Source organism: Tateyamaria sp. ANG-S1 (assembly GCF_000814025.1).
GTDB lineage: Bacteria > Pseudomonadota > Alphaproteobacteria > Rhodobacterales > Rhodobacteraceae > Tateyamaria.
Genome location: NZ_JWLL01000004.1, coordinates 55,962 through 110,400, shown reverse-complemented (window position 1 = coordinate 110,400; position 54,439 = coordinate 55,962). Strand labels below are relative to the sequence as shown.

61 protein-coding genes (2 of these 61 only partly in view) are annotated in these 54,439 nt (G+C 62.2%); 33 read left to right on the top strand and 28 right to left on the bottom strand.

Features of this window, described 5'->3' with window-relative positions; all coding sequences use genetic code 11:
* Together RA29_RS06700 and RA29_RS06695 are read left to right on the top strand one after the other, a co-directional pair.
* A protein-coding gene (locus RA29_RS06700) for a TRAP transporter permease (RefSeq protein ID WP_039684286.1) crosses the window boundary here: on the top strand, positions 1-2,189 show its 3' portion. The gene continues 439 nt to the left of window position 1, outside the view; only the last 2,189 of its 2,628 coding nucleotides appear in the window; the start codon falls outside the window, past its left edge; it ends in the stop codon at positions 2,187-2,189.
* Between the two features lie 12 nt (positions 2,190-2,201).
* Positions 2,202-2,627: a universal stress protein gene (locus RA29_RS06695; RefSeq protein ID WP_039684284.1), complete on the top strand. Its 426-nt coding sequence runs from the start codon at positions 2,202-2,204 to the stop codon at positions 2,625-2,627.
* Positions 2,628-2,679: 52 nt separating this feature from the next.
* Here RA29_RS06695 and RA29_RS06690 read toward each other — a convergent pair whose 3' ends face one another.
* Entirely contained in the window at positions 2,680-5,220 is a 2,541-nt protein-coding gene (locus tag RA29_RS06690; RefSeq protein WP_039684282.1) for an ATP-binding protein, read from the bottom strand.
* A 45-nt stretch (positions 5,221-5,265) separates the two neighbouring features.
* Positions 5,266-5,754 (bottom strand): molybdopterin-dependent oxidoreductase, encoded by a 489-nt coding sequence (locus RA29_RS06685; protein ID WP_039684280.1) that lies wholly within the window; start codon positions 5,752-5,754, stop codon positions 5,266-5,268.
* Between the two features lie 151 nt (positions 5,755-5,905).
* Between RA29_RS06685 and RA29_RS06680 the strand changes: the two genes are divergently transcribed.
* From RA29_RS06680 to RA29_RS06670, 3 genes are all read left to right on the top strand, one after another.
* Positions 5,906-6,523 (top strand): response regulator transcription factor, encoded by a 618-nt coding sequence (locus RA29_RS06680; protein ID WP_039684278.1) that lies wholly within the window; start codon positions 5,906-5,908, stop codon positions 6,521-6,523.
* A gap of 59 nt (positions 6,524-6,582) precedes the next feature.
* On the top strand, positions 6,583-6,951 hold the full coding sequence (locus RA29_RS06675; protein ID WP_052249511.1) for a hypothetical protein: 369 nt from the start codon (positions 6,583-6,585) through the stop codon (positions 6,949-6,951).
* Between the two features lie 70 nt (positions 6,952-7,021).
* Positions 7,022-8,407, top strand: coding sequence for a PepSY domain-containing protein (locus RA29_RS06670; protein WP_039684277.1), 1,386 nt, complete (start codon positions 7,022-7,024; stop codon positions 8,405-8,407).
* A 212-nt stretch (positions 8,408-8,619) separates the two neighbouring features.
* Here the strand turns inward: RA29_RS06670 and RA29_RS06665 are convergent, their stop codons facing one another.
* Genes RA29_RS06665 through RA29_RS06650 form a run of 4 tightly spaced genes read right to left on the bottom strand, consistent with a single transcriptional unit; the run spans position 8,620 to position 11,244 of the window.
* The gene (locus RA29_RS06665) at positions 8,620-9,570 is read right to left on the bottom strand and encodes a D-glycerate dehydrogenase (RefSeq protein ID WP_039684275.1); all 951 of its coding nucleotides are present in this window, start codon (positions 9,568-9,570) and stop codon (positions 8,620-8,622) included.
* Positions 9,570-9,908, bottom strand: coding sequence for a tRNA-binding protein (locus RA29_RS06660; RefSeq protein ID WP_039684273.1), 339 nt, complete (start codon positions 9,906-9,908; stop codon positions 9,570-9,572). The genes RA29_RS06665 and RA29_RS06660 overlap by 1 nt, the downstream gene beginning before the upstream one ends.
* Positions 9,901-10,713 (bottom strand): pyrroline-5-carboxylate reductase, encoded by an 813-nt coding sequence (gene proC / locus RA29_RS06655; protein WP_039684271.1) that lies wholly within the window; start codon positions 10,711-10,713, stop codon positions 9,901-9,903. Before proC ends, RA29_RS06660 begins: the two co-directional genes overlap by 8 nt.
* Positions 10,714-10,743: 30 nt before the next feature.
* Positions 10,744-11,244 (bottom strand): YbjN domain-containing protein, encoded by a 501-nt coding sequence (locus tag RA29_RS06650; RefSeq protein ID WP_039684269.1) that lies wholly within the window; start codon positions 11,242-11,244, stop codon positions 10,744-10,746.
* 356 nt (positions 11,245-11,600) lie between these two features.
* Here RA29_RS06650 and RA29_RS06645 point away from each other — a divergent pair, with 356 nt between their 5' ends.
* Positions 11,601-12,080, top strand: a complete 480-nt coding sequence (locus RA29_RS06645) for a hypothetical protein (RefSeq protein ID WP_039684267.1) — start codon at positions 11,601-11,603, stop codon at positions 12,078-12,080.
* A gap of 24 nt (positions 12,081-12,104) precedes the next feature.
* On the opposite strand, the gene RA29_RS06640 is transcribed toward RA29_RS06645, so the two are convergent.
* Together RA29_RS06640 and RA29_RS06635 are read right to left on the bottom strand one after the other, a co-directional pair.
* Complete coding sequence (locus RA29_RS06640) at positions 12,105-13,475, bottom strand: GntP family permease (protein WP_039684265.1); 1,371 nt, start codon at positions 13,473-13,475, stop codon at positions 12,105-12,107.
* A gap of 547 nt (positions 13,476-14,022) precedes the next feature.
* The gene (locus RA29_RS06635) at positions 14,023-14,262 is read right to left on the bottom strand and encodes an accessory factor UbiK family protein (protein ID WP_039684264.1); all 240 of its coding nucleotides are present in this window, start codon (positions 14,260-14,262) and stop codon (positions 14,023-14,025) included.
* Positions 14,263-14,358: 96 nt separating this feature from the next.
* Between RA29_RS06635 and lgt the strand changes: the two genes are divergently transcribed.
* The 4 genes from lgt (at position 14,359) to RA29_RS06615 (ending at position 18,403) form a co-directional block, all read left to right on the top strand.
* Positions 14,359-15,255 carry a prolipoprotein diacylglyceryl transferase gene (lgt, locus tag RA29_RS06630; RefSeq protein ID WP_039684262.1) on the top strand — a complete coding sequence of 299 codons (897 nt, stop codon included), beginning with the start codon at positions 14,359-14,361 and terminating at the stop codon, positions 15,253-15,255.
* A complete protein-coding gene (locus tag RA29_RS06625; RefSeq protein WP_039684259.1) occupies positions 15,252-16,313 on the top strand; it encodes an SAM-dependent methyltransferase in 1,062 nt (353 codons plus the stop codon). The genes lgt and RA29_RS06625 overlap by 4 nt, the downstream gene beginning before the upstream one ends.
* Positions 16,310-17,065: a peptidoglycan editing factor PgeF gene (gene pgeF, locus RA29_RS06620; protein ID WP_039684258.1), complete on the top strand. Its 756-nt coding sequence runs from the start codon at positions 16,310-16,312 to the stop codon at positions 17,063-17,065. Before RA29_RS06625 ends, pgeF begins: the two co-directional genes overlap by 4 nt.
* Before the next feature lie 591 nt (positions 17,066-17,656).
* Entirely contained in the window at positions 17,657-18,403 is a 747-nt protein-coding gene (locus RA29_RS06615) for a Hint domain-containing protein (protein ID WP_241462562.1), read from the top strand.
* Here RA29_RS06615 and RA29_RS06610 read toward each other — a convergent pair.
* On the bottom strand, positions 18,400-18,900 hold the full coding sequence (locus tag RA29_RS06610) for an Lrp/AsnC family transcriptional regulator (protein ID WP_039684255.1): 501 nt from the start codon (positions 18,898-18,900) through the stop codon (positions 18,400-18,402). The two genes, RA29_RS06615 and RA29_RS06610, sit on opposite strands and share 4 nt — an antisense overlap.
* A gap of 190 nt (positions 18,901-19,090) precedes the next feature.
* Between RA29_RS06610 and trxB the strand changes: the two genes are divergently transcribed.
* The 3 genes from trxB (at position 19,091) to RA29_RS06595 (ending at position 24,102) form a co-directional block, all read left to right on the top strand.
* Positions 19,091-20,056: a thioredoxin-disulfide reductase gene (trxB, locus tag RA29_RS06605; RefSeq protein WP_039684253.1), complete on the top strand. Its 966-nt coding sequence runs from the start codon at positions 19,091-19,093 to the stop codon at positions 20,054-20,056.
* A gap of 131 nt (positions 20,057-20,187) precedes the next feature.
* Positions 20,188-21,897: an adenylate/guanylate cyclase domain-containing protein gene (locus tag RA29_RS06600; RefSeq protein ID WP_082029460.1), complete on the top strand. Its 1,710-nt coding sequence runs from the start codon at positions 20,188-20,190 to the stop codon at positions 21,895-21,897.
* A gap of 129 nt (positions 21,898-22,026) precedes the next feature.
* Positions 22,027-24,102, top strand: a complete 2,076-nt coding sequence (locus RA29_RS06595; protein WP_039684528.1) for a bifunctional sulfate adenylyltransferase/adenylylsulfate kinase — start codon at positions 22,027-22,029, stop codon at positions 24,100-24,102.
* A gap of 48 nt (positions 24,103-24,150) precedes the next feature.
* Here RA29_RS06595 and RA29_RS06590 read toward each other — a convergent pair whose 3' ends face one another.
* Positions 24,151-25,020 carry a PhzF family phenazine biosynthesis protein gene (locus tag RA29_RS06590; protein WP_039684526.1) on the bottom strand — a complete coding sequence of 290 codons (870 nt, stop codon included), beginning with the start codon at positions 25,018-25,020 and terminating at the stop codon, positions 24,151-24,153.
* A 183-nt stretch (positions 25,021-25,203) separates the two neighbouring features.
* Here RA29_RS06590 and RA29_RS06585 point away from each other — a divergent pair, with 183 nt between their 5' ends.
* Both RA29_RS06585 and RA29_RS23760 read left to right on the top strand, forming a co-directional pair.
* A complete protein-coding gene (locus RA29_RS06585; RefSeq protein WP_241462561.1) occupies positions 25,204-25,533 on the top strand; it encodes a hypothetical protein in 330 nt (109 codons plus the stop codon).
* A gap of 24 nt (positions 25,534-25,557) precedes the next feature.
* Positions 25,558-25,680 carry a hypothetical protein gene (locus tag RA29_RS23760; protein ID WP_275041503.1) on the top strand — a complete coding sequence of 41 codons (123 nt, stop codon included), beginning with the start codon at positions 25,558-25,560 and terminating at the stop codon, positions 25,678-25,680.
* A gap of 84 nt (positions 25,681-25,764) precedes the next feature.
* Here RA29_RS23760 and RA29_RS06580 read toward each other — a convergent pair whose 3' ends face one another.
* Together RA29_RS06580 and RA29_RS06575 are read right to left on the bottom strand one after the other, a co-directional pair.
* Positions 25,765-25,989, bottom strand: a complete 225-nt coding sequence (locus RA29_RS06580) for a DUF1150 family protein (RefSeq protein ID WP_039684249.1) — start codon at positions 25,987-25,989, stop codon at positions 25,765-25,767.
* A gap of 3 nt (positions 25,990-25,992) precedes the next feature.
* Positions 25,993-26,403 carry an Hsp20 family protein gene (locus RA29_RS06575; protein WP_039684247.1) on the bottom strand — a complete coding sequence of 137 codons (411 nt, stop codon included), beginning with the start codon at positions 26,401-26,403 and terminating at the stop codon, positions 25,993-25,995.
* A gap of 157 nt (positions 26,404-26,560) precedes the next feature.
* On the opposite strand from RA29_RS06575, the gene RA29_RS06570 reads away from it, so the two are divergent.
* A complete protein-coding gene (locus RA29_RS06570; protein ID WP_039684245.1) occupies positions 26,561-26,785 on the top strand; it encodes a DUF465 domain-containing protein in 225 nt (74 codons plus the stop codon).
* Here the strand turns inward: RA29_RS06570 and RA29_RS21770 are convergent, their stop codons facing one another.
* Positions 26,786-27,145, bottom strand: coding sequence for a hypothetical protein (locus RA29_RS21770; RefSeq protein ID WP_052249510.1), 360 nt, complete (start codon positions 27,143-27,145; stop codon positions 26,786-26,788).
* Between the two features lie 137 nt (positions 27,146-27,282).
* Between RA29_RS21770 and purE the strand changes: the two genes are divergently transcribed.
* Positions 27,283-27,777 (top strand): 5-(carboxyamino)imidazole ribonucleotide mutase, encoded by a 495-nt coding sequence (gene purE, locus RA29_RS06560; protein WP_082029459.1) that lies wholly within the window; start codon positions 27,283-27,285, stop codon positions 27,775-27,777.
* Entirely contained in the window at positions 27,770-28,837 is a 1,068-nt protein-coding gene (locus RA29_RS06555) for a 5-(carboxyamino)imidazole ribonucleotide synthase (RefSeq protein ID WP_039684241.1), read from the top strand. Before purE ends, RA29_RS06555 begins: the two co-directional genes overlap by 8 nt.
* Here the strand turns inward: RA29_RS06555 and RA29_RS06550 are convergent.
* Positions 28,834-29,985, bottom strand: a complete 1,152-nt coding sequence (locus RA29_RS06550; protein ID WP_039684239.1) for an alpha-D-ribose 1-methylphosphonate 5-triphosphate diphosphatase — start codon at positions 29,983-29,985, stop codon at positions 28,834-28,836. The genes RA29_RS06555 and RA29_RS06550 overlap by 4 nt on opposite strands.
* Entirely contained in the window at positions 29,966-30,736 is a 771-nt protein-coding gene (locus tag RA29_RS06545; RefSeq protein WP_039684237.1) for an alpha/beta fold hydrolase, read from the bottom strand. The genes RA29_RS06550 and RA29_RS06545 overlap by 20 nt, the downstream gene beginning before the upstream one ends.
* Before the next feature lie 70 nt (positions 30,737-30,806).
* Between RA29_RS06545 and RA29_RS06540 the strand changes: the two genes are divergently transcribed.
* A complete protein-coding gene (locus RA29_RS06540) occupies positions 30,807-31,259 on the top strand; it encodes an NUDIX domain-containing protein (RefSeq protein ID WP_039684523.1) in 453 nt (150 codons plus the stop codon).
* On the opposite strand, the gene RA29_RS06535 is transcribed toward RA29_RS06540, so the two are convergent.
* Positions 31,225-32,073 carry a DMT family transporter gene (locus tag RA29_RS06535; protein WP_039684235.1) on the bottom strand — a complete coding sequence of 283 codons (849 nt, stop codon included), beginning with the start codon at positions 32,071-32,073 and terminating at the stop codon, positions 31,225-31,227. The genes RA29_RS06540 and RA29_RS06535 overlap by 35 nt on opposite strands.
* A gap of 99 nt (positions 32,074-32,172) precedes the next feature.
* Between RA29_RS06535 and RA29_RS06530 the strand changes: the two genes are divergently transcribed.
* Both RA29_RS06530 and RA29_RS06525 read left to right on the top strand, forming a co-directional pair.
* Complete coding sequence (locus tag RA29_RS06530; protein ID WP_052249523.1) at positions 32,173-32,466, top strand: putative quinol monooxygenase; 294 nt, start codon at positions 32,173-32,175, stop codon at positions 32,464-32,466.
* On the top strand, positions 32,466-32,900 hold the full coding sequence (locus tag RA29_RS06525) for a MarR family transcriptional regulator (protein ID WP_039684231.1): 435 nt from the start codon (positions 32,466-32,468) through the stop codon (positions 32,898-32,900). The genes RA29_RS06530 and RA29_RS06525 overlap by 1 nt, the downstream gene beginning before the upstream one ends.
* Before the next feature lie 3 nt (positions 32,901-32,903).
* Here RA29_RS06525 and RA29_RS06520 read toward each other — a convergent pair whose 3' ends face one another.
* From RA29_RS06520 to RA29_RS06505, 4 genes are all read right to left on the bottom strand, one after another.
* Positions 32,904-33,449, bottom strand: coding sequence for a hypothetical protein (locus RA29_RS06520; protein WP_039684229.1), 546 nt, complete (start codon positions 33,447-33,449; stop codon positions 32,904-32,906).
* 179 nt (positions 33,450-33,628) lie between these two features.
* On the bottom strand, positions 33,629-35,386 hold the full coding sequence (locus tag RA29_RS06515) for an ABC transporter ATP-binding protein (protein ID WP_039684227.1): 1,758 nt from the start codon (positions 35,384-35,386) through the stop codon (positions 33,629-33,631).
* A gap of 408 nt (positions 35,387-35,794) precedes the next feature.
* Positions 35,795-37,432, bottom strand: coding sequence for a chaperonin GroEL (gene groL / locus RA29_RS06510; RefSeq protein WP_039684226.1), 1,638 nt, complete (start codon positions 37,430-37,432; stop codon positions 35,795-35,797).
* A gap of 51 nt (positions 37,433-37,483) precedes the next feature.
* Complete coding sequence (locus RA29_RS06505; protein WP_039684223.1) at positions 37,484-37,771, bottom strand: co-chaperone GroES; 288 nt, start codon at positions 37,769-37,771, stop codon at positions 37,484-37,486.
* Between the two features lie 215 nt (positions 37,772-37,986).
* Between RA29_RS06505 and RA29_RS06500 the strand changes: the two genes are divergently transcribed.
* Positions 37,987-38,982 (top strand): TraB/GumN family protein, encoded by a 996-nt coding sequence (locus RA29_RS06500; RefSeq protein ID WP_193743481.1) that lies wholly within the window; start codon positions 37,987-37,989, stop codon positions 38,980-38,982.
* 108 nt (positions 38,983-39,090) lie between these two features.
* Here RA29_RS06500 and RA29_RS06495 read toward each other — a convergent pair whose 3' ends face one another.
* Complete coding sequence (locus RA29_RS06495; RefSeq protein ID WP_039684219.1) at positions 39,091-39,765, bottom strand: DUF2161 family putative PD-(D/E)XK-type phosphodiesterase; 675 nt, start codon at positions 39,763-39,765, stop codon at positions 39,091-39,093.
* Between the two features lie 59 nt (positions 39,766-39,824).
* Positions 39,825-39,992, bottom strand: a complete 168-nt coding sequence (locus RA29_RS23165; protein ID WP_193743480.1) for a hypothetical protein — start codon at positions 39,990-39,992, stop codon at positions 39,825-39,827.
* 304 nt (positions 39,993-40,296) lie between these two features.
* Between RA29_RS23165 and RA29_RS06490 the strand changes: the two genes are divergently transcribed.
* From RA29_RS06490 to RA29_RS06470, 5 genes are all read left to right on the top strand, one after another.
* Positions 40,297-41,217: a manganese-dependent inorganic pyrophosphatase gene (locus tag RA29_RS06490; protein WP_039684218.1), complete on the top strand. Its 921-nt coding sequence runs from the start codon at positions 40,297-40,299 to the stop codon at positions 41,215-41,217.
* Positions 41,218-41,328: 111 nt separating this feature from the next.
* On the top strand, positions 41,329-42,201 hold the full coding sequence (locus RA29_RS06485) for a TIGR01459 family HAD-type hydrolase (protein ID WP_039684216.1): 873 nt from the start codon (positions 41,329-41,331) through the stop codon (positions 42,199-42,201).
* 89 nt (positions 42,202-42,290) lie between these two features.
* Positions 42,291-42,734 (top strand): MaoC family dehydratase, encoded by a 444-nt coding sequence (locus tag RA29_RS06480; protein ID WP_039684214.1) that lies wholly within the window; start codon positions 42,291-42,293, stop codon positions 42,732-42,734.
* A 123-nt stretch (positions 42,735-42,857) separates the two neighbouring features.
* Positions 42,858-43,790, top strand: coding sequence for a bifunctional riboflavin kinase/FAD synthetase (locus RA29_RS06475; RefSeq protein WP_039684212.1), 933 nt, complete (start codon positions 42,858-42,860; stop codon positions 43,788-43,790).
* Positions 43,787-44,257 carry a YcgN family cysteine cluster protein gene (locus RA29_RS06470; RefSeq protein WP_039684210.1) on the top strand — a complete coding sequence of 157 codons (471 nt, stop codon included), beginning with the start codon at positions 43,787-43,789 and terminating at the stop codon, positions 44,255-44,257. The genes RA29_RS06475 and RA29_RS06470 overlap by 4 nt, the downstream gene beginning before the upstream one ends.
* A gap of 262 nt (positions 44,258-44,519) precedes the next feature.
* Here RA29_RS06470 and RA29_RS06465 read toward each other — a convergent pair whose 3' ends face one another.
* Entirely contained in the window at positions 44,520-45,293 is a 774-nt protein-coding gene (locus RA29_RS06465; protein WP_039684208.1) for an FkbM family methyltransferase, read from the bottom strand.
* A 139-nt stretch (positions 45,294-45,432) separates the two neighbouring features.
* The gene (locus RA29_RS06460) at positions 45,433-46,032 is read right to left on the bottom strand and encodes a 2-hydroxychromene-2-carboxylate isomerase (protein WP_039684205.1); all 600 of its coding nucleotides are present in this window, start codon (positions 46,030-46,032) and stop codon (positions 45,433-45,435) included.
* Between the two features lie 105 nt (positions 46,033-46,137).
* On the opposite strand from RA29_RS06460, the gene RA29_RS06455 reads away from it, so the two are divergent.
* The 6 genes from RA29_RS06455 to RA29_RS06430 all read left to right on the top strand — a co-directional run bounded on the left by RA29_RS06455 (position 46,138) and on the right by RA29_RS06430 (position 51,513).
* On the top strand, positions 46,138-47,157 hold the full coding sequence (locus RA29_RS06455) for a ribose-phosphate pyrophosphokinase (protein WP_039684203.1): 1,020 nt from the start codon (positions 46,138-46,140) through the stop codon (positions 47,155-47,157).
* 52 nt (positions 47,158-47,209) lie between these two features.
* A complete protein-coding gene (locus RA29_RS06450) occupies positions 47,210-48,115 on the top strand; it encodes a bestrophin family ion channel (RefSeq protein ID WP_039684201.1) in 906 nt (301 codons plus the stop codon).
* Positions 48,116-48,208: 93 nt separating this feature from the next.
* Positions 48,209-49,024, top strand: a complete 816-nt coding sequence (locus RA29_RS06445) for an ABC transporter substrate-binding protein (protein ID WP_039684199.1) — start codon at positions 48,209-48,211, stop codon at positions 49,022-49,024.
* A 10-nt stretch (positions 49,025-49,034) separates the two neighbouring features.
* Entirely contained in the window at positions 49,035-49,844 is an 810-nt protein-coding gene (locus RA29_RS06440) for an amino acid ABC transporter permease (protein ID WP_039684197.1), read from the top strand.
* Positions 49,831-50,559, top strand: coding sequence for an amino acid ABC transporter ATP-binding protein (locus RA29_RS06435; protein WP_039684195.1), 729 nt, complete (start codon positions 49,831-49,833; stop codon positions 50,557-50,559). The genes RA29_RS06440 and RA29_RS06435 overlap by 14 nt, the downstream gene beginning before the upstream one ends.
* 117 nt (positions 50,560-50,676) lie before the next feature.
* Positions 50,677-51,513: a Stf0 family sulfotransferase gene (locus RA29_RS06430; protein WP_039684193.1), complete on the top strand. Its 837-nt coding sequence runs from the start codon at positions 50,677-50,679 to the stop codon at positions 51,511-51,513.
* Positions 51,514-51,570: 57 nt separating this feature from the next.
* Here the strand turns inward: RA29_RS06430 and RA29_RS06425 are convergent, their stop codons facing one another.
* From RA29_RS06425 to RA29_RS06410, 4 genes are all read right to left on the bottom strand, one after another.
* Positions 51,571-51,921 (bottom strand): H-type lectin domain-containing protein, encoded by a 351-nt coding sequence (locus RA29_RS06425; RefSeq protein ID WP_039684192.1) that lies wholly within the window; start codon positions 51,919-51,921, stop codon positions 51,571-51,573.
* 115 nt (positions 51,922-52,036) lie between these two features.
* Complete coding sequence (locus tag RA29_RS06420) at positions 52,037-52,462, bottom strand: F0F1 ATP synthase subunit epsilon (protein WP_039684190.1); 426 nt, start codon at positions 52,460-52,462, stop codon at positions 52,037-52,039.
* Positions 52,463-52,554: 92 nt separating this feature from the next.
* A complete protein-coding gene (gene atpD, locus RA29_RS06415) occupies positions 52,555-53,979 on the bottom strand; it encodes a F0F1 ATP synthase subunit beta (protein ID WP_039684187.1) in 1,425 nt (474 codons plus the stop codon).
* A 20-nt stretch (positions 53,980-53,999) separates the two neighbouring features.
* On the bottom strand, positions 54,000-54,439 hold the 3' portion of the coding sequence (locus RA29_RS06410; RefSeq protein ID WP_039684185.1) for a F0F1 ATP synthase subunit gamma. The gene runs 433 nt beyond the window's last position; 440 of the gene's 873 nt are visible here — the last part of the coding sequence; its start codon lies off the right edge, out of view — the gene reads right to left on this strand; the stop codon is at positions 54,000-54,002.

Sequence of the window (54,439 nt, the reverse complement as noted above, 5' to 3'; positions counted from 1 at the left end):
TGATCGCCGTCTACCGCTCGCTCGGCCTGCCTCTGGTGATCATCGCCTCGGCTTTCGTCGCCTTCGCCTTCTTCGGCGGCTATTCCGAATGGGCACGCGAGATCACGAATTACGGCGGCGCGTCCCTCTCCAAAGCGCTCGGCCACTACTGGATGCAGACCGAAGGGGTGTTCGGCGTCGCGCTCGGCGTCTCCACCTCCATGATTTTCCTCTTCGTCCTCTTCGGCGCGCTCCTCGACCGTGCTGGCGGCGGGTCGTGGTTCATCAAGGTCGCCATTGCTCTCCTCGGCGCCCTGCGCGGCGGCCCGGCCAAAGCGTCGGTGCTGTCCTCCATGCTCACCGGGATGATCTCGGGCTCGTCCATCTCGAACACGGTGACCACCGGCACCTTCACCATACCCCTGATGAAGCGCATCGGCTTCCCGGCAGAGAAAGCCGGCGCGGTCGAGGTGGCGTCGTCCACCAACGGCCAGCTTACCCCGCCGGTCATGGGCGCCGCCGCCTTCCTCATGGTGGAATACGTCAACATCCCCTATATCGACGTGGTCAAACACGCCTTCCTGCCCGCGGTCATCTCCTACATCGCGCTCCTCTACATCGTGCACCTCGAAGCGCTGAAAATGCAGATGCAGGGGCTGAAGAAAGCGGGCCGGCATATCGGCCCGGTCCTCATCCTCATCCTGTTCCTGTCGGGCTTCATCTTCCTCGGGGCCTGCACCTTCCTGATGATCGGGCTGCGCAGCGTGCTCGATAATTTCATGACGGAAAGCGTCTACGGCGCCGTCGCCATCGTCGCCGTCCTCTACCTCGTGCTGGTCTACTTCGCCTCGCGCTACCCGGACGTGGCGATGGACGACCCCGACGGCCCGCTCGAAGCGCCAAGGCTCACGCCCACGTTGCTCGGCGGTGCGTACTTCTCGCTCCCGATCTTCATCCTCGTCTGGAACCTGATGGTGCGCACCGACAGCCTCGACCGGCTGTCGCCGTCGCTCTCAGCCTTCTGGGCCACGGTCTTCATGATCATCGTGGCGCTCACCCACCGCCCGCTCAAGGCGATGTTCCGGGGCGAGGCGTTCAGCACCGCGACCGTCGCAGGCTGGCGCGACTTCATCGAGGGGCTGATCCTCGGCGCGCGCAACATGATCGGCATCGGCGTCGCCACAGGGGCCGCGGGCATCATCGTCGGCACCATCAGCCTGACGGGGGCACACCAGGTCATCGGCCAAGTGGTCGAGGTCATCGCGGGCGGCAACATCTGGATCCTGCTGATCCTCGTCGCGGTCATGTCACTGATCCTCGGCATGGGCCTGCCCACGACAGCCAACTACATCGTGGTGTCCTCGCTCATGGCCCCCGTGATCATCAGCGTCGGCGCTTCCGCGGGCTACATCTTCCCGCTCATCGCCGTGCACCTCTTTGTCTTCTACTTCGGCATCCTCGCCGATGACACGCCGCCCGTGGGCCTTGCCGCATACGCCGCAGCAGCGATCAGTCGCGGCGACCCGATCAAGACCGGGGTGCAGGGCTTTGCCTACGACATCCGAACAGCGCTTTTGCCCTTCCTCTTCATCTTCAACACGGACCTGCTGCTGATTGATGTGGGCTTTGCCAAGGCGATCCTCGTCTTCTTCATATCGCTCATCGCCATGCTGCTCTTCGCGGCCGCGACCCAAGGCTACTTCATCGCCAAAAGCAAAAGCTGGGAAACGGTCGTGCTGTTGGTCATCGCCTTCATGCTGTTCCGGCCCGATTACCTGCTCGATCAGGTGAGCGAGAAGTACCAGACAGCCTCGGGCCCCGCAGCCCTCGAACTCATGGCCAGTGCAGAAACGGATCGCGAGGTGCGCGTGGTCGTGGAGGGGCCGGACTTCGACACCGGCCAACTCAGGCCCACCACCATCACCCTCCCCGCGATCAGCGGCGATGCAGAAGCCGCGCTTGACGCGCAGGGCCTCACCATCCTGCCCGATGGCGATGTGATTGCGATGGACGAACCCTTCCCAGGCACACCCTTCTTCGAAAGCCTCGGCAACGAATATGACTTCTACGGCGACAGCCCCGTGCAGATCATGCAGGTGCAAATCGAAAACGAACGGATGCCGAAAGAGCTGTTCTTCATCCCCGCCCTTCTGCTGCTGGGCGGTCTGGTCCTGATCCAGCGCCGCCGCGCCACCCAACCCGCGTTCTAAGGAAGACCGACCATGTTCAAAACGCTCCTCCTTGCCGTTGACGTCAACGCACCTGCCGGTGCCGCCCGCAGCGCCGAAGCGGCCTTCTCCATGGCTCGGGCCGAAGGGGCCACGCTGCACCTGCTGAACGTCGTGCCGGACACCGGCATGGCCATTGTCGGTGCCTCCATGGCCGCGGACAGCATGAAAAACGCACTGGTGGCGGCGCAGTCCGAGCTAGAGGGATGGGCCAAGACCAATGTGCCAAATGATATAACCTACAAGGTCCACGTGGCCGAAGGCACAGTCTATGACCAGATCATCCGCACAGCCCAGACATTGGACATTGACGCGATCATCGTCGGCGCACATCGGCCGGAGTTGAAGGACTACCTGATTGGCCCCAACGCCGCCCGCGTCGCACGCCACGCGACGCAATCGGTCTTTGTGGTGCGTTAGGCATCCCGCTCAACACACGCATCACGCGGCAAAGGCAGAACGCAAAGTCCGGCTAGGTATCCGCCGCAGTCTCGGCCTGTGCCACGCGCCGATCAAAGGCACGGCGCGCGGCCTCGGCGGTTTCGCGCAACGCGGCAAGGCAAGCGGTATGCGCTGTCATGTCACCAACCTCTGCACGCGCTTCGACCGCGGCCAACCTCGCCTCGACCTGAACCAACCCAAGCAAGGCAGCAGCACCGGTCAGCTTGTGCGCCGCATCCCGCAGTGCGCGCAAATCACTTGCGTCCTCGACCGCATCGGCCCCTTCGACAAATACATGCAGTTCGTCAAAAAAGCGGTGCCCGGTCTGCCGCACCTTCTCAAACCCCAGAACGTCGATCAGTTCGGACAGCACATCGTCACATTGATCATCCTGCGCCGCGCCCTGCACATCGCCTTCGACATCCGAGAAAATGGTGCGCAAGGCATCCAGACGGATCGGCTTGGTGTGAAACCGGTTCATGCCCGCCCGTTCCGCCGTTTCGCGGTACTCTTCGCGCCCATGGGCGGTCAGGCCGACAATCTGCGTGTCGGCATTGGGTCCGTCCCCCTTGCGCAGCGCGCGCGTCGCCTTGATGCCGTCCATCACGGGCATGCTGATGTCCATGATGATCAGATCAAACCGATCCAGGGCTGCCTTCCGCAAACAGTCTTCGCCATTCACTGCCTCGGTCACGCGGTGCCCCATGCGCTCAAGCATATCGCGCAAGACCCGGCGATTGATGTCGTTGTCTTCTGCCACAAGGACCGAACACGTGTGGGCCTTAGTCGCGCTCGTGGTTTGGGCCTCCCGGTCTGTCACCGATTTTCTGTCACACCGATCCAGCGGCAGGACGAGTGTAAAGACGGACCCACGCCCCTGTTCGCTTTCCAGCCGGATGTCGCCGCCCATCTCGCGCGCAATCCGGCGCGCGATCGACAGGCCCAGACCGTCGCCCCGCCGCTGACGTCCTACCCCCTGCGCCAAGGCGACAAAGTCCTCGAACACATGCTCCTGATCATCGGGCGCGATGCCCGCACCGGTGTCGCTGACCGCAAACCGGACCGAGGTTTTCTCGGGTCCATGAATGCCGGTGACCGACACCTTGACCTCGCCCGTGTCGGTGAACTTGATGGCGTTCCCGATCAGGTTGGTCAGGATTTGACGGATGCGGTTGTTGTCGCCATGAAAGCGCATCCGCATCGCCTCGGCCACATCCAGCGACAGGGACAGGTTCTTTTCCCGCGCCAACGGGTCCAGCACGTCGATTAGGCTCGTCATGAGCTGGGGCAGATCGAAGTCCTGGGGGGAGAATTGCAGCGCGCCGCCCTCGATCCGCGTGATGTCTAGCGCCTCGTTCACATATTCCAGAAGGATCTCGCTCGACGCTGTGGCGATCTTGGCATAGCGCTCCTGCTGCGGTGTCAGCGCGGTTGTCTTCAGTAGGTCAAGCACACCGATGATCCCGTTCAGGGGTGTGCGGATCTCGTGGCTCATGATGGTCAGAAAGCGGGTCTTGGCCTTGTCCATGCTCTGGGCCCGGTCGCGCGCGTCGATCAGGATCTGTTCGCTGATCTTGCGCTCGCTGATGTCGCGCACATAGGCGATAAAGCTTTTCTGCCCGGCCACATCCGTTGTGGTGATGTTCAACTCGACTGGAAACTCCTCACCGCTTTTGCGCAGGGCCGACATCTCGAACCGGCCCGAATCGACGACATGGGGTTCGCTGGTCGCAAGATAGCGCTCCATGCCGTCACGATGCGCCTTGCGCATGCGGTGCGGGATGATGGTGTCCTCCATCCTCTGGCCCATGATCTCGCGGCGGCGCCAGCCAAAGACATCCTCGGCGGCCGCGTTGAAGCCGATGATGCGCCCCTCATCATCCGAGGTGACAATGGCATCAAGCGATGCCGCCACGGTCGAGGCCAGCTTGCGCGATGAGGTCAGAAGTTCGCGATCGCGCTGTGCGGCGCGGTCCAGCAGGCGAACAAGCAGCTGCAGCAGAATACCCATGAGAAACAGCAGCATGATGGCCACGCCACCGGTCCACAGCAGCTGCCGGGCAAATCCGGCCCGGCGGGCCTCACTCTGCTCCGCCCCCAAACGCACGCCCAGCACGGCGATACCGCGCACCTCCAGCCGCACATCCCGCAGCATCTGCTGAATGCGGCGCATATCGGCGTCCACCAACGGCCCGGGCTTGTCGAGCAAGGCAATCGTCGCGTTCGCAAAGGCATTGATCGGTGCGATCAACTGCGTGGCCTCCGCACTGTCGCCAAAAATCGCGGCGGCACGGCCCGAATTGACAATGTCGAGACGGCTCAACACGATATCGATGCGCAACTGCACCTCGTTCTCGGTCAGACCACCTTCGGCCAACTGCCGGGTCAGGATCGCGTTGAGATTGGCAAACTCGGTATCAAGCTGCGCGATGCTCCACTGCGTATTGTCACCGGCGGCGAGGGACAGGTTGCGCATCTGGGCCGCCAGGTTGGCAACCATCACGGCAAGCAGCAGCAAAAGCAGGCCAAAGCCCGCCGAAATCACAAGCCGATAGCGATTCAATCCGGTCATCACGCGCGCCCTCCCCCGTCAGGTCACACGACGCGCGGTGCAATTTCAATCCACAACCTTCAACCGGTTCAACTGCCAGATGCTCAGCGCATACTTGGTTTCGGTCCGGTACCGCCAGTTCCGGTCGTACGGATAAACAAGCCAGAACGGCCCCTTGTCGCGCACCGACATGTGTTCCCCGTTCATGCGCGTCGCGACAAGAGGCACGTCCTCTTCGAGCTCATCAAAGGGCATGGTCACCGCGTAATCGTTCAGCGCGATCATCTTGACGGTATTGCCCTGTGCCTCGACCGAATCAAGCAGCGCCTTCAACGGCACGCCCGAGAACCGCACCTTCCCATCGGTCCAGATTGTCGAGGTCGTGAACTCGGACTGAGGCAACGCATCAAGCTGGTCGAAACCGAACGTGATGGTATCCCCGTTGCCATCAGTCACCTGTAGCCCGAGCGCATCCTGTGCCATCACAGGAAGCACCCAGACCAGGAAAAAACAGAATAGAACGGCCAGCCTCCGTGAGTGGTGGGTCCGTGCCATGGTCGATCCTCTTTCATTCCCACGAAGCGACATAATCGTCTGGCCACGAATTGTTTGAGTGCAAAGGAGTAGCGACCTATACATAAGTATAAGAAGGCCGGTTTTCCGTTACGTTTCTTTATCACTCACAAAGACGACCAAAGAGCTAGAAATGCCACGCATTCTGATTGCCGATGATCACGACCTCGTGCGCGACACGATTGCCGCCTATCTCGAAACGGTCGACGGCTTCACCGTGCGCACCGCGTCGGATTTTGACGGTGCCCTGGCCGACATGCGCGGCCTTGATGTCGTTGATCTGGTGATCCTCGATTACAACATGCCGGGCATGAACGGGCTCGACGGTCTGGACCGTGCACGCAAGGCACATCCTACCAGCAAAGTGGTCCTCATGTCGGGCGTCGCGAACAAGGATGTGGCCAATGCCGCCATGGCCCAAGGGGCCGACGGGTTCATCCCCAAACGCCTCGCCGCCAAGTCCATGGTCAACGCCATCAAGTTCGTGCTGGCAGGCGAACGCTACTTCCCCGCCGACTTCGCCGAAGCAGAACAACCTGCCATGCCCTCCGGCAAATTCCGCGACCTGTCGGACCGCGAATTGCAAACGCTGGAACAGTTGTGCAGCGGCTTGTCGAACAAGGAAATCGCCCGTCACCTCGGCGTGCAGGAAGTCACCGTGAAACTGCATGTCAAAAACGTGCTGGCCAAGCTGAACGTCTCGAACCGAACGCAAGCCGCACTCTTGGCCAAGGAACACCACCTGTTCTAAGCCGTGGTGCGGCAATCGTCCGCTGTTGTGGCGGCCCAAATCTTGGTACGGCACACCCCATGCTGTGGCGTGCGCTCCATATCTGCAAATTCGGCCTGATCTGCGCCGTGATGGTTGCCCTCGCAACCATTGGCTTTGCCCATCGCACAGCGCCGCCCGCGACAGCATCCCCCGAACTGGCCGCCTATATCGCAGCAGGCGGGTCGCTCGCTGATCTCTGTGGCCCCTTCGATGGCAACAGCCCCGCACCCGTCCAGAAATGCGAGGCTTGCCGGATCACCGACACAGCAGGTTGGCCCAGCGGCCCCTGCACCGACCGGCCCGTCATGCTGGCCAAAATCTTTGCATTCAGCTTCATCGCCAAACGGCTGATCGAACGCCACGGCCTTGACGCCGCAAGGCTTGTCCGCGCCCCACCCCACGCCTGAACCCTGCAAAACCTATCCCTTCTTTGCCCGTGGTCCATCGACCACGGTCCTTCAGGCTTGGAGCCATTCAATGACCATGACACACACCGACGCGCAGCCCGAGGGCGGCGCAAACAAGATCTATTTCGCCGCCTGGCGCTGGCACTTCTATGCGGGCCTCGCCGTGATCCCCTTCCTGGCCATCCTCGCCTTCACCGGCATGATGATGCTTTGGATCGCCTGGATCGACGGCCGCGACGGCGAACGCACCGCCGTCATCCCCCAGGGCACAGCTCAGGCCGTATCCGCACAGGCAGAGGCCGCCGTCGCCGCCGTGCCAGGCGGCACCCTCAAGCAGTATGTTGCCCCCCGCCGCGATGATCTGGCCGCCCTCTTCCGCGTCGATGCGGGTGGCGACGCCACGATGGTGGCCGTCGACCCCTACACCGCCCAAGTGATCGAAACCTTTCCCCGCCGCAGCGGTTGGTACGACTTTTTCGACAACATCCACAGCAACCTGATGCTGGGCGTCACCGGCGACCGCATCCTCGAAACGGCGGCCTCGCTCACGCTGATGCTGGTGGCGACGGGGCTCTACATGTGGTGGCCCCGCGACGCCGGCTGGCGGCGTGCGCTGATCCCCACACTTGGGGCAGGCCGCAGCCTCTGGAAGTCCCTGCACGGCGTCGTCGGTATCTGGATGTCGATCTTTCTGGTCTTCTTCCTGATCTCGGGCCTGTCCTGGGCCGGCATATGGGGCGGCAAGATCGTTCAGGCCTGGAGCCAGTTCCCAGCCGAGAAATGGGACAACGTCCCCCTCTCCGACGACACCCACGCCAGCATGAACCACGACCGGCGCGAAGTGCCATGGGCACTGGAACAGACGCCCATGCCCGCCTCTGGTAGTGACACGGGGATCACCGGCGTGACCGGCCCCGTCACCCTCGACAGCGTGGACACCCTCGCCCGCGCCATCGGCTTCGACGCGCGCTATCAGCTCAACTTGCCCAGCGGGGAAAGCGGCGTCTGGACCCTCAGCCGCGATTCTATGAGCAATGACAGCACCGCCCCCACGACCGACCGCACCGTCCATGTGGACCAGTACACCGGCAAGATCCTCGCCGATGTCCGGCACGAGGATTACTCACTCGCGGGCAAGGCCATGGCCGTGGGGATTGCGCTCCACATGGGAACGCTAGGGCTCTGGAGCGTGCTGGCCAACACCCTCGTGTGCCTGTCGGTTCTGTTTCTCTGCTTCAGTTCCGTGGTGCTGTGGTGGAAACGTCGGCCCAGCAAGGCCGGGCGCCTCGCCGCCCCGCCCATGCCACGCGAACTGCCGCTCTGGCAGGGCGCAGTTCTCGTGGGCCTCGCCGTCTGCATGGCCTTCCCGATGGCGGGTGTTGCCCTGCTGACAGTGCTGGCGCTCGACACCCTGATCCTGTCACGCCTGCCCCGCCTGCGGCAAAGCCTGACCTGACTGAAACGGGCGCAGCGATGATCATCGCTGCGCCCGCGTTTTCGACCCTTGGGGCGACCAGCCGGTGCTGAGATGCAGCATGCGTTTTCGCTGGTTAAAATCCGGCAAATCCACCGCACGCCGCACAAGCCGTTGATCCGGCCAGCGGACTCGAAACCGCTAAACAATTCGCAAATTCACCGAACAGCTTGTCCCCGCGGGGACAAATCCCCTCAAACCGCATTCGGCAAAGGTTTTCCGTCCAGAAACGCGGCCACATTCTCCACCGCCATCAACCCCATCGCCTCCCGCACCTCCAGCGCAGCGGTGCCCAGATGCGGCAGCAAAGTGACGTTATCCAAAGCCCGCAAAGCCTCCGGCACAGCAGGCTCATGCTCGTACACATCCAGCCCCGCACCCCCAATGCTCCGCGCTTCCAGCGCGGCAATCAAAGCCGCCTCATCAACCACATCCCCGCGCGCGATGTTCACAAGATGCGCGTGGCCCTGCATCGCGTTGAGCACGTCAGCATCAATCAAATGCCACGTGTCTGTCCCCGCGGGGACAGCAACCACCAGCACGTCGACCGCACCCGCCAGCTCGGTCAGCGACGCGATCCGTGTGGCGGGAAACTCCAGCGCCTTCTCGGACCGGCTGAAATAGGCAACCTCCATCCCGAACCCGAAATGACAGCGCCGCGCGATGGCCTGCCCGATGCGGCCCATCCCGACGATACCAACCCGCTTGCCCGTGACATGCAGCCCCAACATCTGCGTTGGATGCCAGCCCGGCCAATCCCCCGCCCGCACCAACCGCTCGCCTTCCACCGCGCGGCGGGCCGACATCAGGATCAGCATCATTCCGATGTCGGCTGTCGCATCTGTGACCGCACCCGGCGTGTTGCTGACAGCGACGCCTCTCGCTTTGGCTGCCGCTACGTCGATGTGATTGTAACCCACACCGAAATTCGCGAGCAGCTTACAGCGCGGGGTCGAAACATCAGCAAAGACCTCTGCTGAAAACAGATCGCCCAGCGTCGGAAGAACTGCGTCAAACTCCTTGAGAGAGCTGCGCAACTCATCACCGGTAAGGGGCAGCGTCTCCTGCCGAACCTCGACGTCGCACAGTCCGCGCGCCGCGTCGATTACCCTGTCCGGCAGGGGCCGTGTAATCCACAGCTTCATCAGTGCATCCGCCCGCCAACGGGCACGTCCTTGTCAGGTGTGGCCAGCACAATGTCACCGTTGTCATCCGGGAACCCTAGTACCAGAACTTCGGACATGAAGGGCCCGATCTGGCGGGGTGGGAAGTTGACCACGGCCATCACCTGACGACCGACGAGGCTGTCCGCATCGTAGTGTACAGTCACCTGCGCGGAGGTCTTGCGTTCGCCGATCTCGTCACCGAAATCGACCCACATCTTGAGGGCCGGTTTGCGGGCTTCGGGGAAGGGTTCGGCTTTGGTCACGCGACCTACGCGGATGTCGACCTTCAGGAAGTCGTCGAAGGATACTTCAGCCACGGGACAGCTCCTCGGACCGTTCATGTGCTGCTTTAACTGCGCGCGGTAATAGACTGGGAAATCCGGACTTTTTATCCATCAAAACCTCAAGCGCCGCCTGCGTTGTGCCGTTAGGGCTGGTCACGTTGACGCGCAGTTGGCCGGGGTCTTCATCCGCCTCCATGGCGAGGTGTCCGGCCCCTGCGACCGTGGCCTTGGCAAGCTGCATGGCGAGGTCTTCGGGCAGGCCCTGCGCCACGCCACCGGCGGCCAGGGTTTCGATCAAATGGAACACATAGGCGGGTCCCGAGCCGCTGACCCCGGTGACCGCATCCATCTGGTGCTCGCCGTCGAGGCGCACGACGTCGCCCACGGCGGACAGCAGCATCTCGGCCGTGTCGAGTGCGGCCTGTCCAGCGGCATTGGCGCAGATGGCCGTGATCCCGCGGCCCACGGCGGCGGGGGTGTTGGGCATGGCGCGGACGATGGGGGATGCGGCGCCAAATGCCTCTTCGAAGGCGGACAATGGCGTCCCCGCGGCGACGGAGATGAAGACCGTGTCGCCACCACCGAAGGCTGCGATGTCGGGCAGCGCGTCGCCCATCATCTGGGGTTTGACGGCGATCAAGATGACGGCAGGATTATTGGGCAATTCGGCGTTCACATGCACGCCAGAGCCGTGAACCCAAAGCGAAGGGGCTGGGTCCTGAACCCAGACTGAGCTTGCGGGCAAGCCCCGGTCAAGCCATCCGGCCAGCATCGCTGACCCCATCTTGCCACAGCCCAGAAGCACAAGGCCCCGGGCTGCGATTGTCGTATCTTGCATGGAAATCCCCCGCCGTTTCAGGGGCGCAGGTTAGGCGCGGCCATAGGCCTCCGCAATAGCGACCTGCATCGCGTCCTTGGGTGTCCGCTCCCCCCAGACCAGCAACTGCAGCGCGGGGTAGTAGCGTTCCGCACTCATCACGGCGGCGCCGATCATGGTGTCGATCTGTTCGGCGCTGGCCATCTGGCCGCCCGACAGCACGAGGCCATAGCGATAGACCATCAACTTTTGTTCGGCCCAGTAGGTGAACGCGCCCGCCCAGCACTGGTCGTTCACGTGGTTCAACAACTCGTAGAGACCGGCGAGTTTCTCTTCCGGCGGCTCCATCTCGAAGGTGCAGACCATGCGGAGCGTTTCGTCATAGCCCGACCAGGCGAGCGTGATGGAATAAGTGCGCCATTGTCCTTCGACGGCCATTGCGATCTGATCGTCGGCGATGCGGTCGAAGTCCCATTCGTGGTGCTCGGCCAGATGCTCGACGATGTCGATTGGATGAATCTCTTCTTCCAGGAACTGCTCGGAAAGTGCCATGGTGCCACCTCTTATTGCTGTAGCGCGGGGGGCTGGCAGCGCCCCAAGCGCTAGGTGCCTGCTCTGAGATCTCGGGGCGATCCCCCGTGCCTCTACCAAATATGGTGACGGCGGGGATTGCATCTGGCAACCCTTTATTTGGGGATAACCCCAATAAGTTGGGGATATGGTGGTTTGATGAGCAAGATGGAGGATTGCGCCACCCTTGGGGATTGAAACTGTTGGGTGATGACCCTGCCGGACAGAAAAGACGCTGCGGCACAGTCATGGAGACTGGCAAGAGCTGGGGCCCGGATGCTTGCGACGGGCCGTTCTGCACCTAACATATGAGATCGGATTTAGCCGATGGAGAACGCATGATCTGGCTCGAAGGGTTGAGTTATCTGGTGACCATTCTTGGCTTTCCCGCCGCCATATATGTGATCGTCCGGGAAGAACGGCTGAGACGCGCCAACGAAATCAGCGAATTGCATCGCAGTCTTTCCCAGGAATATGACGGCTTTCTTCGGATGGTAATGGACAACGCCGATCTGCTGCTGATGAGCCGCGCCTGCCTGCCGGAACCCGTCTCTGAAGAGCAGCGAGAGCGTATCGAGATCATCTACCGCATGCTGCTGTCGCTGTTTGAGAAGGCGTTTATCATACTGCACTCGGATGACATGGACGGGGATGCGCAACGCCGTTGGTCGTCGTGGGAAGATGACATGATGGAGTGGTGTTCGCGCGAGGATTTCCGGCGTCTTCTGACCAAGCTGCTGGACGGCGAGGACCCGCAATTCCGCGCCTATATTCTGCACCTTGGCCAGAGATGCGCCGAGAAGGCGGCGCAGGCCTGAAGTGGTCGTGTTGAGAGCGCCCCGCTAGAACGTGCCCAAAAAGGTTGCGACCGCGAGTGTCGCCAGCAGGGCGACGACGGGGATTGCGACGGCCACCACGAAAATCGGGCCGTATGCCTCGCGGTGTGTCAGCTTGGCGATGCCCAGCAGGGTCACGACTGCGCCGTTGTGGGGCAGTGCATCGAGCCCACCGGTCGCCAGTGCCACGATGCGGTGGAGTGCTGCCGGGTCGACGCCCTGCGCTTGCGCGGCCTGCAGGTAGCTGGGGCCGAGCGTGTCGAGCGCGATCGACATGCCGCCCGAGGCCGATCCGGTCAGACCCGCCAAGAGGCTGGCCGAGGCCGCGAGGCTGGGCAGCACGCCGCCCGGCATGTCCGTGATGGCCGCACTGAGGGCTGCGAATGCGGGCAGACCGGCGACTACCGAGCCGAAGCCAACGAGCGCTGCGGTGTTGAAGAGCGGCAGAAGGGCCGCTTGTGAGCCGTCGCTGAGGGCTGCGCGCGGGGCGTCGAGCCTGTGCCATGTCAGCGCCAGAAGCATGACGATGGCCAGGCTGAGCGCGCCGATCAGGGCCCACATGCCAATCACCTGATCGGGGGTTACCCCGCCCCATTCGGGGGCCGCGAGGTAGCCGAGATCAAGCCCGGGCAGCAGGTGCCGCGACAGGATCCAGTTGGCCGCGAAGACCGTGAAGATCGGCAGGATCGCCACCCAGAGTGTTGGCCGCCCCCCGTCCGGTTGGGTGCGTGCCCCGAGTGCTGCGACCGGCACTGCAAAACCCGGTCTCCGGGCCATGGTCGAGAGATAGGTCAGCCCGCCGAGCGCCATGATGGTCCCTGCGATCACGCCGAGGCCCGGTGCCGCGAAGGCTGTCGTGCCGAAGTAGGGCATGGGAATTGCATTCTGGATGGCAGGGGAGCCGGGCAGCGCGCTCATCGTGAAGGTGAAGGACCCGAGGGCGATGGCGGCGGGGATCAAACGCTCGGACATGTTGGCCTGCCGGAAAAGTGCTGTGGCGAGCGGGTAGACCGCAAAGGCAACCACGAAGAGTGACACGCCGCCATAGGTCAGTACCGCGCAGGACAGGACCACGGCCAGAAGGGCGCGCCCGGAGCCGAGCCGCGTGACGATCCACTGGGCCAGGGTTGCGGCGGCGCCGGTAGCCTCCATCACCTTGCCGAAGACGGCGCCGAGGACGAAGAGCGGCATGAAGGCGATCACGAAGCCGCCTGCGGCGGGCATGAACCGCTGGGTGAGTGTCGCGAGAAGCGGGTCCGTGGCGAGGCCTGCGGCGAGGAGTGCGGTGAGCGGGGCGACCAAGAGGATCGGCCAGCCGCGGTAGACCAGCCAAATCAGCAGTGTCAGCGGGAGAACGAGGGTGGCGAGGATCGTCATGCCCGCAAGATAGGGGCTGCGACACGTGGGCGGAGCGGCGCATTATGCCGCAGCGCAGCGAGCATGTCAGAGCTTGGCGCAGTTGGCGAAGCTTTCGCTTTCGAGTAAGTCACTGAAATCAAATGCGCAGACGTCAGCGAGTTGCAAAACGCAGTTCAGCGCCGCCGTCTCGACCCGGCTGCGGTCGTAGTCGTCGTCGCAGCGGTATTGGGTGGACCATTCGCTTCACCGGATGTCAAAGACGGTGCGGTCGTCGCTTTGTCGGTAGAAATCGCCGCACGCGCCGTCCGTGGGCACGATGTAGCGGCCGTTGATGACGATCATTTCGGCCACCGCGGTTGTAGCGACGAGGGAGGTGGTTCTGAGGAGGATGTCCGGTCCGTTTCCGGCGCGATTGCGTGTGTCTTGGGGCGGAGCCTATCACAGTTTGCCACCATCAAGGGCTAGGACCGTGGTGGCAGCGAATACTTGCGGGTCTTCAGTAGTGTAACACCAACAAGAAAGCCCGGGCTAAGCCGGGCTTTTCAACAGCGCAGACAGTCAGGCGTTACTTGCCTTCCAGCGCTTCGATCCGGGCCTTGAGCGCTTCGTTTTCCTCGCGCGCCTTTTGGGCCATCGCGCGGACGGCATCGAATTCCTCGCGCGTGACGAAGTCGCGGTCGGCCAGCCAGCGGTCCATCATAGACTTCATTGCCGTCTCCGCCTCTTCCCGGGCACCCTGGGCCACGCCCATCGCATTGGTCATCAATTGCGAGATGTCGTCAAAAATCTTGCCGCGTGCCTGCATGATGTCGTGATCCTTTCGAAGCTGTCCCCTATATGGGCACCAAAGAGAGGCGGGGCAAGGTTGACCTGCCCCGGCAGCAGAGGCATTCAGACGCAGATGACAGGCGCCCTACCCTTTCCCGATATCTCGCCCGAGATCTTTTCGATCTCGATTTTCGGCTTTGAGCTGGCGCTGCGCTGGTACGCGCTGGCCTATATCGTCGGCATCATCATCGGCTGGCGGATGGTGGTCATGGCGCTGAAGGCCCCGCGCCTTTGGCCCGGCAACACAGCCCCTCTGACCCCGGGCCAGACCGAGGACATGCTGACCTGGATCATTCTGGGCGTCCTCTTGGGCGGGCGGATCGGCTATGTGCTGTTCTACCAGCCGGGGGCCTATCTGGATGATCCCCTATCCATCATCGCGATCTGGGAAGGCGGCATGTCCTTCCATGGTGGCATGCTGGGGGTGATCCTGGCCTTTTGGCTCTATTCCCGGCGTCACAAACTGCCGCTGATGAGCACCGCAGATGCCGTCGCGCTGGGTGTGCCGCCGGGCCTGCTGTTGGGCCGGTTTGCGAACTTTATCAACGCCGAATTGTGGGGGCGTCCGACCGAGGTGCCATGGGGCGTGGTCTTTCCCGGACAGGCGGCGCAGTTCTGTCCGCAGGTCGTGGGTGCCTGTGCGCGCCATCCGTCGCAACTTTATGAAGCGTTTCTTGAGGGCTTTGTGCTGCTGGTCGTGCTGCTTTGGCTCGCGTGGCGGCGGGACGGGTTCAAGCGGCCCGGCTTCCTGACAGGCGTGTTCCTGCTCGGATATGGTGCCAGCCGCTTTGCGGTCGAGTTCGTGCGGCAGCCGGATGCGCAGTTCATCTCGGATGGCAATCCGCTGGGGCTGGCATGGCACATCAGCGGCTACGGCCTGACCATGGGACAAATCCTGTCGCTGCCGATGATCCTATTGGGCCTGTGGCTGATTGCCCGCGCGCGGCGACTGGCCACGGCCACCGCATGAGCCTGCGTGACCACCTGATCGCCCGGATCACGTCCCAAGGCCCCATCACCGTCGCCGATTTCATGGGGGAGGCACTGCTGCACCCCATATATGGCTACTACACCACGCGCGACCCGCTTGGGGCGGCGGGAGATTTCACCACCGCGCCCGAGATCAGCCAGATGTTTGGCGAGTTGGTGGGCCTTTCGCTGGCGCAAAGCTGGTTGGATCAGGGTGCGCCCAACCCCTTTACGCTGGCCGAGTTGGGACCCGGGCGCGGCACGCTGATGGCCGACATCGTGCGTGCAACCGCGCGTGTTCCGGGCTTTCACGCAGCGGCACGGATCATGCTGATCGAAGCGTCGCCCACCTTACGTGCGGCGCAGACCAGGGCTCTGGCCGCACACAGCATTGAGCATATCGACAGCACAGACGCCCTGCCGGATGCACCGCTGTGCCTAGTGGCAAACGAGTTCTTTGATGCGCTGCCTGTCCGCCAGTTCCAGCGTGACGGTGCGGGATGGCGCGAGCGGAACGTGGGCCTGCGAGATGGCGTGCTGTGCCTTGGCCTGTCGCCGGTCGGGCCGCAGGCAAGCCTGATGCACCGGCTGGATGACACCGAGGACGGGCACATTGTCGAAACCTGCCCCGCCGCATCGCCGATCTTGAAGGCAATCGGCGATCGAATCGCGTCTCATGGCGGTGCAGCCCTGATCATCGACTACGGCGATTGGCGGTCGCTGGGTGACACGATGCAGGCGTTGCGCAACCATGAACCGGTCGATCCATTGGCCGATCCAGGCAATGCGGATCTGACAGCCCATGTGGATTTCGAGGCGCTCTGCGCCGCCGCTGCCCCCGCCGCACATAGCCGTGTCACACCGCAGGGCATCTTCCTTGAGCGTTTGGGCATAACGGCGCGCGCGCAGGCATTGGCCGCGAAACTGGACGGTCCCGCATTGGAAGCGCATATCGCGGCACATCGGCGGTTGACGCACCCCGAGGAAATGGGAAACCTGTTCAAGGTTCTGGGGCTGTTCCCCGACCACGCTGCCCCGCCGCCCGGACTGGAACGATGACACTGGAAATCCTGACTGCCGACAGCCTTGCCCCGATCCGGCACGGCTTTTTCACCCGCAAGGGCGGCGCGTCGTCAGGTATTTTCGCAGGATTGAATTGCGGCATCGGCAGTTCGGACCAGACAGAGATCGTAGCCATCAACCGCGCCCGCGCCGCCGATGCGTTGGGGGTGACGCCCGAGATGCTGGCAGGGGTCCATCAGGTCCATTCAGGGGACGCAGTCACGGTGACGTCCGCGCCGGACCCGAAGCCCAAGGCGGATGGCATGGCCACGGCAACGCCGGGTCTCGCCCTGTCGATCCTGACGGCGGACTGCCAGCCAGTTCTGTTTGCCGACGCCGAGGCGCGTGTCATCGGCGCGGCCCATGCCGGTTGGAAGGGCGCACAGGCGGGCGTTCTGGAGGCGACGATCGACGCGATGGTTGATCTGGGTGCCGATCGCGGGTCCATTCATGCTGTCATTGGCCCCACCATCAGCCAACGCGCTTATGAGGTCGGGCCGGAGTTCTTTGAGATCTTTCTGGGTGAAGACCCCGAGAACACCCGTTTTTTTGCCGGTGGCGACGGGGACCGGATGCATTTCGACCTACCGGGTTACGGGTTGATGCGGCTGCGGGCCGCTGGCATCGCGTCCGCCGAGTGGACGCGGCACTGCACCTATTTTGATCCCGACAGGTTCTATTCCTACCGTCGGTCGGTGCACCAAAAGGACCCTGACTATGGGCGGTTGATGTCGGCCATCGTTCTATGATTGGGGCGCAATTGCGGCTTTAAGTGCCTTTACGTCGCCCCATTGTTTCCGTGCAGGCATCAATCGGCTGCTGGTGCTACTGAAAACAAGGGGGTTCGCACCGCCATATTTAAACCAGCGCATTAGGCCATTTTTCGTAAATTCCTGTGCTGTGGCCCCAAACCTGCCCGAAAGCTCCGGCATGCTGTCCGCAATGGGCGATCAGACCCACTTCTTTGAGCACAGGACAGACCATGACGAACCCACGCTTCATCACATCCGTGACCAATGCCGCACAAAAGGACGTGCCGCAGATGCCCTGGGCCCGAGGCACACGTCGGGCCACTATGATCGCGCGCCGGAAGACCGCTGCGGAGACACGCCAAAGCGCGTAACGCGAATCGAAATGTGGCAAACTCGCCCGTATGTTTTTGAACAATAGGGCGTAAGGCGCACCATTGGTGCGCCATTAGTGGTTTATGTCCTCCATACTTTGACAATTTGCGGCAATTTTGGGAGTTATTGTCCATCAATTAGACACATGGACATGTTCCGTCTGTCGTCGTCGGTGGGGGCCGATGCAGATGTGACCAGTATGACGAGGTTACATTCATGACGTCCCAAGCCGCAGTGCGCGTGCCCCGCGCGCCCTACGACCGACACGCAACGCCAATGGCCCGGCCCAAGACCCCCACCCTCCGCACCTATGAAGTGGCTGCCCTGCGTGCAGACGGCACGCGCAGCATCGCGACCTTCAAGGCCCCGGCGGCACCGCTATTTGAAGCCGCGTTTTCCGCCTTTGCCCGCGGCGTCGTGCTGTCGGGCCCTGAGGGCGGCATTGCCGTGGAAGACCTGCAACCCGGCGACTGGCTGAACACGTCAGCCGGTGAACCGGCGCAGGTGATGTGGATCGGATCGTCCAGCTTTGTGCCATCGGATACCGGCCGCCGTACGCCATTGATCCGTGTGATGGCCGACAGTTTTGGTATGAATCGGCCTGAATCGTTCCTGACCGTTGGTCCCGGAGCGCGGCTGTTGCAGACGCCGCCGCATCTGCGGGGGGCAACCGCTGGCGCGCAGTTGCTGACTCCAGCCGCCGCATTCGTGGACGGTGTAAATGTGATCGAGGTGGTGCCGCCGACCCCGATCCGTCTGTTCCACATCTGCCTGAGCCGCCATGCCGCCGTCGATGTCGGTGGGATCGAGGTTGAGACCTTCCATCCCGGCCTGCAGGCGATCCGTCAGGTGACGCACGCCCAGCGCGATCTGTTCCTGTCGATGTTCCCGCATATCGCACATGTCACGGATTTCGGCCCCCTCGCGCATCCGCGCGCGCCGGAGCCGGACACGGTGGCCTAGGCGGACTTTGCCAGCCGCTCTTCCAACACGTCAAACGGCACGCCGGGGGCATCCTTGGCCTGCCGGATCACGAGCGACGTCTTGACCGACGCCACGTTAGGGGTCGTCAGCAACTCGCCCGTCAGAAAGCTCTGGAAGCTCGACAGGTCGGGGGCCACGCATTTGAGGATGAAATCCACCTCGCCATTCAGCATGTGACACTCACGCACAAGCGGCCATGCGCGGCACTTGTCTTCGAAGGCGCTCAGGTCGGCCTCCGCCTGGCTGGCGAGGCCGACATTGGCGAACACCTGCACCTCGAATCCCAACTCGTGGCTGTCCACATCGGCGTGATAGCCGCGGATGTAGCCGCTTTCCTCAAGCGTACGCACCCGGCGCAAACAGGGCGGGGCAGAGATTCCCACGCGCTTGGCCAGCTCGACATTGGTCATGCGACCATCAGCCTGCAGTTCTGCCAGAATCTTACGATCAATCGGATCTAGTCGCGTGCTTGCCATCAGCGCCCCCTGAATTTGCAGTTGTTATAACAGCCTCGCAGGCACGCGCAATAAAGTTTCACAGGCGCGCAACATTCCGAAATCATGCCCATGCGTCAGGTGCAACCCGGCTGCCCAAATCACCGCTTCAAACCGCCTGCGCACCCGTCTATATCGGATAGGCTTTCATACACCAGACGGGGGTCGAAAAATGGCTGAGACGAAGTACACCAAAGTTCTGATCATCGGCTCCGGCCCTGCGGGGTACACGGCGGGCGTCTATGCCAGCCGCGCGATGCTGAACCCGATCCTCGTGCAAGGGATTGAACCCGGCGGCCAACTGACCACCACGACCGAGGTCGAGAACTGGCCCGGCGACACCGAGGTGCAGGGCCCCGACCTGATGATCCGGATGCAGGAGCACGCCAAGGCGATGGGCACCGAAATAATCGGCGACATCATCACATCCGTGGACTGGTCCAAGCGCCCCTTTGTCGCGCAATCTGACAGCGGCACGGAATACGTGGCCGACTCTGTGATCCTCGCCACCGGTGCGCGCGCTAAATGGCTCGGCCTGCCCAGCGAAGAAAAGTTCAAAGGCTTTGGCGTCTCGGCCTGTGCCACCTGCGACGGGTTCTTCTATCGCGGGCAAGAGATCGTGGTGATTGGCGGCGGCAACACGGCGGTGGAAGAGGCGCTCTTCCTGACCAACTTCGCCTCCAAGGTCACGCTCATCCACCGCCGCGACGAGTTGCGGGCCGAAAAAATCTTGCAAGACCGGCTGTTCAAGAACCCCAAGATCGAGCCGCTGTGGTTCAACCAGCTTGAGGAAGTCTATGGCACCGACAGCCCGCTGGGCGTCGAAGGGATCAAGGTGAAGAACGTCAAGACGGGCGAGATCACGGACATCCCGGCCAAGGGCGTCTTTGTCGCCATCGGCCACGCGCCCGCCAACGAGTTGGTCAAGGACACGCTGGAAACCCACATGGGCGGCTATGTTGTCACGAAACCCGACAGCACCGAAACCTCGATCCCCGGCGTCTTTGCCGCCGGCGACATCACCGACTGGCAATACCGGCAGGCGATCACATCGGCCGGCATGGGCTGTCAGGCCGCGCTCGAAGCCGAACGCTTCCTGGCTGAAAACGAAGAGAGCGCGGACCTCGCAGCAGAGTAGCGGTCCGTCTTCCCTGTTTCAAAAAAATCCCGGGGGAGTCGCGCAAGCGACGGGGGCTGGCCCCCTCCCCGGCTTGACCAGACGCGCCCGTCCCGCCACCCTGACTGAAACGCGAGCGGAGTAGGACAGGCATGGCGCACGCAATATGGCGCGGCTCTTGGGCAACGCGGGTCAGGATCGCAAGCGGCCTGATCCTGATGGTCTACCTGACGCTGCATATCCTGAACCTGGCTGCGGTCCTGATATCCCCTGCCGCCTATGATGCCGTGCAGTCCGCGCGGCTGGCCGTCATCCGGTCCGGTACAGGAACGGCTGTTATCGGTGTGGCACTGGCAGCCCATGTTCTACTGTCACTGGGCAAGGTCGTCGTGGCGCGGACCTTTCGCATGCCGCTGTCCCAATGGGCACAGGTCCTGCTGGGCCTGGCCATCCCGATCCTGCTGATCGACCACCTGATCTACACGCGCGGTGCACATGAGATGCTGGGCGTGAACACGATGTTCGGCTATGTCACGCGCCTGATCTGGGACACAGGCGACGGCTGGGGGCAAGCCGCCCTGCTGATCATCGCCTGGGTCCATGGCTGCATCGGGTTGCATATGTGGCTGCGCTTGACGGCCTGGTGGCGCAAGGCCGTGCCCTGGCTGATCGGCGTGGGTGTCGTTCTGCCTGTGCTGGCGCTTCTGGGTTTTGTGACATTTGCGAGGGTGATTGACGGGCTTTTGTCCAACCCGCGCGGCGAAGCGGTGGCACATGCCGCCTGGAACTGGCCAGATCCGGCGGGATTTGGACAACTGGCTGCGGCATCGGACCGTGCCAATATGGTCGTTTGGGCGGTGCTCGCCATTGCTGTGGCGGCCTTTTTGCTGCGCCGCGCCGTGGCCGCCATCGCCCGGCCCATTCGCATTCATTATGTCGACGGCCCCAGCGTGCGCGCCCCGCGCGGGCAGACAATACTCGAAACCTCGCAAAGCAGCGGTGTTGCTCACACGGCCCTGTGCGGCGGGCGTGGGCGCTGCACCACCTGCCGGGTGATAATCGAAGACGGGCTAGAAGACCTGCCGCCCCCGTCCGAGGCAGAGGCCCGCAGTCTTGCCGCCGTTGGCGCGCCACCGAATGCACGGCTGGCCTGTCAGGTGCGCCCGCGCAGCAGCGTGCGCGTGTTCCGCGTGTTTGACCGCGACGGGCAGCGCAGCCGGGCACACGCCAGCCAGGGCAAGGAGGCGCAGCTTGCTGTTCTTTTCCTGGATATGCGCGGTTTCACCGCCCGCACGGACGGTCAGTTGCCCTATGATGTTGTGCATCTGCTGAACCGTTTTTTCGACGAGATTGTGCCCCCCATCAATGCGGCGGGCGGCACTGTCGACAAGTATATGGGCGATGGTTTGATGGCTGTGTTCGAACTGCCCAGTGCGGCGGCCTCGGCCCGCGCGGCGCTGACGGCCATCGAAGGTATTGGGGCCGCTCTTGCAGATTTCAACGCACGGCTTGCACGCGAAGGCAGCGCGCCGGTTGCGATCGGGATCGGCGTGCATCTTGGCAACGTCGTGCTGGGCGAGATTGGCGCAGCCGGACAGGCACCCCGGACCCTGATCGGGGATACGGTCAACATAGCTTCCCGGCTGGAAAGTGAAACCAAAGGGCGCGGGGCACAGGCGCTTGTGTCGATCGACGCGCTGCACGCTGCGGGCCTGACCCCCCCGGACGACGCGATGGTATCGCTTTCCTTGCGCGGGCGCGAAGCACCATTGGACGCCTTGCTGGTCAAGGATCTGACCGACATGACACATACCCGGCAGCGCGATGCAAAAGCCTCGGCAGAGGCCTCTGCTCCGGCCTGATCCGGGGAGTGATGTGTTTACCACACTCAGAGGAATCCCGCCTGCGACAAAGTTTGTTCTTCCATGAACAAACTTTCGGTGACATATGTTCACCCGTGAACGCAAACCGAATCCCGTATCTGAATGCCCATGTCCGCCGCACCCAAACCCACCCCGGAAGCCGAAGACCAGCTCTTCCGTCTTCTGCGTCAGCTCGACGAGGCGCCGGGCGCGTCGCAGCGTGCCATGGCACAAGGCATTGGTGTGTCTCTGGGTCGTCTGAATGCCCTGTTGCGGCAGGCGACGGCGGCGGGGTTCGTGCGCGTTCAGGATGTGGACGCGCCGGACAAGCGGCAACGCTATTCCTATGCGCTCACAACCCGGGGGGCCGGAGAGAAAAACCGGCTCACCGATCAGTTCCTCACCCGCAAATTCGCGGAATATGATGCCCTTTTTGCCGAGTTGACCGGCACCACGTCCGGGTTAAACCCCCTGAAACACAGGACCAAATTGATGGAAAACAATCTCGCTCCGATCCCCGAGCTTTATGTCTCGTATGACAGCGCTCAGAAGCTGAAGATGGAAGCGGCCGAGCTGGTCAGCTGGGATCTGACCCCGCGCCAGATCTGTGACCTTGAGCTGCTGATGAACGGCGGCTTCAACCCGCTGAAAGGGTTCCTGACCGAAGCAGATTACAACAGCGTCGTGGACACGATGCGCACCACCGACGGTACCCTCTGGCCGATGCCCATCACACTGGACGTGAACGAGAAATTCGCGGAAAGCCTGGAGATCGGCCAGGACATCGCCCTGCGCGATCAGGAAGGCGTGATCCTCGCCACCATGACTGTCACCGACCGCTACACGCCCAACAAGGCGCATGAAGCGAAGATGGTGTTTGGCGACGATGATAGTGCCCACCCTGCCGTCAACTACCTGCACAACACGGCTGGCGATATCTACCTGGGCGGGCCTGTGACCGGCATCCAACAGCCTGTGCACTATGATTTCCGTGCGCGCCGCGACACGCCGAACGAGCTGCGCAGCTACTTCCGCAAGATGGGTTGGCGCAAGGTCGTGGCCTTCCAGACCCGCAACCCGCTGCACCGTGCGCACCAGGAGCTGACCTTCCGCGCCGCGCGTGAAGCGCAAGCCAACCTGCTGATCCACCCCGTTGTGGGCATGACGAAGCCGGGCGACGTTGACCACTTCACCCGCGTGCGCTGCTACGAGGCGGTTCTGGACAAGTACCCGCAGGCCACAACCTCGATGTCGCTGCTGAACCTGGCGATGCGCATGGCGGGCCCGCGCGAGGCTGTTTGGCACGGCCTGATCCGCAAGAACCACGGCTGCACGCACTTCATTGTTGGCCGCGACCACGCAGGCCCCGGCAAGAACTCCGCAGGTGAGGATTTCTATGGCCCCTATGACGCGCAGGACCTGTTCCGCGAGCATCAGGAAGAAATGGGCATCGAAATGGTCGACTTTAAGCACATGGTCTATGTGCAAGAGCGCGCCCAGTACGAGCCCGCGGACGAGATCGAGGACAAGGATAACGTCACGATCCTGAACATCTCAGGCACAGAGTTGCGTCGCCGTCTGGCCGAAGGTCTTGAGATCCCCGAGTGGTTCTCGTTCCCCGAGGTTGTGACCGAGCTGCGCCGCACCAAGCCGCCGCGCTCGAAGCAAGGCTTTACCGTATTCTTCACCGGCTTCTCCGGCTCGGGCAAGTCCACCATCGCAAATGCGCTGATGGTCAAGCTGATGGAGATGGGTGGCCGTCCCGTGACGCTGCTGGATGGTGACATCGTGCGGAAGAACCTGTCTTCGGAACTGGGCTTCTCGAAAGAGCACCGCGACCTGAACATCCGCCGCATCGGCTACGTTGCCTCCGAAATCACCAAGAACGGCGGCATCGCGATCTGTGCGCCCATCGCGCCCTATGCGACCACCCGTCGGGCTGTGCGCGAGGACATCGAAGCCTTTGGTGCCTTTGTCGAAGTGCACGTGGCCACCTCGATCGAGGAATGCGAGCGTCGCGACCGCAAAGGTCTCTACAAGCTGGCGCGCGAAGGCAAGATCAAGGAGTTCACAGGCATCTCCGACCCCTACGACGTGCCTGAGAGCCCTGAGCTGAGCGTCGAGACCGAGAATGTGGATGTGGACAATTGCGCCCACCAGGTTCTGCTGAAGCTGGAAAGCATGGGTCTGATCGCCGCGCAATAAGCCAGGACGATACCCCAATCGTAAGGCGCACCTTTTGGTGCGTCTTTTTCATAGGTGCAGCGTACCGCTCATCAGTACATGCGCCTGCCCTTCGACCATCACACCGGTGATGGCGTCGCGCGGCCCCAGCACCTCGACACTTGCCTGACCGGGGCGGCCCAAACCGTGCCCCTGCTCGGCCACGAAGGTTGGGCTGTCGATCAACCCTTCGGACCAGAGATAAGCAGCCATCGCACCGGTGGCGGAGCCTGTGAACGGATCCTCGGCTGGGCTCGGCGGTGCCATGAGCAGACGGGCGAAGGTGTCGCCCGCTGATGTTGCGCCCCCAAGCGTACACCAGAACGGTTCCATCACATCTGTGCCGTGCACGCCCAGCGCATCAAGGTAAGCGCGAAAGGCATCCATGTCGAAACGAACGCTGTCCAACGTCGCCCGGTCCCTTAGGACGGTGATGGTGAACGGCAAGCCGGTTGAGGATACGCGGGGCGGGTGGATGATGTCGCCGGCGGTCAGCCCACCGACCGAAGCGACCAGCCCGGGATCGGGGCGCGCCCCAAAGGTCGGTGCCACTTGGGTCATACGAACGGATGTCCCGGAAACCTCGACCGGGACAATGCCAGCACCTGTTTCCAGGGTGAGTGGGCCGTCCGCGATCAGGCCGCGATGCCGGAGCGCGGCCACGGTCGCAACAGTCGGATGACCCGCGAAGGGGATTTCGCGGCTGGCGAGGAAGTAGCGCACCCGGATGTCAGCGGTCTCCGATGGGCCGGTGAACGTGCATTCGACCAGCGACGTTTCGCGGACAAATGCCATACAGGTCTCGTCGTCCAGACGTGCCGCGTCGTGGACAACAGCACATCCGTTTCCGCCGAAGGCTCGGTCGGTGAAGGCATCAACCCAATCGACATCGAATTTCATCTTGCGGATTCCTTTGGTGTTTGGCGCCCCGGCTGTGCGCAACAGCGCATTGATGCGCGGCGTGGTCAAGGTGCCCCACCCTTGCGGCGTTCCGCTTGTCCTGCCCGCCGCCGTTGAACGGTCCCCTCTGACTGCCCACATCACGACCAACACAGTCGCGATCCCAAAATGGAGTTTCGTCAGATGCGTCTCGCCCTTCCGTCTCTTGTCCTTCTCCTGTCGGCTGCGCCGGTCCTGGCCGAGATCACGGCCATTGCAGACGTCCAGCGCAACCAGCCCGTCACTGTCGCAGGCACCATTGAGCGGTTCCATGATGAAGATGAGATCCGCTTGCGGGACGAGACAGGGTCGCTTCGCGTCTATATCGGTCCACAGCCCGTTGCCCTTTCGCTGGGCCAGTCGATTCAGGTGTCAGGCTTCATGGACGGGAACCTGATCCGCAATGAGCTATATGCCCGCGAGATTGTTTTGGAGGATGGCACCGTCATCACGGTTGAACGGCGCTACGAATGAGCGATCCGAGCGCGGGCAAGGCCGGTGGCCTCCGTCGTGCTTGTCATTGCGCTCGCGTTGATTGCCCGCGATGCACTGGCTGCGGGGATTGCCGTCTGTGGTGTGCTGGGTCTGGCGGTGTGGATGCTGGTTCAAGCGAACGGGTAGAGGCGCCAGCGTGCATCTGAGCTGGTTGCCTCCACCACGGACCATGGCCACCGTATCAGACCGGTGGCCACAATGCAGCGTCTCTTAGTGGAGAGGTTGCGGCGCGTAGTCGTGCTGCCGCGCAAGGGCAAAGGCCAGCTTGCGGTCGGCGACCAGCGCCAGTTGCTGCCCTTCGGCATCGTGCACGGCAAAGAGTTGGTCGAGACCTTCGGCCTGGTCCTGCACCTCTTGCGGCAGGGCGTCGACGTCGATGGCTTTGACATAGACCATCCGGCCCACATCGGCGTTCAAATCATAAGGTGTGTTCATGACTTATCCTTTCCGTATGTTGATCGTCTGGACGATTGTTTCGGGTTTGGCCCGCGTCAGATCGACGTGCAGCAGGCCATTCTCCATCACCGCCTCTCCGACCTCAACGCCGTCAGCGAGCACAAAGCTCCGTTGAAACTGGCGTGCCGCAATGCCGCGGTGCAAAAAGACACGTTCCTGCGTGTCGTCGGACTGGCGGCCGCGGATAACCAGTTGGCGGTCTTCCACGGTGATCGACAGGTCGTCCTCTCCGAACCCGGCGACGGCCAGGGTGATCCGGTAGGAATAGTCCGAGGTCTGCTCGATATTGAACGGCGGGTAGCCTTCGGCACTTTTGGCCGTGCGTTCCAGCAGCCGTTCAAGTTGCTCGAACCCCAGCATATGGGGGTAGGAGGCAAGGGTCATCTTCGTCATGCGACACGTCCTTTTGGTCAAGCGACAGTCTGTACCCGCCCCAAGAAGCGGCAGCGGATGTATCAAATATGGGCAGAAACCATGGCCTGAACAAGGTCTAGGCGTATCGCAGGGTTGCGATTATATTAAAGGCTCTGCAATTGCTTGGAATCGCGCCATGAATGCACCTTCGGACATCTCGATGAAAACGGACGAGGTGCTGCGCGTGGAGCTTGAGGTGTTCAAGCGCGAGCACCGGGACCTTGATGAAGCCATCCAGGCGCTCCAGGAAAAGGGCACGTCCGATCAGCTGACGATCCAGCGGCTGAAGAAGAAAAAGCTGATGCTGAAGGACAAGATCGCCATTATCGAGGATCGCCTGACCCCGGACATCATCGCCTGATCAGGCGGCCCCCGTCAGATCGCGCCAGGCATCTTCGTCCACCGTTTTCAGCCGGTCCAGCGCACGTTCCGCATCAGCCCGCAGTGTTTCGGCGCTGTTGTCCTTGACCTCTTCGATCTTGGCGACCAGCGCGTCGATGTCAGGCAACGGTGTTTTGGTCGCCTGCGACAGCGTCTGCAATGCGTCCAGAACTTTGCCCAGCTGCTTGCCGTAGCTGGCAACGTCGGTCTGGATCTTGGCCTCGATTTCCGGGCTGCCTGCGATGTCGGGCGACAGGATACGAGGCACGATTTCCTGGGTCACATCGCCGGAAAAGGGCGCGCGGAACATGGGTGCCCAGACGTCAAACGGGGTCATCATTGTCAAATCTCCTGTGCTGAATGCCACCAGCGTTGCCGCAGTGCAGCATCGTGTCAATGGAAACCCCTACGGTGCCCATTGCCCCGGAGGGCGATCTGGCTATAGTGCGCGCTTCATGACCTTGAGGGCCACACGACATGACCCAAACCCCTCCCCCCGTTGGCATAATCATGGGCAGCCAGTCAGACTGGCCCACCATGCGTGAAGCGGCCGAAATGCTGGATGCGCTTGAGGTGCCCTACGAGACGCGCATCGTGTCGGCCCACCGCACGCCGGATCGGTTGTGGGACTACGGCAAGACAGCCGTGGACCGGGGTTTGAAGGTGATCATCGCGGGCGCGGGCGGCGCGGCGCATCTGCCGGGTATGATGGCATCCAAAACGCGGGTACCGGTGATCGGCGTTCCGGTTCAGACCAAGGCGCTGAGCGGGGTCGATAGCCTTTATTCCATTCTACAGATGCCACGCGGGTTTCCCGTGGCAACCATGGCGATTGGCGCTGCGGGTGCCGCGAATGCGGGTCTGATGGCGACGGGTATTCTGGCCGTGTCCGACGACGCACTGGCTGCACGGCTTGAGGCGTGGCGCGAGGCGCTGTCAGCGTCGATCCCCGAGGTGCCCAGCGATGACTGAACCGCTGGCACCGGGCGCGACCATCGGCATTCTGGGTGGCGGCCAATTGGGGCGGATGCTGTCTGTCGCTGCGAGCCGCTTGGGCTTTCGCACCCACATCTACGAGCCCGGCGCATTGCCGCCTGCAGGCGATGTCGCGCATCTGGTGACAACCGCCCCCTACGAGGACAGCGACGCGCTCTTCGCCTTTGCCACAAACGTCGATGTCGTCACCTACGAATTTGAAAACATCCCGACCTTGACCCTGGACGCGCTGGAAGATCACACCCCGATCCGACCCGGGCGCGAGGCACTGCGGGTCAGCCAGGACCGGTTGGTCGAGAAGGAATTCCTGCAAGGGCTTGGCCTGCAGACCGCCCCTTTCGCTGATGTGCCGGACATGGCTGCGCTGGCAACCGCCCTGCCCCAGATCGACACGCCCGGGATCCTGAAAACCCGCCGCTTCGGTTATGACGGCAAGGGACAGGCCCGGATCATGGAGGTTGGCGATGCAGAGGCCGCCCTGGCCGAGATGCAGGGCGCGCCTGCGATCCTCGAAGGGTTCGTGGACTTCAGCCACGAGGTGTCCGTCATTGCGGCCCGCGGCCTCGATGGCGCTGTCGCCTGCTTTGATCCGGGGGAGAACGTGCATAAGGATGGTATCCTGCACACCACAACCGTCCCTGCCCGGCTAAGCGCCGGTCAGCGGACTGATGCTGTCTTGCTGGCCGCCAACATCCTGAATGCGCTTGATTATGTTGGTGTGCTTGGCGTTGAGCTGTTTGTCACGCCCCAAGGTCTGATCGTCAACGAGATCGCGCCGCGCGTACATAACTCGGGTCACTGGACGCAGAATGGCTGTGTCGTGGACCAGTTCGAACAGCATATCCGCGCCATTGCCGGTTGGCCCTTGGGCGACGGGAAGCGTCACGCAGATGTGGTGATGGAGAATCTGATTGGCGATGACATGGACCGCGTGCCGGATCTGGCGAAGGATCCCGCGACCGCTCTGCACCTCTACGGCAAGGCCGAGGCGCGGGCCGGGCGCAAGATGGGCCATGTGAACCGCATCGTGGGCTAGGCTGCGGCCACAAACCTTTGCGCGATGTCGCCAGACATGTAGCTGACCCGCCCGCCAGAGATCGTTGCCGCAACCCGGTCTTGCGCGTCAAGGATCACCAGATCGGCGCGTTTGCCTGCCTCAAGCGTGCCGCGATCCGTCAGACCCAGCACCGCAGCGGGGCCGGATGACACAAGCGCCCACGCGCCATCCAATCCCATGAGACCGCTCTTGGCCAGCATCAAGGCCGCCCGCCGGGGCGACGGGTAGTGGTAGTCGGATGCAATCGCGTCGCAGAGCCCCATGGCAATCAGGTCGAGCGCGGACACGTTGCCCTTGTGCGACCCACCCCGCACAACGTTGGGCGAGCCCAGAACCACCAGGTCGCCCGCCGCGTGCGCCGCTTCTGCCGCCTCAAGCGTTTCGGGGAACTCTGCCACATGCGCCCCGCGCGCGTGCCATGTGGCGCGCTGGTCGGCTGAGGCGTCATCATGGCTGCCAAGCTGGATGCCCACAGTATTCAGTTGCGCGGCCAGGACATCCAGCGCCTCGGGCACCGCATCTCCGCGCGCGTGCATGTCGAGCAACATCTGAAAGTGCACATCCGGGTTCCGCCCGGCCTTGAGCGCCTGCCCCGTGAGCCGTGGTGGTTTGCGCCCCTCGGCCAGCCGGTCATGCGGCAGGTGGTCATTGAACACGACATAGTGGATGTCCCAATCGGTGATACGCGCGGGCAACTCGTCGTAAAGGTCCAGCATATGCGTCTCGAACCGCAATTGCGGGCGCAGGTCCGTGATCACCTGATCCCGTGTGGCGATCAGCGCCTTGAACACCTGATCCGCGAAATAGAGCCCGCGCAGCCCCCCTTCCCAGCTGACAAACTGGGCAAGAACCGCCGTGGTGATGCCATTGGCGGCGATCTCGGCCTCGGCGGCCATGATCCCCTCGTTCATCTGCTTCATGGCGCCCCGGCGCGGTGCCATGTGCCGTTCGAACCCGTCGCCGTGCACATCGATGATGCCCGGCAGGATGCGGTAGCCGCTCAGATCAACGGCCCGCCCCGCGCGGGTGTCCACGATCTGGCCGTCCGCCAGCGACAGATCGGGGGTTTCGAGGCCGGAGGGCAGCAGCACCTTGGCCCCGATCAGGTCAATTTCGAGCATCGTCATTTCCCGTCAGGCAGTCCCCGTCGGGACAGCCCAGTTGTTCAAGCACCGCATCGACCCAGCGCAGGTCCCGGTCGAAGGCCCCGTTTTCCAAAAAGGTCAGGACCTGTGCAATCACATTGGGATTGTTCATCATGAAAGTGTGCGTGACAGGCAACACGAGGTGATCCGTCATGCCAGCAACCGGGGTCGCGACGACCGACACCTTGCCATCGTCCGGCCCCGGCAGGAGGGACGAGAAGTAGGGATTGAGCGACTGTTCCCCCGCGATGATCCCCACCGGATAGGTCACGCCCGGCAGGCTGCGCGGCAGGCTGGCTGGACCCGTACCAAGCTGCCGGCCTGCAGGACCGTTGAACCAGCCAAACGCTTCGAGGTCGCCCAACTCATCCACCACTTCGCTGCCACGGTTGGGCGGGGCCAGCATCACCGTGCGCCCCAGATTGTCCGGTATCGCCGTATGGGCAAACCAGTAGCGCACAAGGATGCCGCCCATGGAGTGGGTCACAAAGTGCACGGTGTCGTCGCCGCAGGCCTCCATCGCGCGGGGCATCACATCAAGCGCCAGCGTTTCCACCGTTTCGGTGGTCGACGGATAGCCGGGGCGCACAACCCGGTAGCCGTCGTTCAGCAGGGCCTGTTCCAGCACCAAAAGCGACGCTTCGGTCCGCGCGAGCCCGTGCAGCAGCACCACGCAGTCGGCGCGGGCCATGCTGGCCATCAGCAGCAGGACAAGGGCGGCAATCCATCTCATACCCTTGAGATAGCTTTCCGTGCGGCGCTATGGAATGGTAACGCGTCGTCTTTCACTCAAAGGTGTGATCATGCGCCCGAAATCTCCCCGCATCGCCGTGCGCGCCGTCATTGTCGAGGATGGGCGGCTGTTGATGGTCAATGCCTGGCACACGGCCAAGAGCAATCTGATGTGTGCCCCCGGCGGCGGGGCCGAGGTGGGCAGCAGCCTGCCTGCGAACCTTGCGCGTGAAGTTTATGAGGAAACCGGGCTGACCGTTGAGGTCGGACCGCCCTGCCTCGTGAACGAGTACCACGACGCACCCAGCCAGTTTCACCAGGTCGAGGTGTTCTTTCGCTGCACCGTCAAGCCCGGCACCCTGCGCCCGGAGGTCTGGCACGATGCCGAGGCGGTCGTGACCGAGCGGCGTTGGCTGACGGCGGAAGAGTTGGCGGCAGTGCCGCACAAACCCGACAGTCTGGGTGCCGTGGCCTTTGGCGCCGAGGGCGTCAGTTACGACCCGCTGGAGCCTTTGATGCGGTGACCGCGACGGCGATTCCGCCGACGACAAGCGCAGCAGCGAGTGCGAGGGAGATCGACAGCGCCTCGCCCAAGAGCAGCGCGCCCCCAGCAATAGCAATGATCGGAACGCTGAGTTGCACAACAGCCGCCGTCTGTCCGGCAAGCCGCGGCAGGATGCTGTACCACAGCGCGTAGCCAAGGCCGGACGTCACCGCGCCCGACATGATGGCGAGTGCAATACCAGATGGAGCAGCGTGCAAACCCGTGCCGAGCAGCAAGATGTTAAGGATAGGCAGCGTCCAGACAAAGTTCGCCGCGGTGGCCGCAAGCGGGTCTGTGGCCCCTTTACCCACGAGCGTGTAGGCCGCCCAACCCAGGCCCGCGATGACCATGAGTGTTGCGCCCACTAGGTCGCCGCCCCCGCTCTCATCCGGCCAAAGTGCAATCAGCAGACCGGCAAAGGCGATGCTCGCGCCCAGCACCTGCCGCGCGGTTGGATGACCGCCGCGCAGGGCCGACCAGCCAAACATTGTCACCTGCACGGTGCCAAAGAGGATCAGAGCCCCCAGCCCGGCATCCAGCGTCACATAGGCCAGCGAAAACCCGATCATGTACGCGGCAAGGCTGAACGCCCCGACAACCCGATCGCGGTGCAGCATCGGCAGCCCGCCACCGCGCACAGTCAGGATCATGCACAGCGCCACCGCCCCCGCCAGCACGCGGATCATGGCAAAGCTCGATGGATCAATACCGCCCCCATCCACCGCCATACGGTTCAGAACAGAATTGGCCGCAAAGGCAACCATCGTGAGGCAAATCAACAGGATCAGGCGCATTCCCGTCCCTTACCCCGCCGCGCATGCAGCGCCAAGCGGCCGATTGAAAGACACGCAAAGGTGACATATAGTTATTATGCTAACCATATGGAGATTACGATGACCGAACTGAGCATCTTCGCCACCATCCGCCCCAAACCGCAGCACCGGGCCGACGCACTGGCGGCGATCCAAGGCATCCTCGACGCGACGCGCGCAGAGCCGGGGTGCCACCGCTTTGAACTCAACGTGGATGCGGGCGACGACGATGCGCTATATCTGGTGGAACACTGGGCAGATGACGCAGCCCTCGACGCGCATTACGCGCATGACTACGTACAAGAGGTCTTTGCCGCCTACGAAAACTGGCTGGCTGAACCGGTACAGATTGTTCGAATGCGGCGCGCGGCCTGATGTTCTTTCTCAAGGACCTGCCGAGCGAGGCGATGATCAGGGGCGTCACTGCTGATCTGCCGGACGTCTCACCGGGCCATGTCCTGTCGGTCCTGAGCCACCTGCGCGCTGCCAGTGTCCTTATGCGCGACATCGAAGCCTATCTGCGCGGGCATGGCCTGTCGCAGACCCAGTTCCTTGCCATGATGATGATCATGCGCGAACCGGAGCGCACCAGCCTGTCGGCGGTCGAGATTGCGGCGCGCCTCGACATATCGAAACCTGTACTCAGCAAGGTGCTGGCCAGCCTGACAGACAAGGGCCTGATCGCTCCGGCCGCGTCACAACCCGCCGACCGGCGGCAAAAGCAGTTGTCTCTGACCCCGGCGGGTAAACAGCGCTTTGCCCAGGTCCTGCCCGGCTATTTCCAACTGCTGCACGCAGCCAATCTATAGGCCCTAGCGGTGCGGGAAGCCGAGATTGCCGATGGCGACCGCCTGTGACAGCCCATCCATGAAGCGGCGGACAGCGGCGGGTGAATTCAGGTGGTACTTGGTCTTGTCCGCTGGCGCGCCATCATAGAGCGCCCGCATCTTGGCGCGGCTCGTGTTCCGGGTCCGCCAGATAAAGGACAGAAACTCGGCACTGAACTGTTCGGGGCACCCGTCGGGCAAGTCTGGGCGCTCTTTCCCGTAGTGCTTGATCGTGCGCCACAGGACGCGGCGCAACCGCAACCCAACCGGCATGTCCAGCCAGATCAGCGTGTCGGCACGGTCAAGCCGCTGTGGCCATGTGCGACTGTGCCCGCCTTCGAAAATCCAGGTCGGGCGGGCGATGACTTCCAGCGTCATCTTGGACTTCTCATCAGGTTCACGTTCAACCCAGCCCGATTTCCAGTGGATCAGATCGATGTGCACAACCGGCAGAAAGGTCTTTTCGCCCAAAGCCCGCGCAAGGGTCGATTTGCCCGATCCGGGCTGTCCGATGATCATCACGCGCTTCATCGGTGTACCGTGGGGCAAGCGCGCAATATCACCTTGGCGGACGGGTGCGCAGTTTCGGCTGTATCAAAATGCGGTTTGGACATTCCCGTAATCTCTCTCTGGCTGTGGCATTGAAATGTGCCTGTCTGAAAAAGGCACAGCGCGCCGGAAACCGTCCCGGCGCGCTGTGCAACATGCCTTTATGCTGCCAGCGTCTGACGCTGCCGCAAAGCGCGGTAAAGGCCGTCCTTGCGTGCCATCAACTCGGCGGGCGTGCCATCCTCAACGATCCGACCACTGTCGAAGACAAGGATGCGATCCATCCGTTCGACCGTGGCCAGACGGTGCGCGATGACAAGGGTCGTGCGCCCCTCCATCAACCGCTCGGCAGCCTCGGCAACCCGTGCCTCGGCCTCGGAATCGAGCGACGAGGTCGCCTCGTCCATCACCAGAACCGGCGCGTCGGACAGGAAGGCGCGCGCAATGGCGACGCGCTGACGTTCGCCACCTGACAGTTTCACGCCGCGCTCGCCGACCTCGGTGCCGTAGCCCTTCGGCAGGTTCGAGATGAACCCAGCCGCACCAGCGCGTTCCGCCGCCTCCCGCACTTCAGCGGGCGTGGCACCGGGACGGGCATAGGCGATGTTCTCCGCCAGCGAGCGGTGGAACAGCACAGGTTCCTGCGGCACCAGCGCGATGTGGCGGCGCAACTCATTCAGAGGCACCCGTGCGATGTTCACACCGCCCAGCGTGATCGCACCCTCCGTCACCTCGTGAATCCGTTGTATCAGCTTGACGAAGGTTGTCTTGCCCGAGCCGGACCGACCGACAAGACCCACTTTCTGCCCCGCAGGGATCGCGACGTTCAGGTCCACGAAAAGTGGCGTCGCCGCGCCCGCGTAGCCATAGGTGACATTGTCAAAGGCCAGCGCAGCCGCACGCGCGGGCAGCGCCTGTGCGGGTTGATGCACGATGTCCTGTTCAGGCGTAGTGGCCATCAGGTCCACCAGCTCTTCGGCGTCGTTGATCGACTTCTGCAACGTCCGGACATGATTGCCCATCTGGCGCAGATACCCGTCCATCATGCCGAGGGCCGAGACGACAAAGGCGATCTCGCCCGCGCCCGCTGCCCCTTGAACAAAGGCCAGAAGCGCACCACCCAGCACTGCCGCGCGGAGACACCAAAGGGACGAGTCCTGCACCAGCCCTGACCACGTGCCGCGCCGCCACGTGCGCCGCGTGCGGTGCGCCCATTTCGACAGGACCTGACCCAACCGTGTGTCCTCGCGTGCCTCACCCGCATGGGCGCGCACAACCGGGTTCGACGTGATGGCGTCGGCCAGCGCCCCAGACACGCGGCTGTCCTGTGCGTTTGACAGCCGTGCAGCGGGTGCAACCCACGTGAGCGTAAGGGTCAGCGAGAGGCCCAGAAACAGGGCGGCACCGAGTGCAGCGATCAGCCCAATGTCCCAGCGAAACGCCGCCAGCGTGCCGATGGTCCCCAGCAACACCAGCGTCGACGGCAACAGCGCCAGAAGCAGAACATCAGCCATGTCATCGAGCGCCCAGGCCCCGCGCGTGATCTGCCGCACGGTCGAGCCAGCAAACGCATTTGCGTGCCAGTCGGCGGGCAAGCGCTGCACACGCGCAAACGCTTCTTGTTCTGCCGTGCGCATGGTTGGCACGGTCAGCGCGATGATCGTGAAATAACTCAGGATCTTGCCGCCAATCGACACGACGCCCAGCGCCAGCAGTGTCGCAAATGGCATCCACGGCGATGCGCCCTCTGACACGGCAGCCACCAGGCGCCCTGTTATCACGGGAATGGTGACGTCCGCCGCCGTCGACAACAGCACGAGCGCCAGGATCGCCGCCACAAGGCCGGGGCGGCGGCCCCAGAGGCGGCAAGCGAAGGAGAGAACGCGCGCAATGGCGCCTTTGGAAGACAACAGGGGCATGAAATGATCACGGGGCAAGCCCGTGCCTCGGATGTAATAGAAAGGTGTCCGAATGTGGACGAAGCGACTGACGGTAGGGGCGAAAAGGCCCGGCTAGGTCAGGAAGGTACTCGTGGGTGAGCGCCTGCTAGGAGGGTACGCATATCGAATTTCATGTTCGCCCTCCTTGCTTGTGGGTTTCGCTGCGCGTTTGGTACGGCGGCAATCACAACCAAGTCAAGCTGTGTCGAAACGACCAATTTGACGTTGGCGGATTTCTGCTCAACCATAACGGGAGATGCAGATGCGACCCAGTTAGCTGCCGCCCCGTTCCCTGACGCGGTCAAAGCCTCTGACACAAAAAAGGGCCGCCCAATGGGCAGCCCTTCGCAGTCTTATGCGGACCAGCATCGCGCCGGTCCAAGCAGCTTACATCATGCCGCCCATGCCGCCCATGTCGGGCATTGCGGGCGCGCCAGCGCCTTCCTTGGCGGGCTTGTCGGCCACCATGGCTTCGGTTGTGATCAGCAGCGAAGCAACCGAAGCTGCGTCTTGCAGAGCTGTGCGGACCACTTTGGCAGGGTCGATCACGCCGAACGAGAACATGTCGCCATATTCTTCCGTCTGTGCGTTGAAGCCAAAGGTCACGTCGTCGCTTTCGCGGATTTTGCCCGCGACGACGGCACCGTCGACACCGGCGTTTTCAGCGATCTGACGCAGCGGTGCTTCGATAGCGCGGCGCACGATCGAGATACCGACGTTCTGGTCGTTGTTCACACCGGACACGCCGTCCAGCGACTTCGCAGCTTGCACCAGCGCAACACCACCACCGACGACAACACCTTCCTGCACAGCAGCACGGGTTGCGTTCAGAGCATCATCGACGCGGTCCTTACGCTCTTTCACTTCGACTTCGGTCATGCCGCCGACGCGGATGACAGCAACACCGCCTGCCAGTTTGGCAACGCGCTCTTGCAGCTTCTCACGGTCGTAGTCCGAGGTGGTTTCTTCGATCTGCTGACGGATCTGCGTCACGCGGGCTTCGATCTCCGCCTTCTCGCCGTTGCCGTCGATCACGGTGGTCTCGTCCTTGGTGATCTGAACGCGCTTGGCGGTGCCCAGCATGTCCATGGTCACGTTCTCAAGCTTCATGCCGAGGTCTTCGGAGATCACCTGGCCACCGGTCAGGATCGCGATGTCCTGCAGCATGGCTTTGCGGCGGTCGCCGAAGCCGGGTGCTTTGACAGCTGCGATTTTCAGGCCGCCGCGCAGTTTGTTCACAACCAGAGTTGCGAGCGCTTCGCCTTCAACGTCTTCTGCGATGATCAGCAGGGGTTTCTGCGACTGGATCACGGACTCGAGCAGCGGAACCATCGGCTGCAGCGACGACAATTTCTTTTCGTGCAGCAGGATCATGCAGTCTTCGAGCTCGGCGGTCATCTTGTCCGCGTTGGTCACGAAGTAGGGGCTCAGGTAACCGCGGTCGAATTGCATACCTTCGACAACGTCGGTTTCTGTTTCCAGACCCTTGTTCTCTTCGACGGTGATGACGCCTTCGTTGCCAACCTTCTGCATCGCGTCTGCGATCTGCTGGCCGATTTCAGCTTCACCGTTGGCGGAGATGGTGCCGACCTGTGCCACTTCGGCGCTGTCGCTCACTTCGCGGGAGGCTGCCTTGATCGCTTCAACGACTTTGGCTGTTGCCATGTCGATGCCGCGCTTGAGGTCCATCGGGTTCATGCCAGCGGCAACCGACTTCATGCCTTCCTTGACGATGGCTTGCGCCAGAACAGTGGCGGTCGTGGTGCCGTCGCCTGCTTCGTCGTTGGTGCGGGAAGCAACTTCCTTCACCATTTGGGCGCCCATGTTCTCGAACTTGTCTTCCAGTTCGATTTCCTTGGCAACCGACACACCGTCCTTGGTGATGCGGGGTGCGCCAAAGGATTTGTCGAGCACCACGTTGCGGCCTTTGGGGCCCAGTGTCACTTTGACGGCGTCAGCCAGAATGTTCACGCCGGTCAGCATGCGCCCGCGGGCATCTGTGTCGAATTTGACGTCCTTAGCCATTGGTATTCTCCTATGAGAGTGTCGTGAAAGAGATCAGAGAAGCGGGGCCGCTTACTCGATGATCCCCATGATGTCGCTTTCTTTCATCATCAGCAGCTCTTCGCCGTCGATGGTGACCTCGGTGCCGGACCATTTGCCGAACAGCACCTTGTCGCCGGCTTTCACACCCATCTCGATCAGCTCACCGCTGTCTTTGCGGGCGCCGGGGCCTGCGGCGACGATTTCGCCTTCGCTAGGCTTTTCCTTGGCGCTATCGGGGATGATCAGCCCGCCAGCGGTTTTCTCTTCGCTTTCCGTGCGGCGTACCAGCACGCGGTCATGAAGCGGTTTCAATGCCATCTTTGCAGCTCCTTGAGGCTCAAAGTTTTCTCCCTTGACCCCGTGATCGGGGCCGTTAGCACTCATCACATGCGAGTGATAACGTAGCGTAGTTATGGAAGCACCCGGGACGAGTCAACCACGCGATACCGCAAAATTTTCGCCACCTGCGCGACACGCCCTTGGAACCGGTCGCGCCATTGCCTAGCCTGTCGAAAACAAGCGGTGAGATGGCGATGCAGACCCTTCTGAAACATGTGATTTTCGCAGCCACGCTGCTGATCCCGGCTGCTGTGCAGGCTGCCTGTTCCGGCACGGATATGCGACCGTATCTGAGCGAAGCGGCGCAGGCAGAGATCTCAGAGCGCACCGCCGCGCTGCCCTACGCTGAGGGTAATCATTGGCGCGCCACCCGCGGGGACCAGACAATTACACTGGTTGGCACAATGCACATACACGATCCCCGCATGGCCGATATCGTCGCGCGTCTGGCCCCCACCGTGGCATCCGCCGACCTGCTGCTGGTCGAGATCACGGCAGAAGAAGAGGCCGCCCTCCTCAACGCCATCTCGACCGACCCGACCATCGCCTTTCTCACTGACGGGCCCAGCCTGATCGAACGCGTGTCGCCCGACGTGTGGGCCACTTTGGCCGATGCCGCACAAAAGCGGGGCGTGCCGCCCTTCATGGCCGCAAAGTACCAGCCGTGGTTTTTGTCGATGACCTTGGCCATCGCCCCGTGCGCCATGGCCGATCTACACGCAGGCAAAGTCGGCCTCGACAAGTTGATCATGGCAGAGGCCGCGCAGGCCGACGTACCAATTGCAGCGCTGGAAACACATCGCGAGATGATTGACCTGCTGGCAGCGGATCCGATTGAGGAACAGATGCAGTTCCTGCCGCTGGTCGCGCAAATGGAAAGCACCGTGGATGACGCCACAGCCACCACCGTGGCCGCTTACTTCGAAGAGCAACACGGCGCGCTGCTGGCCTTCTCCCGTGTCTTTACCCGCGATCAGATCAGTTTCCCGCCCGAAGAATTCGAGGCCCTGTTTGACGAGATGATGGTGATGCTGCTGGACCAGCGGAACCTGATGTGGATGGACCGGATCGATCAACGGGATGAGCCGAACATCGTGATCGCGGTAGGGGCTGCACATCTGGGCGGTGACACCGGGCTGCTCAATCAGCTCGAATTGCGCGGGTTCACACTGGAGCGGCAACCGTTCTGACAGACCGTTTCCCGACGCGGGAAACGACTGGAGACTGGCGCAGTTTCAAGCAACGTCGCGCCAGGTTTTCCGCGTCGGAAAACCGCCCGGATTTTGCGTCAAAATCCGCTACGCGCCTAGAACCTGACCCGACTGCGACACCGCCTCCCCCCCTTTGGGCGTCAGCCCATACACGCCCTTTTCAACCTTCTCGAACCAGCCATAGTGATCATCGCGCATCATGGTCGTTGCGCGGGACACACCCGTCTCGCGCGCCACATCCGCACCCTTACTGGCCCCGACTTCATAAAGATACATCGCCAGTTTCAGCGCATCCTGCCGGTAGGCCGTGATCAGCCCGACGCGGGTTTGCCCACCGTCGTTGGGGTCCCCCTGCCGTGCCGCAAACTCCTTGAGCAACCGGCCCTGTCGCTTGGCGTTCTTGCGCGGTGAATAAGGCCCCGGATCGCAATGCACCTGCACAAGACCATCCGACAGCCGCACCGTCATCAGACCCAGGCCCAGACGGCGGCACAGGCGCGTCATGTCCTTGGCAGCTTTGAGGAACCGTTTCCCCTTGCCGCGCTCGACAGCCATGTAGACGTCATCGCTGACCGACAGACGCGCCACACATTGATGCACAAGGGCAAGCGAGAAGCCCAGCTTTAGCTCCACAATTACAGGCGGCTCACCCCCACGAACAGCCACGACATCAGCCGCCCCCACTTCGGACTTCACGACATAGCCCTGCCCCTCCAGAAAGGTCTTGATCGGTGGGTAAAGGTCGGTTTCGCGGGTCGTCACGTGGCTGGGTCCGGTTTGGCCCGCACGAGGAAACCCCCGCGCGAGCCCTTTGGCAAGCCCTAGCGCCCGCCGGTGCGTCCCGGAAAACGCGGTGGCCGCCCGCCGCGCACTTGGGTGCGCAGCGTATGATCCGGCTTGCGGCTTGCAGCCGGTCGGATCGGTTGGCGGGGTTTGGACGTGGTCAGTGTGTCGCCCGGCTTGCGGGCGGGTTTCTTGGATACGGGCATGAGGTGCCCCTTCTGTCTGAATTGGATGGGATTGCGCAGCGCGCAGATCAATCCCCGCGGATGCGGGTCAGGCAGGCTTGTCCATCGGGAAACACTCCTCTGAAAACATGCGCCTCGCTGGGCGCGGAACGGGTGGGCAATCAGGCCGCGTTGTTCATTTTCAGAGCACTCCTTGGTCGTATTCCACCAGCATACACCGTATCCGCGGGCGCGACAATTGCTCACTGACCCGCCCCCCGTGACACCATGGGAAAGGTTGCTATAAGGACGCCGAAATATCCCCTCCCCCAAAGGACGCATTGCGATGACAACCCTTGTTTTTGGCCATAAATCACCCGACACCGACTCCACCGGATCGCCCATCATCTGGGCGTGGTATCTGAACGAGATCAAAGGCGTCGCAGCCGAGCCCGTGCTGCTGGGCGAGCCCAACACCGAAGCGGCCTTTGTCCTGAAAAAATGGGATCTGCCCAAGCCGCGGATCATCAACAGCGTGGACGCAGACCAGCCGGTCGTGATCGTGGACACCAACAACCCCGCCGAGCTGCCCGATGCCATCAACGATGCCGACATCACCGCCATCATCGACCACCACAAGCTGGTCGGTGGGCTGGAAACCAAGGGTCCCATCGACATTCGGATCGAGCCGTTGGCCTGCACCGCGACCATCATGTGGAAGATGATCGGCAAGGACATGGCGCAAATGCCCACGGGAGTAAAAGGCGCGATGCTGTCCTGCATCCTGTCCGACACGCTGGAATTCCGTTCGCCCACCACAACGCAGGAAGACAAAGCGATTGCCCATGATCTGGCCAAGGACCTGAGCGTGGATCTGACCGCCTATGCGTCCGAGATGTTCGAGGCGAAGTCGGACGTCTCCGCCTTCTCCGATGCCGAACTGCTGCGCATGGACAGCAAGGAATATGCCGTCGATGGCACGCAATTCCGCGTCTCTGTCCTGGAAACCACCGCGCCCAAACTGGTACTGGATCGCAAGGACAGCCTGATGGCCTCCATGGTTGATGTGGCGAAAGAGGACGGCGCGGACGAGGTTCTGCTGTTTGTGGTCGATATCCTGAACGAAGAAGCCACCATGCTGATCCCCAATGACCGCGTGAAGGGCGTGGCTGAAAAGAGCTTTGACGCCACCGTAACCGGCGACACCGTGGTCCTGCCCGGCATCATGAGCCGGAAAAAGCAGATCATCCCGAACCTCAAGGTCTGAGGGTGCGGGGCGGAGGACACCTCCGCCTTACTATTTCGACACCGTGGCCTATGTTGCCGCGAGACGGGCGGACCATCGGTCCGCCCTCCTTTTTGAAGACGGAGTGCCCCTATGGCCCAGATCATTTCCGCCCTGTCCGAGATTTCGGACCATTACGACGCGCTGTTCGTGGACCTGTGGGGCTGTGTGCACAACGGGGTGAAGGCGCTGCCCGAAGCGGTTGCCGCCCTGCAGGCCTACCGCGCCAAGGGGGGCAAGGTGGTACTCGTCACAAACTCGCCCCGCCCGCGCGCTGGTGTGCAAAAGCAATTGGTGCATTTTGGCGTGCCGGATGATGCCTGGGACACAATCGCGACGTCCGGAGACAGTGCGCGCGCTGCGATGTTCCGCGGGATCGTGGGATCCAAGGTCTACTTCATCGGACAGCCCGGCGAAGAGAAGTTTTTCCAGCCCATCGGCGTGATCAAGGACCCGGTTCAGATCGACATGGTCCCGTTGAACGAAGCCGAGGGCATCGTGTGCACCGGCCCGCGCGATCCCATGGCGGACCCGGACGTCATGCGGCCCGAGTTCCTGATGGCCAAGCAACTGGGGCTGAAGCTGCTCTGTGCCAACCCCGACATTGTCGTGGACCGGGGCGAGGTGCGCGAATGGTGTGCCGGCGCGCTGGCGAAGCTTTACACCGAGATGGGCGGTGAGAGCCTGTATTTCGGCAAGCCACATCCACCGATCTATGATCTGGCGCGTCGGCGGTTGGCGGAACTGGACGTGGATGTGCCCGACAGCAGCATTCTGGCGATTGGGGACGGGGTGCTGACGGACATTGCCGGAGCGATGGGAGAGGACATCGATTCCCTGTTTATTTCGGGCGGATTGGCCGCCGCGGAAACAAAAACGTCGCACCAACCGGACCCGGATGCACTAAGTGCTTATCTTGAAAAGGAAACCTCTGCGCCAACTTTCGCCATAGGACATCTCCGCTGACCTACTTTTGTCTTGCTTTTCTGCGCGCGCAAAGTAATTAGATTGCGCAAAGGCCGGGCAAGCGGTCATATAGTTACCGGAGCTGATCCATGTTGGACAATCTGCCACGCGGCACGATCTGCATCGAAGACATCGAAATGGGCATGTCCCGTCACCTGCGCAAAGTGGTGACGGACGAGGATATCGAGATGTTCGCCCAGATCTCCACCGACCGGAACCCGGTTCATCTGGACGATGACTATGCGCGGGACACCATCTTTCAGGGGCGCATTGCGCATGGGATGCTGACCGCCGGTCTGATCTCGGCCGTGATTGGTGAGCAGCTGCCGGGGCACGGCACGGTCTATATGGGGCAATCGTTAAAATTCCTTGCACCCGTGCGTCCGGGCGACATGGTCTATGCCGAGGTGAAGGTGATCGACATCGACTTTGCCAAGCGCCGGGTGAAGCTGGATTGCCATTGCGCAGTGGACGGCAAGAAGGTGTTGATCGGGGAAGCGACTGTGCTGGCGCCGTCGCGAAAGTTCGACTAACACTTTATAATTACTGACGGGTTCAGGGGCGCTGCCCCTCGGCCTGCGGCCTCACCCCGTGGTATTTTCAGTCAGAAGAAACGGGCATCTTGCCCTTGTTTGGTCGCTTGGCTAGGCAGGGGTATGAAGATTATTCGGGATTATCAGTTCGTTGAGGCGGGCGACCGCGGGGCGAGCGTGGCCATCGGCAACTTTGATGGTGTGCATCTAGGGCATCGGTCTGTCATTGAACTGGCGCAGACAGCGGCACCCGATGCGCCGCTGGGTGTGCTGACGTTTGAGCCGCATCCGCGGGAGTATTTTGCGCCCGACGCCCCCCCGTTTCGACTGATGAGCCAGGCCGCGCGTGCGAGCCGGTTGGAGAAGATGGGTCTGCGCTATCTCTTTGAATTGCCTTTTCATTCCGGGCTTGCGCGCCTTGATCCGGAAGAGTTTGCGCGTGACGTACTCTGCGACGGGCTGGGGCTGAGCCACGTGGTTGTCGGGGCTGATTTCTGCTTTGGGCGGAAGCGGGCCGGGACGGCGGAGCATCTGGTGCGATATGGGGCGGAGATGGGCTTTGGCGTAACCATTGCGCCGCTTCTGGAACACGCGGAAAATACGGTTTCCTCCACGGCCATTCGCGAGGCGCTTAGCGACGGGCGGCCACGAGATGCTGCGGAGATGCTGGGGCATTGGCACAGGATAGAGGGTCCTGTGATCGGTGGGGAGCAGCGGGGGCGGACCCTGGGATACCCCACAGCGAACATGTCGATTGATGGGCTGCACCCCCCTGCGTTCGGCGTTTATGCGGTGCTGTTTGACGTGCTGGAGGGGCCGCATAAGGGGGCGTATCACGGGGTGGCATCGCTGGGGGTGCGGCCGATGTTTGGGGAAAACAAACCCAACCTTGAGACGTATGTCTTTGATTTTTCTGGTGATTTATATGGTGCGCCAGTGTCTGTCGCGCTTGTTGCGCATCTGCGCGGCGAGGAGAAGTTTGATGGGCTTGAGGCGCTGATCACGCAGATGGATGCGGACAGTGCGCAGGCGCGCGAAATCCTGGCCGACCTATGAGCGACCCGATTGATCGGAACGGGCTAAGCCCCCGTTTTTGGAAGAAAAAATCCATCGACAAGCTGACCCGCAAAGAGTGGGAAGCGCTGTGTGATGGGTGCGGAAAATGCTGTCTGAACAAGCTGGAAGACGAGGAGTCGGGTGAGGTTGCGCTGACGCGGGTGGCGTGTCGGCTGCTGGATGACGAGACGTGCCGGTGCGGGCAGTACGATATTCGCCATCAGTTTGTGCCGGATTGCATCGTTTTGAAGCCGTCCAACATCGCGGAACACCTGTACTGGATTCCGGAGACGTGCGCCTATCGCCTTGTTTATGAAGGAAAACCCCTGTTCGACTGGCACCCCCTGATTTCGGGTACGGCGGAGAGTGTGCATGCGGCGGGTGTGTCCATGCGGGGGCGGACGGTGAGTGAATTTGATGTGGCGGACGAGGATTGGGAAGACCACATCATTGAGGAGCCCACCTGAGCACCGTGCGCACCGTTAACCGGGGGTTTGTGCGTCAGAACCTCGACCGCTTGCGTTGAATTTGGGCGAAAACTGCGAAGTTTCGGGCTGAAACTGCGTGTTTTCAGGCAGCCGTTTTGGGCCGGTTTCGGGGTGGTTTTCGGAAACTGCATATTTTGGTGCCGAAACTGCGCGTTTTGACAAGATCACGGCACATCACGGGCTGGAAAGGTTAATGCGTGGCGATTCTGCGCGAATTCGTCGCCCTGCCCGGCGGGCCGCATCAATGCGCCGCGCGGGGCAGAAAAATGGCGTTGCGTTCGATCATGCCCGCGATCACGTAGTCGGCGTCCGGGCACATCTCGGCCAGCAGGGCGCCGATCCGCCGCCGCTTGGCCGGGCGATCTGCTTCGACGATGACGTAGGGCTTGGACGCGCGGATGACATTTGCGGCGCCGGTCAGGGCCTTGGCCTCGTGCCCTTCGAGATCAAGCTGGATCAGGGTGACGGGCCGAGCGCTGTCGACAAGAGCATCGATGGTGCGCACGGGGGCTTCGATGGTCTTTCCCTCGGCGCTGTCTGCCACGATCCGGGACCGGCCCGCCATGGCGCGGCCATCGGCCTTGGACACTTGCAGGTGGACGGTGCCTGCGTCATCGCCGATGGCGCAGGGGAACAGCGACACAGTCTCGATCCGGTTGAGGAACAGCGTGTGCAACGCCGCGTCGCATGAGATGGGGTTGGGTTCAAAGCTGTAGGCCCGCGCACGCGGTGCAAGCGACTGGCTGAGTGCGGGCAGGAAGTCCCCGACAAAGGCGCCGCCTGTGATCACGTCGCCGCCGCCCCGCAGAAGGCGGCCCATAAATTTCAGGGTGTCGGGTTCATACACACTCCCCTGCGCCAGCGTGCGCGGCACTTCGCGGGGCATGTAAGTTTCGGGCAGGCAGTAGAACCCGTATTCATTGGCCACGATCTGGTGATCGAAGGGCACCTGGTCCAAAGGCTGGGCCGGAGCCAGCATATCAATGGTGTCATGTGCCGTTTTGATAAGCTGCATGCGCGGGCCCCCTGTGCGTGTCCAACGTCCGGGTGGCCTGAGCGGCCACGGCTGGAATACTGCGTAGCGGTGCCACGCAATATTCCCGCACAGGTTGCATCTATTCAAGATGCCGCGCAATGGCTTTTGTGTTGGGCGCTTACAATTTGCCGCTCAGATGCAGGTCGAGATCATCGAGCTTGTCCTGGCCCCAGAACCGCTGGTCGCCATCAACGATGTAGAAGGGTGCGCCGAAGACGCCCTTGTCCACCGCTTCTTCGAGATTGGCGGCGTAGGTGTCGGCACCTGAAAGCAGGCCGCTGTCCGCAAGTGCAGGGTCGAACCCGGCTTCCGTCAGGCAGGATTTGATCACGTCGTCCTGGGCGATGTCCTTGTCTTCGGCCCAGACGGCGCGGAGCAACGCGTGCACCAGCGTGCCCAGATCACCGCCACCCGCGTTTTGGGCTGCGATGATCGCGTAGGAGGATGGGGCGGCGTTGGTCGGCCAATGGGCGGGTTTCAGCTTGAACGGCATGTCGTATTTCTTGGCCTGCCGGACGAGTTCCTGCGCCCGGTATTCGACGCGGTTGATGTGCCGGTCCTTGGGTGGGGTGCCGCCCGTGCGCCCGAAAAGTGCAATCACATCAAGCGGTTTGTAGGTGATCGAGCATCCGTGTTTTTCGGCGAGCGCCTCGAACCGTTTCCCGGCCAGGTAGGTGTAAGGGGACAACGTTGCGAAATAATAGTCGATGTGGGGCATTTTCGTCCTCGGTCGTGGGGTCTGCTGTTTCGCGGGACGGTACCCCCGTGTTAAGCGGAGTCAACATCACGAATCTGTCACAATCGTGCTGCGCGGGGATACGACATGCCGACCATTCAAGAGCCCAAGCTGATCTCGGGCAATGCCAATCTGCCATTGGCAAATGCAATTGCGCGGCGCATGTCGCTGCATCGCGGCGTCAATGTGGGGCTGGTGGATGCCCGTGTTGAGCGTTTCAACGACGGTGAGATTTTCGTTGAGGTGTTCGAGAATGTGCGTGGTGAGGATATGTTTATTATCCAGCCGACCTCGAATCCGGCCAACGACAACCTGATGGAACTCTTGATCATGTGTGATGCGCTGCGCCGGTCGAGTGCTGCCCGCATCACCGCCGTGATCCCGTATTTTGGCTATGCGCGGCAGGATCGCCGGTCCAAGGCCCGGACGCCGATTTCGTCGAAGCTGGTGGCCAATATGCTGGTCGGTGCGGGGATCGAGCGGGTGCTGACCATGGACCTGCATGCCGCACAGATCCAGGGCTTCTTCGATATTCCGGTGGACAACCTTTATGCCTCGCCCGTGTTTGCGCTGGATCTGAAGACCCAGTTTGCGGGCAACATGGATGACGTGATGATCGTGTCGCCTGACGTGGGCGGTGTGGCCCGTGCCCGTGATCTGGCCAAGCGCATCAATGCGCCGCTGTCGATCGTGGACAAGCGGCGTGAGAAGGCCGGTGAAGTGGCCGAGATGACTGTGATCGGGGACGTGACCGGCAAGACCTGTATCATTGTCGATGACATCTGTGACACGGCTGGCACGCTGTGCAAGGCGGCTGAGGTGTTGATGGAGAACGGGGCGAAAGAGGTGCACTCCTACATCACCCATGGTGTTCTTTCTGGCCCTGCTGTGGACCGCGTGACGAAGTCGGTGATGAAGTCGCTGGTGATCACCGACAGCATTCAGCCGACCGAGGCGGTGAAGGCTGCGCCTAACATTCGGATTGTGCCGACCGCCCCCGTGTTTGCGCAGGCGATCCTGAACATCTGGCATGGCACATCCGTGTCGTCGCTGTTCGAGGCGGAGACGCTGAGCCCGATCTATGACGGGATGTACGCAGCGGAGTGATCCACTTCCTAACCGGCGTGTGCCGCTGCACATGATGTGACGGGGACATGGCATGATCGTCAAAGACCAACCGTCCTCCCTGCATCTGTTTTACGAGATGCAGGGTTCAATCGTGCCGAGGATCGCAGGCAAGATACTTGCCGTTGCCTGCCTCTCCCTGATTGTCGTTTTCGTGGATGCGTATCTACTTGCCCTGCCGCGCATCTCGGTGCCGGCCATGGGGATTTTTGGTGTGGCGCTGTCGCTGTTTCTGGGGTTTCGCAACAACGCGGCCTATGACCGCTGGTGGGAGGCGCGAATCCTTTGGGGCACGATGCTCGCCGATGTCCGCAGTCTCGGGCGGGATGCGATGTTGTTTATCCGCGACGCTGACGAGCGGCGGGCGTTGATGAACCACGCGGTGGCTAGTGTGCATTTGCATCGTGGCGACTTGAGAGGTGTGAACGCGGGCGAAGATGCTGCGAAATGGGTCGGAGCGGACATCGCGCAGGCTTTGGCGCAGCATCATCGGCCCGCGGACGCAGCACTGCGCGGCGCGACCGCGCATCTGGCTGCGCTGGCGGATCAGGGCAAGCTGTCCGGCTTTGGTCAGATGACGCTGGCGAACCGATTGGCATCGCTTACGCTGTCACAGGCGGGGTGTGAACGCATCGCAAACACGCCGCTGCCCTTTGTCTATTCGCTGCTCGTGCGTCGGACGACCTATCTTTATTGCTGGTTGCTGCCCTTCGCCCTTCTGGATGCGGCCGACATTTTTGCCCCGATCTTTGCGGCTGTCGTGGCTTATGTCTTCTTTGGGTTGCAGGCCGTCACGAACGAGTTGGAGATGCCATTTCGGAACGTCGAAAACGGCTTGCCGCTGGATGCGATTTGCCGCGCCATCGAAAGTGCCGCCGCCGAGGCGATGGGCGATGAGGCCCCGCCGCCCGTGACCGCAATTGATCATATATTAACCTAACGACAGCGTTGCGTGGTCTACGGGCTACAGCCGCCTCTGGACAGCCCTGCCCCCTTGCCTGAATATCGCCGCAAAATGATGGGGAGATTTCACATGAAGACCATTCTGACCGCTGCCGTGCTGAGCGCTGTGGCCACCGGCGCCTTTGCCGCGGACCATTGTGCCGCCGGAAAGACCCTGACCGACGGAACGCTGACCATCGCGACGGGCAACCCGGCCTATTACCCTTGGGTTCTGAACGACGCGCCGGAGGCGGGTGAGGGGTTTGAGGCTGCAGTGGCCTATGCCTTGGCCAAGGAGATGGGGTTTGGCGCTGATCAGGTGACGTGGGTGCGCACCTCGTTCGATGAGGCGATCCAGCCCGGGGTCAAGAATTTCGATCTGAACATGCAGCAATACTCGATCACCGAAGAGCGTGACAAGGTCGTGGACTTTTCGGCCCCCTACTACACCGCGCCACAGGCTGTGCTGACGACGCAGGCCATTGTCGATGGCGGTGCAACCGGCACGATGGAGAGCCTGAAGGGGCTGAAATGGGGCGTTGTCGCCTCGACCACCGCGCTGCCTGTGGTGATGGAGCAGATTGAGCCTGATGCGAGCCCGCTGGTCTATGATGACAACACCAACGTCACTGCCGCGTTGCAGGCGGGGCAGATTGATGCCGCCCTGTTCGACTTGCCTACGGCGCTTTACCTGTCCGCGGTGGTTGTCGAAGGCGGCGCGATCCTGGGGCAGTTTGATCCGGCGGCGGCGGAGAACCCGGATCAGTTCGGGATGTTGATGCCTGAGGGGTCGGCACTGAAAGCCTGTGTGGACGAGGCGCTGGCTGCCATGACCGACAGCGGCAAGCTGGCTGAGATCGAGGCGCAGTGGCTGCAGGAAGCCACCGGGGTTCCGCTGATCCAGTGACAGATCAACTATGACACGGCGCGCCGCCTATGAGGCCCAGCAAAAACGCCGGGCAAACATGATTGCCGGGGTCAGCACAATGATCGTGCTGGCCCTTGTCATTGTGCTGGTCCCGCTTGCGCCGGGGTGGGAGGCGGTGCGCGCCTCGTTCTTCAATGGTGAGGTGTTTGTGCGGGTCTTTCCGGACCTGTTGCGCGCGTTCATGCTGGATGTGGCGATATTCGCATGGTCGGTGCCGATGATCTTTGCCCTGGGCCTTGCCATCGCGCTGGCCCGTGGCAATGCGAACCCGGCCCTGTTTCCCCTGCGCATCTTCGGCGCTGTCTATGTGGACCTGTTTCGGGGCATTCCGGTGGTCCTGCTGGTCTATCTGGTGGGCTTCGGCATTCCGGGGCTTGGGCTGCCGCGTCCCTGGAACTCGCCCTATATCTGGGGCACTGTGGCGCTGGTGCTAACCTATTCGGCCTATGTGGCCGAGGTGCTGCGATCCGGGATCGAGAGCATCCATGCGAGCCAGCGCAATGCCGCCATCTGTCTGGGCCTGAGCGAGCGGGACACGATGCGCTATGTGATCCTGCCCCAAGCAATCCGGCGCGTGGTGCCTGCGAATATGAACATGCTGGTGGCGTTGCAGAAGGACGTGGCGCTCTTGTCCTTTATCGGGCCGGTTGAGATCTTGCGGCAGGCGGGGATTTTCAAATCGCTGCTGGCGAATTTCACGCCTTATGTGGCGGCGGCGGTCATCTTTCTGTGTGTGACCGTGCCCGCGACCCGCTATGCCGATTACCTGCTGAACAAGGACCGTGATGCCAGATCCTAGGCTGTCGCTGCGCGGCGTGACCAAGAGCTTTGACGACGTGCAGGTGCTGCGCGGGATCGACATGGACATCGCACCGGGCGAGATGGTGTGCCTGATCGGGGCGTCGGGCTCCGGCAAGTCGACGCTGCTGCGCTGTATGAACGGGCTGGAGCCTGTCGATGATGGCGAAGTGCTGCTGGACGGGGTGGACATTGCCGAGCCGGGGTTTGATCTGGGGCCCATACGGCAGCGGATCGGGATCGTGTTCCAGAGCTTCAACCTGTTTCCGCATATGACCGCATATGACAACGTGGCCCTCGCCCCCCGCCGGGTGCTGGGTGAGGAGGCGCGGGAGCGGATCGAGGCGCTGTTTGCCCGGTTCGGGCTGGCCGATCACATGAGGAAGTACCCGGACCAGTTGTCGGGCGGGCAACAACAACGGGTGGCCGTGATCCGGGCGCTGGCGATGCGGCCCCAGACGATGCTGCTGGACGAGATCACCTCGGCCCTTGATCCGGAGTTGGTGGGTGAGGTGCTGGACGTGCTGCGCCGGTTGCGGGACGACGGGATGACGATGGTGCTGGCCACGCACGAGATGTCCTTTGCCCGTGAGGTCGCGGATCGGGTGGTGTTCATGGATCAGGGTGTTGTGGCCGAGGAAGGCACGCCGGAACGCATATTCTCTGACCCGCAGCGCGCCCGGACGCAGCAGTTTTTGCGCAGCGTTGCGCGGTGAACGGCCACGGGCGGCTGCCATTCGGGCGGGGATCCGGCGTTTCATTGCGCCCTTTGAAACACCGGTTGAAGGCTGCAGGTGGGCCGTCTAACTCTACGCGCGAAACAGAGTTTCTGAATGTTGCTTGAACGTCTTTTATTGTCCCGACCGACCTATGGATGGGACGATCCGTTCACCACCACGGTTCCGATGCAGAACCATTTCAGAGATGTCAAAAGCTGGCCCGCGGCGGAGTTCAGATATGCCATTCTGTTCACGCCGCGCAGCGGATCATCGTTCTTGACCGACCTGATCCAGAGCACGGGACTGCTGGGGGACGCCGGAGAGACGTTCAATCCGCCAATCACCTGGGATGTGGCCGGGGCCATGGGCTGCACTTCCCTTGAGGATTACGTGGACAGCCTGGTCCGCGCGCGCAACACGTCGGGGGTGTTCAGCACCGAGGTGACGTGGACCCATGTCGATTTCCTGTTCCGCGATCCGCAGCAGTTTGTCGATCTGGTACAGCCCGAAAGCTATGTGTGGCTGAAGCGCGAGGATTATGTCGCGCAGGCCGTGTCGATTATGAGCATGAGCCAGACGGGCGTGTCCCACACCGCCAACGCCAGCAAGGATGACATTGCCCGGGCCCGGTCCATGGTTCGGTACAACCCGGTTCAGCTTCGCGGGTTGGTGAAGCGCACCTTGTGGATGGAGATGGAAACCGAGCGTTTCTTTCGTGATTTCGGCATTGAGCCGCTGCGCCTGACCTATGAGCAGATCACGGGGATGGCGCCTTCGGAGGTGTTGCGCATGTTGAGCGATCATCTGGAATATGATGTGCCGATCGCGCACATGCCCCAGAGCGATCACAAGAAGCTGTCGGGGTCAAAGAGCGCGGAGTTTGCCGACCGCTTTCGGGCGGAAAACAAGTGGCTGATCCGGGGTCTGGACCGCATTCGCGCATCATTCTGATCGGACTGCCGGTGCCCTGCCCTCACCGGCTGTTCTGAGCCGTCATCTCAGGTCGCGTCAGTACAATTCCCAGTCATCGACCTGACGCAATTCACCCATGGCCATCCACGCCGCCCGGACCCGCGCCACCCGCGTGTCGCCCCAGGTGCGAAAGACCAGATCAAACCCGTCCGCCGTGATCGTTTCGGCCGCGATGTCGGCGCGCAGGGGCATGTTCGTGTCCACGTCCCACATGGAGATCGAGACGTGAACAGACGGCTCCGTCCGGAATGGTTCGGAAAAGGCGATGCGGCGGCGGCGTTCGCGTTGGCCCCGGCCGGTCCACATTTCTCCGCCGTCTTCGAAGTCGGAAAACAGGACCGTATCGCCTTGATCAATCCCTATCAGGTGGTTGCGCAGTCGTTTCATTGGGTCGTTCTTTTGAGTGTCACAATGTCGTAACACGTCAGCGTGGCATTTTAAGGCTAAAAAAGTAAAAAGGCCCCGCGAAGTGCGAGGCCTTTGTCCATTCGTTGCCGAAGGATCAGAGGTTGGGCTGTTTTGTGCTGAACCCAATCTGGCCGCCGATGGCGACCATGTCGGCCAGCAGCTTGGCTGCTTCGTCAACACGACCCGGTTCGTTTTCGGCGTTGTCCTTGGCGCGAGTGTAAGTTTCCTGCGCCTCGTCAAACAGGGCGTCCATCTGGTCCTGGGTCATGTCAACCGTCGCGACGGCCTGCTCGGCCAGCACTGACACGCCAGCAGCACCGATCTCGGCAAAGCCGCCGGTGACCACGTATTCGTGGGTGTCGCTGCCCGCCTCAACCTTGAGCACGCCGGGGCGCAGGGTCGTGATCGTGGGCGCGTGGTCGGCCATCACGGTCATGTCGCCATCGGCACCGGGGATTTGCACAGCTGTGGCGTCCATGGACGCGAGGCTGCGCTCGGGCGATACCAAATCAAATTGCATCGTCTTCTCCTGTGATGGGCGGTGGGGTGAAACCCCACCCTACGCCCGGAGTTCGTTCGGAGATGTAGGGCGGGTTGAAACCCGCCTTACGATTAGGCTGCGTCGGCGGCCATCTTCTCGGCTTTGGCTTTCACCTCGTCGATGCCGCCCACCATGTAGAAGGCGCCCTCGGGCAGGTGGTCGTATTCGCCGGCCACAACCGCCTTGAACGAGGCAATCGTGTCTTCCAGCGGGACCTGCACACCGTCGGAGCCGGTGAACACCTTGGCCACGTCGAAGGGCTGCGACAGGAAGCGCTGGATCTTGCGGGCGCGGGCCACGGTCAGCTTGTCCTCTTCCGACAGTTCGTCCATCCCGAGGATGGCGATGATGTCCTGAAGCGACTTGTAGCGCTGCAGGATCTGCTGGACGTCGGAGGCCACCTTGTAGTGCTCTTCACCCACGATCTGCGGGTCCATCAGGCGCGAGGAGCTGTCGAGCGGGTCCACGGCGGGGTAGATACCCAGCTCGGAGATCGCACGGGACAGAACGGTTGTCGCGTCCAAGTGAGCAAAGGTGGTTGCAGGCGCGGGGTCGGTAAGGTCGTCCGCAGGCACGTACACGGCCTGGATCGAGGTGATCGAGCCTGACTTGGTGGAGGTGATCCGTTCCTGCATCGCACCCATGTCGGTGGCCAGCGTCGGCTGGTAGCCCACAGCCGAGGGGATACGGCCGAGCAGAGCCGACACCTCGGAGCCCGCTTGGGTAAAGCGGAAGATGTTGTCCACGAAGAACAGAACGTCGGTGCCGGAGGCGTCACGGAACTGTTCTGCCAGCGTCAGACCGGTCAGGGCCACACGGGCACGCGCACCCGGAGGCTCGTTCATCTGGCCGTAGACCAGGGCCACTTGGCTTTCTTCCAGGTTGTCAGGCTTGATCACGTTCGACTCGATCATCTCGTGATAGAGGTCGTTGCCCTCACGGGTCCGTTCACCCACACCGGCGAACACGGAATAGCCCGAGTGTACTTTCGCGATGTTGTTGATCAGTTCCATGATCAGAACGGTCTTGCCCACGCCGGCACCGCCGAAGAGGCCGATCTTACCGCCCTTGGCGTAAGGGGCCAGCAGGTCCACAACCTTGATCCCGGTCACCAGGATTTCGGATTCGGTCGACTGTTCGGCAAATTCAGGTGCCGGCTGGTGGATCGCACGCTTTTCATCGGCGTCGACCGCGCCACCTTCGTCCACGGGCTCGCCCACGACGTTCAGGATACGGCCAAGGGTCTTGGGCCCCACGGGCACCATGATCGGGCCACCGGTGTCGGACACGTCCTGACCGCGCACCAGACCTTCGGAGCTGTCCATCGCGATGGTGCGGACGGTGTTTTCACCGAGATGTTGCGCGACCTCAAGCACCAGCTTGTTGCCGTTGTTATCGGTTTCCAGAGCGTTCAGAATCTCTGGCAGGTGGTCATCGAACTGCACGTCGACGACGGCCCCGATGACTTGTGTTACTTTACCTTTAGCGTTTGCCATTATCTCGTCTCCGGGTGTCTTTAGAGCGCTTCCGCGCCCGAAATGATTTCAATCAGCTCGTTCGTGATCACGGCCTGACGCGAGCGGTTGAATTCGATGGTCAGCTTGTCGATCATCTCGCCCGCGTTGCGGGTCGCGTTGTCCATGGCGCTCATCCGGGCGCCCTGTTCAGAGGCGCCGTTTTCCAGAAGGCCAGAGAAGATCGCCGTGGCCACGCCGCGCGGCAGAAGGTCGGCCAGAATGGCCTCTTCGTCCGGCTCGTAGTCGTAGAGCGTATCGGCTGCTTCGAAATCCTCGGGGATTGCGAAGGGGATGATCTGTTGTGCTGTCGGGATTTGCGTCACGACGTTCTGGAACTTCGAGTAGAAGATCGTCGCCACGTCGAACTCGCCCGCGTCAAAGCGGCCCAGCACGTCCTTGGCCACGCCCTGCGCATCGGCGTAGGACATCCGCTTGACCT

Excerpts from the sequence above, each read along its gene's own strand:
- RA29_RS06695 (WP_039684284.1), top strand. The coding sequence starts at position 2,202 with ATGTTCAAAACGCTCCTCCTTGCCGTTGACGTCAACGCACCTGCCGGT.
- RA29_RS06690 (WP_039684282.1), bottom strand. The coding sequence starts at position 5,220 with ATGACCGGATTGAATCGCTATCGGCTTGTGATTTCGGCGGGCTTTGGC.
- RA29_RS06685 (WP_039684280.1), bottom strand. The coding sequence starts at position 5,754 with ATGGCACGGACCCACCACTCACGGAGGCTGGCCGTTCTATTCTGTTTT.
- RA29_RS06680 (WP_039684278.1), top strand. The coding sequence starts at position 5,906 with ATGCCACGCATTCTGATTGCCGATGATCACGACCTCGTGCGCGACACG.
- RA29_RS06675 (WP_052249511.1), top strand. The coding sequence starts at position 6,583 with ATGCTGTGGCGTGCGCTCCATATCTGCAAATTCGGCCTGATCTGCGCC.
- RA29_RS06670 (WP_039684277.1), top strand. The coding sequence starts at position 7,022 with ATGACCATGACACACACCGACGCGCAGCCCGAGGGCGGCGCAAACAAG.
- RA29_RS06665 (WP_039684275.1), bottom strand. The coding sequence starts at position 9,570 with ATGAAGCTGTGGATTACACGGCCCCTGCCGGACAGGGTAATCGACGCG.
- proC (WP_039684271.1), bottom strand. The coding sequence starts at position 10,713 with ATGCAAGATACGACAATCGCAGCCCGGGGCCTTGTGCTTCTGGGCTGT.
- RA29_RS06650 (WP_039684269.1), bottom strand. The coding sequence starts at position 11,244 with ATGGCACTTTCCGAGCAGTTCCTGGAAGAAGAGATTCATCCAATCGAC.
- RA29_RS06645 (WP_039684267.1), top strand. The coding sequence starts at position 11,601 with ATGATCTGGCTCGAAGGGTTGAGTTATCTGGTGACCATTCTTGGCTTT.
- RA29_RS06640 (WP_039684265.1), bottom strand. The coding sequence starts at position 13,475 with ATGACGATCCTCGCCACCCTCGTTCTCCCGCTGACACTGCTGATTTGG.
- RA29_RS06635 (WP_039684264.1), bottom strand. The coding sequence starts at position 14,262 with ATGCAGGCACGCGGCAAGATTTTTGACGACATCTCGCAATTGATGACC.
- lgt (WP_039684262.1), top strand. The coding sequence starts at position 14,359 with ATGACAGGCGCCCTACCCTTTCCCGATATCTCGCCCGAGATCTTTTCG.
- RA29_RS06625 (WP_039684259.1), top strand. The coding sequence starts at position 15,252 with ATGAGCCTGCGTGACCACCTGATCGCCCGGATCACGTCCCAAGGCCCC.
- pgeF (WP_039684258.1), top strand. The coding sequence starts at position 16,310 with ATGACACTGGAAATCCTGACTGCCGACAGCCTTGCCCCGATCCGGCAC.
- RA29_RS06615 (WP_241462562.1), top strand. The coding sequence starts at position 17,657 with ATGACGTCCCAAGCCGCAGTGCGCGTGCCCCGCGCGCCCTACGACCGA.
- RA29_RS06610 (WP_039684255.1), bottom strand. The coding sequence starts at position 18,900 with ATGGCAAGCACGCGACTAGATCCGATTGATCGTAAGATTCTGGCAGAA.
- trxB (WP_039684253.1), top strand. The coding sequence starts at position 19,091 with ATGGCTGAGACGAAGTACACCAAAGTTCTGATCATCGGCTCCGGCCCT.
- RA29_RS06600 (WP_082029460.1), top strand. The coding sequence starts at position 20,188 with ATGGCGCACGCAATATGGCGCGGCTCTTGGGCAACGCGGGTCAGGATC.
- RA29_RS06595 (WP_039684528.1), top strand. The coding sequence starts at position 22,027 with ATGTCCGCCGCACCCAAACCCACCCCGGAAGCCGAAGACCAGCTCTTC.
- RA29_RS06590 (WP_039684526.1), bottom strand. The coding sequence starts at position 25,020 with ATGAAATTCGATGTCGATTGGGTTGATGCCTTCACCGACCGAGCCTTC.
- RA29_RS06585 (WP_241462561.1), top strand. The coding sequence starts at position 25,204 with ATGCGTCTCGCCCTTCCGTCTCTTGTCCTTCTCCTGTCGGCTGCGCCG.
- RA29_RS06580 (WP_039684249.1), bottom strand. The coding sequence starts at position 25,989 with ATGAACACACCTTATGATTTGAACGCCGATGTGGGCCGGATGGTCTAT.
- RA29_RS06575 (WP_039684247.1), bottom strand. The coding sequence starts at position 26,403 with ATGACGAAGATGACCCTTGCCTCCTACCCCCATATGCTGGGGTTCGAG.
- RA29_RS06570 (WP_039684245.1), top strand. The coding sequence starts at position 26,561 with ATGAATGCACCTTCGGACATCTCGATGAAAACGGACGAGGTGCTGCGC.
- RA29_RS21770 (WP_052249510.1), bottom strand. The coding sequence starts at position 27,145 with ATGATGACCCCGTTTGACGTCTGGGCACCCATGTTCCGCGCGCCCTTT.
- purE (WP_082029459.1), top strand. The coding sequence starts at position 27,283 with ATGACCCAAACCCCTCCCCCCGTTGGCATAATCATGGGCAGCCAGTCA.
- RA29_RS06555 (WP_039684241.1), top strand. The coding sequence starts at position 27,770 with ATGACTGAACCGCTGGCACCGGGCGCGACCATCGGCATTCTGGGTGGC.
- RA29_RS06550 (WP_039684239.1), bottom strand. The coding sequence starts at position 29,985 with ATGACGATGCTCGAAATTGACCTGATCGGGGCCAAGGTGCTGCTGCCC.
- RA29_RS06545 (WP_039684237.1), bottom strand. The coding sequence starts at position 30,736 with ATGAGATGGATTGCCGCCCTTGTCCTGCTGCTGATGGCCAGCATGGCC.
- RA29_RS06540 (WP_039684523.1), top strand. The coding sequence starts at position 30,807 with ATGCGCCCGAAATCTCCCCGCATCGCCGTGCGCGCCGTCATTGTCGAG.
- RA29_RS06535 (WP_039684235.1), bottom strand. The coding sequence starts at position 32,073 with ATGCGCCTGATCCTGTTGATTTGCCTCACGATGGTTGCCTTTGCGGCC.
- RA29_RS06530 (WP_052249523.1), top strand. The coding sequence starts at position 32,173 with ATGACCGAACTGAGCATCTTCGCCACCATCCGCCCCAAACCGCAGCAC.
- RA29_RS06525 (WP_039684231.1), top strand. The coding sequence starts at position 32,466 with ATGTTCTTTCTCAAGGACCTGCCGAGCGAGGCGATGATCAGGGGCGTC.
- RA29_RS06520 (WP_039684229.1), bottom strand. The coding sequence starts at position 33,449 with ATGAAGCGCGTGATGATCATCGGACAGCCCGGATCGGGCAAATCGACC.
- RA29_RS06515 (WP_039684227.1), bottom strand. The coding sequence starts at position 35,386 with ATGCCCCTGTTGTCTTCCAAAGGCGCCATTGCGCGCGTTCTCTCCTTC.
- groL (WP_039684226.1), bottom strand. The coding sequence starts at position 37,432 with ATGGCTAAGGACGTCAAATTCGACACAGATGCCCGCGGGCGCATGCTG.
- RA29_RS06505 (WP_039684223.1), bottom strand. The coding sequence starts at position 37,771 with ATGGCATTGAAACCGCTTCATGACCGCGTGCTGGTACGCCGCACGGAA.
- RA29_RS06500 (WP_193743481.1), top strand. The coding sequence starts at position 37,987 with ATGCAGACCCTTCTGAAACATGTGATTTTCGCAGCCACGCTGCTGATC.
- RA29_RS23165 (WP_193743480.1), bottom strand. The coding sequence starts at position 39,992 with ATGCCCGTATCCAAGAAACCCGCCCGCAAGCCGGGCGACACACTGACC.
- RA29_RS06490 (WP_039684218.1), top strand. The coding sequence starts at position 40,297 with ATGACAACCCTTGTTTTTGGCCATAAATCACCCGACACCGACTCCACC.
- RA29_RS06485 (WP_039684216.1), top strand. The coding sequence starts at position 41,329 with ATGGCCCAGATCATTTCCGCCCTGTCCGAGATTTCGGACCATTACGAC.
- RA29_RS06480 (WP_039684214.1), top strand. The coding sequence starts at position 42,291 with ATGTTGGACAATCTGCCACGCGGCACGATCTGCATCGAAGACATCGAA.
- RA29_RS06475 (WP_039684212.1), top strand. The coding sequence starts at position 42,858 with ATGAAGATTATTCGGGATTATCAGTTCGTTGAGGCGGGCGACCGCGGG.
- RA29_RS06470 (WP_039684210.1), top strand. The coding sequence starts at position 43,787 with ATGAGCGACCCGATTGATCGGAACGGGCTAAGCCCCCGTTTTTGGAAG.
- RA29_RS06465 (WP_039684208.1), bottom strand. The coding sequence starts at position 45,293 with ATGCAGCTTATCAAAACGGCACATGACACCATTGATATGCTGGCTCCG.
- RA29_RS06460 (WP_039684205.1), bottom strand. The coding sequence starts at position 46,032 with ATGCCCCACATCGACTATTATTTCGCAACGTTGTCCCCTTACACCTAC.
- RA29_RS06455 (WP_039684203.1), top strand. The coding sequence starts at position 46,138 with ATGCCGACCATTCAAGAGCCCAAGCTGATCTCGGGCAATGCCAATCTG.
- RA29_RS06450 (WP_039684201.1), top strand. The coding sequence starts at position 47,210 with ATGATCGTCAAAGACCAACCGTCCTCCCTGCATCTGTTTTACGAGATG.
- RA29_RS06445 (WP_039684199.1), top strand. The coding sequence starts at position 48,209 with ATGAAGACCATTCTGACCGCTGCCGTGCTGAGCGCTGTGGCCACCGGC.
- RA29_RS06440 (WP_039684197.1), top strand. The coding sequence starts at position 49,035 with ATGACACGGCGCGCCGCCTATGAGGCCCAGCAAAAACGCCGGGCAAAC.
- RA29_RS06435 (WP_039684195.1), top strand. The coding sequence starts at position 49,831 with ATGCCAGATCCTAGGCTGTCGCTGCGCGGCGTGACCAAGAGCTTTGAC.
- RA29_RS06430 (WP_039684193.1), top strand. The coding sequence starts at position 50,677 with ATGTTGCTTGAACGTCTTTTATTGTCCCGACCGACCTATGGATGGGAC.
- RA29_RS06425 (WP_039684192.1), bottom strand. The coding sequence starts at position 51,921 with ATGAAACGACTGCGCAACCACCTGATAGGGATTGATCAAGGCGATACG.
- RA29_RS06420 (WP_039684190.1), bottom strand. The coding sequence starts at position 52,462 with ATGCAATTTGATTTGGTATCGCCCGAGCGCAGCCTCGCGTCCATGGAC.
- atpD (WP_039684187.1), bottom strand. The coding sequence starts at position 53,979 with ATGGCAAACGCTAAAGGTAAAGTAACACAAGTCATCGGGGCCGTCGTC.